Here is a 43321-nt window from a genome sequence, read left to right on the forward strand (position 1 = left end):
CGCCAAGGACGCGATTCCCGGGGTGGCGGCGTGAAACACGACGAAGCCGACGAACAACACGGTCAGCGAGGTGGTGATCTCGGCCACCGCCGCGCGGATCGCGACGTAGTCCTGCACGGCGCGGTGCCGGACTTCGGGCGGGGCTGCGACGCCGGCACCGGCGGCGTCCAGGCGGTCCAGCAGGGCGTGGACGCGCGCCGCGACCTCGCCGCTCACGCGGGTCGGCAGGAACAGCTGTACGCGGCCCAGCCGTGCGGCCAGGCCTCGCAGGCCGACCCGGCGCAGGATCAGCACGAGCAGACGCAGCAGGAGATAGGGCGGGGCCAGCGCCACGTTCGCGGGTGCGCGCAACAGGTCGAGCCCCACCGCGCGCCGATGCAGGCCCAGCGTGCCGAGCAGCCCGTAGGTCTCGCGCACGAAGCGTCGTATCTCCGCGTCGCGGACCGCGTGGATGTCCATCGGGCGTCCCTCCCGCCAGCATAGTGGAGCCCACGCCGCGGCGCGGCAACGCCGGAGGGGTCACGATCCCGTCCTCCGCGTGAAATTGCCGCTTGCCGCCGATCCGTGCGCCGCGTTCTCTGGCGCAAACCGCCCAAGCCGGAGGGCCGCCCCGTGACGACCGAGACCACCGACGACGCCATCGCGTTCGAGATCGACGCGCAGCTGCAGGACCGCCCCGACTGGCTCTACCTGTTGCGCGAGTTCGAGGCGCTCTACCGCCACGGCTCGGCCGGGGGCAGCAAGGCGATCCGCGCCCATCGCAAGAAGGTGCGCGACCGGCTGTCTGCGAGCATCGCGAAGAACGCGGGCTTCGTGGAGCGTGCGCCGGCCGAGAAACCCGTGACCGCGCATTTCAACCGGGCGCTCGACCTTGGCGAGCGCGGCGCGATGCAGGGCATGGCCCGCGCGCTGCGACAGGTGCGGGGCCGGCTGGTCTGGGAATACGGCTACGAAAAAGTGCCGCCCGCGCTCGCCCGCAAGTATGCCTATTGCGAGGTTCTGGGACCGCGCGGCCCGGTGCGGTCCGACAAGCTGATCCTGGGCTTCGTCTTGTTCGCGCCGAACACCACCTACCCGCAGCACAGCCATCGCGAAATCGAGGAAAGCTATATCTCGGTCGCGGGAGCGTGGTCCGAGAACAACGCGGCGGTCTACGCGCCGGGGTCGCTGATCCTGAACCGCTCGGGCGACGAGCACCGCATCACCACCGGAGAGCTCGACCCCTGCCTTTTGGCCTATGCCTGGACCGGCAGCTCCGAGCGACTGACCGCGCCGGGCATGAAGCTGAGCGCCCCGCGCCGGAAGCCCGGCTGACGGGGCGCACGGGCCGGATCAGTCGTCCTTCAGACGGAAGCGCTGGATCTTGCCGCTCTCGGTCTTGGGCAGCTCGTCCACGAACTGAACCGAGCGGGGATACTTGTAGGGCGCGATGGTCGCCTTCACGTGCTCCTGGATCGCCTTGACGGTGTCGGGGCCGCCCTCGTGGCCGTCGGCAAGCACCACGAACGCCTCGACGATCGAGCCGCGTTCGGCGTCGGGCTTGCCCACCACCGCGCATTCCGCCACCGCGGCGTGGGACAGCAGCGCCGCCTCCACCTCGGGGCCGGCGATGTTGTAGCCCGACGAGATGATCATGTCGTCGTTTCGCGCGGCAAAGTGCAGGTAGCCGTCCTCGTCCATCGTGAAGGCGTCGCCCGTGACGTTCCAGCCGTCCATGACGTAGCCCTGCTGCCGGTCGTCGGCGAGGTAGCGGCAGCCCGTAGGGCCGCGCACCGCCAGTCGCCCGACCTCGCCGCGCGGCAGTTCGAGCCCGTCCTCGCCGATCACCATGGCCTCGTAGCCGCCGACGGGTTTTCCGGTGCAGGCCGGCCGGTGGTCGTCGAAGCGGTTGGTGATGAAGATGTGCAGCATCTCGGTCGCGCCGATGCCGTCGAGCATCGGCTTGCCGGTCTTCTCCATCCACTCGTCGTAGACGGGCGCCGGCAGCGTCTCGCCCGCCGAGACGGCGGCGCGGAGCGACGACAGGTCCGCGCCCTCGTCCATAGCGCGGAGCATCACGCGGTAGGCGGTGGGCGCGGTGAAGGACACGGTCGCCCGATACTTCTCGATGATCTCGATCATGTTGGGCGGCGAGGCGTTCTCTAGCAGTGTCGCGGCCGCGCCGAAGCGCAGCGGGAACACGGCGAGTCCGCCGAGCCCGAAGGTAAAGGCCAGCGGCGGCGATCCCACGAACACGTCCTCGGGCGTCACGTTCAGCACCTCCTTCGCGTAGCCGTCCGCGATGATGAGGATGTCGCGGTGGAAGTGCATGGTCGCCTTGGGAGCGCCGGTCGTGCCGCTGGTGAAGCCCAGAAGCGCCACGTCGTCGCGTCCGGTGTCCACGGCGTCGAACTGCACCGGCTTTTCCAGCGCGAGGCGGTCAAGCTCGGCGTCGTGGTTCGAGGTGCCGTCGAAGCCCACCACTTTCTTCAGGTATTCCGAGGTCTTGGCGCACTTGACCATCTCGTCCATCAGCCGCGTGTCGCAGAGCGCGAACTCGATTTCGGCCTTGTCGACGGTTTTCGACAGCTCTCCCGCGCGCAGAAGCGGCATGGTGTTCACGACCACCGCGCCCGCCTTCATCGCCGCCAGCCAGCACGCCACCATCGCGGGGTTGTTGGCCGATCGGATCAGCACGCGGTTGCCCGGCTTGATGCCAAGGTCCTCGACCATCGCGTGGGCCAGCCGGTTGGTCCAGTCCGACAGCTCCTTGTAGGTGCGCCGGCGCCCGTTGCCGATCAGCGCGGTGCGGTCGCCCATGCCCATCTCGACAATGCGGTCGGTCAGCTCGACGCCCGCGTTGAGGCGCTCGGGGTAGTCGAAGCCATCGAGCAGCAGGTCGGGCCACTGGCTCAGCGGGGGCAGGTTGTCGCGGGTGAAGGTATCGGTATGGGCCGTCGGCCCGAGAACGTGGTCCAGAGACTGGTCTTTCATCAGTCTACTCCCTGTTGCCGGCCCGGAGGAGGCCGATGTGACGGGCGGGTTGTCCCGCCTCTGTCGTTCGGGCGCAGGCCGGCCTCAGCCGTCCCGCGTCGCGGCATCGAGCGTCGCGCGCGCGATGATTACCTTCTGCACGTCCGAGGCGCCCTCGTAGATCCGCAGAGCCCGGATCTCGCGGTAGAGCCGTTCCACGGTCTCTCCGGACTTCACGCCGTCTCCGCCGTGCAGTTGAACGGCGGCATCGATGACCTTCTGCGCCTCGTCGGTGGCGAAGAGCTTGGCCATCGCTGCCTCGCGGCTGACGCGGGGCGCGCCCATGTCCTTGGTCCAGGCCGCGCGGTAGACGAGCAGGGCGGCGGCATCGACCCGCAGCGCCATGTCGGCCACGTGTGCCTGCACCATCTGCAGCTCGGAGAGGGGTTTGCCCTGCACCTCGCGGGCGGTGACGCGGGTCAGCGCCTCGTCGAGTGCGCGCCGCGCGAAGCCGAGGCCGGCCGCGGCGACGGTGGTGCGGAACACGTCCAGGACGGACATGGCGATCTTGAAGCCCTGTCCCGGCTGGCCAACCAGCGCCGACCTGGGCAGCCGCGCGCCGTCGAAGCGCAGCGTCGCCAGCGGATGCGGCGCGATGGTGTCGAGGCGTTCGGCGATGCTCAGGCCGGGGGTGTCCGCGGGCACCACGAAGGCCGAGAGGCCCTTTGCGCCGGGGCCTTCGCCGGTGCGCGCGAAAAGCGTGTAAACGTCGGCGATCCCGCCGTTCGAGATCCAGGTCTTCTCGCCGTCGAGAACCCAGGCGTCGCCGTCGTCGTGTGCGGTCATGGTCGAGTTCGCCACGTCCGAGCCCGATTGCGGCTCGGTCAGCGCGAAGGCGGAAATGGCCTTGCCCGACCGGGTCAGCGGCAGCCACTCGGCCTGCTGTTCGGGTGAGCCGAACAGCGAGATCGCCCCGGTCCCGAGGCCCTGCATGGCGAAGGCGAAGTCCGCCAGCCCGTCGGTCTGCGCCAGCGTCTCGCGGCTGAGGCACAACGTCCGGACATCGAGCGGCTTCGGATTCGCGGGGTCGACGGCGGAGGGTTCGAGCCAACCGTCCGCCCCGAGGCGCGCGACGAGGTCGCGGCAGGTGGCGTCGGTGTCGTGGTGGTCGATGGGGCCGAGCACGGCGGCCCAGTCCGCCAGGCGCGTGGCGTGGTCGCGGTGGCTTTCATCTAGAAACGGCCAGTCGAGATAGGAACGGTCGGCCATCAATCCCCCTCGAACACCGGCTTTTCCTTCGCGACGAAGGCGTTGTAGGCGCGGGTGAAATCCTCGGTCTGCATGCAGATCGCCTGCGCCTGCGCCTCGGCCTCGATCGCCTGCTCCAGCGACATGGACCATTCCTGGTTCAACATGGTCTTCGTCATCATGTGCCCGAAGTTCGGGCCGGCGGCGATGCGGGCTGCCATGTCCTGCGCGGTGGCCTCGAGATCGTCGCGCGCGACGACGCGATTCCAGAAACCCCAGGTCTCGCCCTCTTCGGCGCTCATGGAACGGCCGGTATAGAGGAGTTCCGACGCGCGGCCCTGTCCGATGATCCGGGGCAGCATGGCGCAGGCGCCCATGTCGCATCCCGCGAGGCCGACTTTGGTAAACAGGAACGCGGTCTTGGTTTCCGGCGTCGCGACCCGCAGGTCCGAGGCCATGGCGATGATCGCGCCCGCGCCCACGCAGACGCCGTCGGCTGCCGCGATCACCGGCGTGTGGCAGTTGATCATCGCCTTCACGAGATCCCCGGTCATCCGGGTGAAGGCCAGAAGATCTTTCATCGACATCTTGGTCAGCGGACCGATGATGTCATGGACGTCCCCGCCCGAGCAGAAGTTGCCGCCGTTCGAGCCGAACACGACCGCCTTCACATCGTCGCGGTAGGGCAGGGCGCGGAACCAGTCGCGCAGCTCGGCATAGCTGTCGAAGGTCAGCGGGTTCTTGCGGTCGGGCCGGTCCAGCCGGAGCGTCGCGATACCGTCCGCGATCTCGCAGCGGAAATGTGTGGGCGTGTCGGTCATTCGTCCTCCTCTCGGTGCGCCAGCGCGTCGAAGCGGTCCGCCAGCGTCAGCGCCTCCTCGGTGGTGAAGTCCGACAGCAGCTCCGAAAGCCAGGCCTCGTGGGCCGCGGCCTGCCGGGCGAACTCTTCCTGTCCCTTGCGGGTGAGCCGCACGAGCGACGCGCGGCGGTCGCCGGGCACCTGCACCCGGACGACGAGACCGTCCTCGGCCAGCCGGTCCACGATGCCTGTCACGTTCCCGTTCGAGACCCGCAGCACGCCGGACAACGCGCTCATCTTCAGACCGTTCTCGAAGCGGTCGAGCGCGGCCATCACGTCGAAGCGGGGCAGGGTGGTGTCGAACTCGGTGCGGAGGCGGTCGCGCAGCGCCGCCTCGACCTGTCGCGTGCTCTTGAGCATCCTCAGCCAAAGCCGGAGACGCGCCTTGGACGCGGCGCCGGTTTCGGCCGAGTGTTCTGCCTGACGCGGCGCGTCTGGTCCCTGGTTGGCCACCGATGACCTCTCCCGTTAGCGGCGAATGCTCGGAGGCTAGGCACCACCAATTTTTATTTCAAGCAAAAAAGGTTTGAGCTTGAAATACTCTGCGGCCCGTAGCAGCATCCTCTTGTCGCCGGCCACCCGAGGGGTGGTTCGGCCCCGAAATACAGGAGGTTTCGCGTGATCGTGCACCGGATCGAGGACTGGGACGACGCCTATGAGAACGGGCGCAACATCCCCGGCGGGACCGAGTATCCCGGCCCGTGGGTAGAGCCCGCCGCCCGGTTCCGCGAGGCCGCCAACGCCCGTCTCGACATCGCTTACGGTGAGGGCGCGCGGCACCGCTACGACCTGTTTCTGCCCGAAGGGACCCCCCGCGGACTCTTCGTCTTCGTGCACGGCGGCTACTGGATGGCCCTCGACAAGTCCTACTGGTCGCACCTCGCTGCCGGTCCGCTGGCGCGCGGCTGGGCCTGCGCGATGCCGTCCTACGACCTGTGTCCGGACGTGAGCATCGCCGAGATCACCCGCCAGATCGGCGCGGCCGTCGATCACATGGCAGGCGAGGTCGCGGGGCCGCTCGTTCTGTCGGGTCACTCGGCAGGCGGGCACCTCGTGTCGGCGATGATGTGCCACGACTCGCCGCTGTCCGCCTCCACGCAGGCGCGTCTGCGCCACGTGGTGTCGATTTCCGGGCTGCACGACCTGCGCCCGTTGATGAACACGTCGCGCAACGCGCAGCTCAAGCTCGATCTCGACAGTGCCGAGGCGAATTCCCCCGCGCTCAAGCGGCCACTCCCCGGAGTGCGTCTGACCGCTTGGGTCGGTGGCGGCGAGCGGCAGGAGTTCCTGCGCCAGAACGCGCTTCTCGCCAACATCTGGCACGGCCTTGGCGCCGTGACCCTGGAGGTGGCCGAACCTGACCGCCACCACTTCAACGTGATCGACGGGCTGGGCGACGCGTCCTCTCCGTTGATGCGCGCGGCGCTCGATCCGGTGGAGGACGCCTGAAACCGAGAAAATGGGGTTGCAGCGGAAAACCGATGCGGCCCTGATGACCAAATTCCGGCACGACGCCCACCAAAGAGGCGCGGCCCGATCAACGAACCGACACCAGGGAGACTGAAGATGACCACCAAGACACTGCTCATGGCCTCGACCATGCTGTCGCTGGGCCTTGCCACCGCGGCGACCGCGCAGGACGACGTGCCCGCGGGCGCCGAGGACGACGTTCTCAAGATCGGCCTGATCTACACCCTGTCCGGCCCCGCCGCCGCGCTGGGCGAGCAGGCTCGCAACGGCTTCATGCTGGCGGCCGAGCAGATCGGCGAGATCGGCGGCATGGAGACCGAGATCGTCGTCATCGACGACGAGCAGCGCCCCGACAAGGCCGCCGATGACGCCCGCGAGCTGGTGCAGCGCGAAGAGGTCGACTTCGTCGTCGGTCCGATCTTCTCGAACATCCTCGTGGCGATTCACCAGCCCGTGGTCGAGACCGGCACGATCCTCATCTCGACCAACGCCGGCACGTCGAACTTCGCGGGCGCGGACTGCCACCCGAACTTCTTCGTGACGTCCTACCAGAACGACCAGAACCACGAGGTCATGGGCGCCTACGCCGAACAGCAGGGCTACCAGAACGTGTTCCTGATGGCGCCGAACTACCAGGCCGGCAAGGACAGCCTCGCGGGCTTCAAGCACTCCTATACCGGCGGCGTCGCCGGCGAGGTGTTCACCGAGCTCGGGCAACTCGACTTCTCGTCCGAGCTGGCGCAGGTCGCGGCATTCCAGCCCGACGCTCTCTTCACCTTCATGCCCGGCGGCATGGGCGTGAACCTCGTGAAGCAATACGATCAGGCGGGCCTGTCCTCGGTGCCGTTCCTGTCGGCCTTCACCGTGGACGAGACCACGCTGCCCGCCACGCAGGACGCGGCCGTCGGCCTTCTGGGCGGTGCGAACTGGGCGCCGGATCTCGAGAACGAGGCCAACACGGCCTTCGTGGAAGCCTATATCGAGGAATACGACGCCGTGCCCGCGACCTATGCCATGCAGGCCTATGACGCGGCGCAGCTGATCGACTCGGCGGTCCGCAAGGTCGGCGGCGACCTCACTGATCGCGACGCCCTGCGCGCGGCCCTCAAGGAGGCCGACTTCGACAGCCCGCGCGGCGATTTCTCGTTCGGCAACAACAACTTTCCGATCCAGGACTTCTACCTGACCGAAGCCGTGAAGCGCGAAGACGGCCGTTTTGCCACCTCGGCGCGGGAGGTCATCTTCGACGACTACGTCGATACCTACGCCGACCAGTGCGAGATGGGCGCGTCCTGATCATCGTCTGACCGGGAAAGGCCACGGCCATGACAAACCTATTCGTACTCCAGCTTCTGAACGGCGTTCAGCTCGGCGTCCTGCTGTTCCTGATCGCCGCCGGACTGACGCTGGTCTTCGGGATCATGGACGTGGTCAATCTCGCCCACGGCGTGCTCTACATGGTGGGGGCGTATTTCGTCGCAACCTTCGCAAGCCTGACCGGCAGCTTCTGGTGGGGGCTCCTGCTGATGCTGCCGGCGGCCGTCGCCGTCGGGCTCATTCTCGAACTCGTGGTGATCCGACGGCTCTACACCCGCTCTCATCTGGACCAGGTGCTGGCGACCTTCGGGCTGGTGATGATCGCCAACGAGACGGTCAAGATCGTCTGGGGCGTCTCGCCGCTGTCGGTGCCGACGCCCGAGATCCTGTCCGGCTCAGTCCCGCTGATGGGGCCGCTGCAATATCCTGTCTACCGCATCGCGATCATCGTCGCGGGTCTCGCGGTGGCCGGGGCGCTCTACCTCGTCATCAACCACACCCGCATCGGGATGCTGCTGCGCGCGGGCGCCACGAACCGGGCGATGGTCTCGGCGCTGGGTGTGGACATCGGCAAGCTCTTCGCCATCGTCTTTACCCTCGGAGCGGTGCTGGCCTGCCTCGCCGGCGCGCTGGTGGCGCCGATCCTGTCGGTGGACACCGGCATGGGCGAGAGCGTCCTGATCCTGACCTTCGTGGTGGTGGTGATCGGCGGCATCGGCTCGATCAAGGGTGCCTTTCTCGGCGCGCTGCTCGTGGCCATCGTCGACACGCTTGGCGGCGTCTTCGGGCCGATCCTGCTGCGCTCGGTCCTCGATCCGTCGGCAGCGGGTCAGGCGGGCCGGATGCTCGCGCCGATGCTCGTCTACATCCTGATGGCGGCGATCCTCTGCGCCAAGCCGGCGGGCCTGTTCGGAGGGCGCGGCTGATGACCGACATGACCGCCTCCGCCCCCGCCGGCCGCGCGCCCGCCCTCGCGGGGAGGGTGAAGGCCGCCGCGATCCTGTTCGTTCTCTTCGCGCTGTTCCCGCCCGTGGTGATGCTCGCGGATGACCCGTTTCTCGTGCTGATCGGAACGCGCATCCTGGCCTACGCCATCGCAGCGCTCGCCCTCGACCTGATCCTCGGTTACGGCGCCATGGTGTCCTTCGGTCACGCCGCCTATCTCGGCTTCGGCACCTACGCGGTGGCCATCCTGTCCAGCTACGGGATCAACGACATCGTGCTCCAGATGCTCGGCGCCGTCGTGATCTCGGCGGTCTTCGCGCTGGTCACCGGCGCGATCTCGCTGCGCACCCGGGGCGTCTACTTCATCATGATCACGCTCGCCTTCGGGCAGATGGCGTTCTTTTTCTTCATCTCGCTCTCGGCCTATGGCGGCGATGACGGCTATGGCCTCTCGCAACGCTCGACGCTTTTCGGAACGCAGGTCCTCGAGAACGACTTCGTGCTGTTCTACGCCACGCTGGCGGTGCTGATCGGGCTCTTCGCGATCTGCCACCGCATCGTGGGCTCGCGCTTCGGCCGGGTGCTGACAGGCATCCGCGAGAACCCCACCCGGATGGAGGCGATCGGCTACGCGCCGTTCCGCTACCAGCTCACCGCCTTCGTGATCTCGGGCTGCATGACCTCGCTTGCGGGTGTGCTGCTGGCCAACCAGGCCGAGTTCGTCTCGCCCGCCTTCATGTCCTGGCACCGCTCGGGCGAACTGATCGTCATGGTGGTCCTCGGCGGAATCGGCACGCTCGCGGGCGCCATCGGAGGCGCGGTCGCCGCGCTGCTGCTCGAGGAAGTGCTGGGCATGATGACCGAGCACTGGCGGCTCTGGTTCGGTCTCTTCCTCGTGCTGATGGTCCTCTTCAGCCCGCGCGGGATCACCGGCCTCGTCGAGAAGATCGGAAAGGGACGGTCATGAGCACGCTCGAGATTTCCCACCTGTCGAAAAGCTTCGGCGCGCTCAAAGTGACCGACGACGTGTCGCTCACCGTGCCGTCGGGAGAGTTGCACGCCATCATCGGCCCGAACGGCGCAGGCAAGACGACGCTGATCTCGCAACTCTCGGGGCAACTGCGCTCGGACGCGGGCCGGATCGCCATGGACGGCCGCGACATCACCGGAACGACCATGCCCGAACGGGTGCACCTCGGCCTCGCCCGGAGCTTCCAGATCACCCAGACGCTGCCCGGCTTCACCGTGCTCGAAAACGTGGCACTGGCGGTGCAGGCGCGGCACGGCTCGTCCTTCCGCTTCTGGGCGCGCGTCGCCTCCGAGGCCGCGCTGAACGATGCCGCCATGGCCGCGCTGAAGGAGGCCGGTCTCGACCACCGCGCCGAGGCGCGCGCCAGCGCCCTCAGCCATGGCGAGCACCGCCGGCTCGAACTGGCCTGCGCCCTGGCCACCGAGCCGCGCATCCTTCTCCTGGACGAACCGCTTGCCGGCGTGGGGGGCGAGGACGCGGACGCCTTCGTCGCGGCGCTGCGGGCCATGAAGGGCCGCTTCACCATGATGCTGATCGAGCACGACATGGACGCGGTCTTCCGCCTCGCCGACCGCGTGTCGGTTCTGGTTTACGGCCGCATCATCGCCACCGGCACCCCCGACGAGGTCCGCTCGGATCCGGCCGTCCGCACCGCCTACCTGGGCGAGGAAGAGGAGAACGCCGCATGACCCGCCAGTCCGCAGCACCCGCCCCGCGCCGAGCCGGAAGGGGCGCACCATGCTGAAGGTCGAAGCCCTCGAAGCCGCCTACGGCGACAGCCGCATCCTCTTCGGTATCGACCTCGAGGTCCGCGACGGCGAAGTGGTCACTTTGCTCGGCCGCAACGGCATGGGCAAGACCACCACGGTTAACGCGATCTTCGGGATGCTCAAGCCGCGCAGCGGCCGGGTCAGCGTCGACGGCACCGACCTCACCGGCGCCGATCCCCACAAGGTGGCGCTCGCCGGCCTCGGCCTCGTGCCCGAGGGCCGCCAGATCTTCCCGACCCTCAGCGTCGAGGAGAACCTGCGCGCCACCGCGCGCCCCGGCAAATGGGACCTCGCGCGCATCTACGAGCTCTTCCCCCGCCTGCAGGAGCGGCGCCGCAACATGGGCAACCAGCTCTCGGGCGGAGAGCAGCAGATGCTGGCGATCGGCCGCGCGCTGATGACGAACCCGCGCCTCGTGGTGCTCGACGAGGCGACCGAGGGGCTTGCGCCGCTCATCCGCGCCGACATCTGGGCCTGCCTCGCGCGGCTCAAGGCCGAGGGCGAGGCGATTCTCGTCATCGACAAGAACGTCGACGCGCTCACCCGCTTTGCCGACCGACATGTGGTGATCGAGAAGGGCCGCGTGGTCTGGACCGGCACCACCCCCGAGATCCTTGCCACCCCCGAGGTGAAGGACCGCTTCCTCCACGTCTGAGCTTTCAGGAGACGAACCCATGACCATGCTTCCCGGCGTCACCAAGTCCAACACCGGCATCGACGAGATCAGCTGGAACATCCTGGGCCAGACCTACGTGCCCAAGCAGAAGTCCGAGAACTCGATGGCGTGGCATGCCACGCTGCCGGTGGGCACCTTCGTGCCGCCCCATATCCACCCGACGCAGGACGAGTTCATCTACGTCCTCGAGGGCCGCTTCGACGTGGTCTTCGACGGCACCTGGCACCAGGCCGAGCCCGGCGACCTGATCCGCATGCCGATGGGCCTGCCGCACGGGATTTTCAACAAGACCGAGCAGTCCATCAAGTGCCTGTTCTGGGTCTCCCCCACCCGCAAGCTGTTCGAACTGTTCTGGGCGCTGCACAATCTCGGCCCCGACGCCAACCCCGCCGACGTGGTCGCGGTCTCGGCCCAGCACGAAGTCGATTTCCTGCCGCCGGAGGAGTGATCCCATGACCGTTCTCATCGCAGGCGCGGGCATCGGCGGGCTGACGACGGCACTCATGCTGCACGCCCGCGGGATTCCCTGCACGATCTACGAGGCCGCGCGCGAGGTCCGCGAGGTGGGGGTGGGGATCAACGTCCTGCCCCACGCCATCGGCGAGCTCGCCGGGCTGGGCCTGTTGCCCGCGCTGGACGCGGTGGGCGTGCGGACGCGCCAATTGTCCTATCTCACCAAGCAGGGTCAGGAGGTCTGGTCCGAGCTGCGCGGCATGCACGCGGGCCACGAGGTGCCGCAATTCTCCATCCATCGAGGCCGGTTGCAGAAGGTCATCCACGACGCGGTGATCGAGCGCCTCGGCCCGGACGCGATCCGGACGGGGCGCCGTCTCGCCGGTTTCGTGCAGGACGATGGCGGTGTCACCGCGCACTTCACCGACTCCGTCGAAGGCGGCGCCGGCGCCACGGTGCGCGCCGAGGCGCTGATCTGCGCCGATGGCATCCATTCGGCCGGCCGGCGCGTGTTCTACCCGAACGAGGGCGCGCCCTCGTGGCAGGGCGTGGTGATGTGGCGCGGGGCGGCCGAGTGGCCGGTCTGGGGCGACGGCGAGAGCATGGCGATCGGCGGCGGTCTCGGCGGCAAGATCGTGCTCTACCCGATTGCGCCCGCCACCGGCGAAACCCAGCTGATGAACTGGGTGGTGAACGTGCGGATCAAGGACCCGTCGGTCTCGACCCCGCCGCCGGACAACTGGTCGCGGCAGGCGCCGCTGGCGCAGGTGCTGCCCCACGCGCTGCGCTTCTCGGTGCCGGGCATGGACATCGGTGGGCTGGTGAAGGCCACTCCGGCGATCTTCGAATACCCGATGGCCGACCGCGATCCGCTGCCGCGCTGGACGTTCGGACACGTCACGCTTTTGGGCGATGCGGCGCACCCGATGTACCCGGTCGGCTCGAACGGCGCGAGCCAGGCGATCCTCGACGCGCGCTGCCTCGCCGACGCGCTGGCCCGGGCCGAGCATCCCCGCGCGGCCCTCTGGGCCTACGAGAAGGAGCGTCTGCCCAAGACCGCCGAGGTCGTTCGCACCAATCGCCTTGGCGGGCCGGAGCGGGTGATCGACGAGGTGGAAAAGCGCGCGCCTGCCGGCTTCACCGATCTCGACGCAGTGCTGAGCTTTGAGGAGCGCAAGGCCATCGTCGGCGGCTACGCGGCGATGGCGGGCTTCTCCAAGGTGCGGCGCGCGTCCTGAGGGCGCGCCGCACCGGTCGCGCCCCATGACGGACCACCCCGCCGCCGCCCGCGTGACCGCGATCTACGAGGCGGTGGCGTCCGGCTGGGACGCACGCCGGGCCCAGACCCTGTTCGAGCGCCCGTGGCTCGACGCGTTCCGCGCCGCCATGCCGGGACCGGTGCCGTCGGTGCTGGACCTCGGGTGCGGCACTGGCCGCCCGCTCGACGCCTGTCTTGCGGACGGCGGCTGCCGCATCACCGGGATCGATGCCGCGTCCGCGATGATCGCCGCCGCCCGCGCGGCGCTGCCCGCGCACGACTGGCACGTGGCCGACATGCGCGCGCTCCCGCCCCTCGGACCCTACGACGGCCTCCTCGCCTGGCACAGCCTGTTCCACCTGTCCCCCGATGACCAGCGCGCGGCGATCGCCGGCTTCGCGCCGCTTGCGAAGCCCGGCGCGCCGCTCCTCTTCACCTCCGGCCCCGAGGCGGGCGAGGCGATCGGCACCATGAACGGAGAGCCGCTCTATCACGCGAGCCTCGACCCCGACGAGTACCGGGCCGTTCTCGCCGCGGCGGGCTTCGACGTCCTCCGCCACGTGCCCGAGGATCCGGAGAGCGGCGGGGCCACCGTCTGGCTCGCCCGACGTCGTCCGGCCGCCTGATGCCAGGCACGACTGGTGCCGGGGTCGGGGCAGAGCGTGGGCCCAAACGTCCCACCGGGCCGCCGCCCCCCCCTTTCTTCTCGTCGAGAAATACTCCGGGGTCCGGGGCAGAGCCCCGGTCCGACCGTCTCAAACAGAGGTCCCCTCAGACCTCCCCGCCGGCGATGGCCACGGCCTGTCCCGTGATCCCCTCCGAGCCCGGTCCGCAAAGCCAGAGGGCCGCGGCGGTGACCTCTTCGGGACGGATCAGGCGGCGCTGGGGGGACATCTTCTCGAGGCTCGCGCGGGCCTCCTCGGGCGTCATGCCGGTCTTTTCCGCGATGTTGGTGACGGAGCGGTCGGTCATCTCGGTGTCGAGGAAGCCGGGGCAGAGCGCGTTCACCGTGATGCCCGTGCGCGCCATCTCGAGCGCGGCGGACTTCACCATCCCCACGACGCCGTGCTTGGCGGCAGCATAGGCCGAGACGTAGCCGTAGCCCTTGAGGCCCGCGGTCGAGGCCACGGCGATCAGCCGGCCCCACTCGGCGCCCTTCAGGCGCAGCGCGCCTTCGCGCAGCGTCAGGAACGCGCCGGTCATGTTGACGTCCACCAACTGGCGCCAGGTGGCGAGGTCGGTTTTGGTGAAGGGCGCACTGGCCGAGGCGCCGGCATTGGCGATGACGATGTCGCAGGCGCCGGTGAAGTCGAACATCGCCTGCACCGCGGTCTCGTCGGTGACGTCGGCCTCGACCGCGTGGATGCGTTCGTGTGTCTTGGCGAGCGCGTCCAGAGGCTCGGCGCGGCGGCCGGCGACCCAGACGGTCGCGCCCGCTTCGGCCAGCCCGAGCGCGAGGTTCGCGCCAAGCCCGGCGCCGCCGCCGGTGACGAGGGCGGTCTTTCCACTCAGGTCCGTCATGCCCGAAGTCCCACGCCTTCGCCGCGCTCGGCGAGCCGGCGCATCTGGTCACGACCGGGCAGGTAGGGCAGGGGCCACGCGCTGTCCTCGTCCTGAAGCGCGGCGGCCGCATGCAGCGTCCAGTAGGGATCGGCCAGGTGCGGACGCGCGAGGCAGACGAGGTCGGCGCGGCCCGCCATCAGGATCGAGTTCACGTGGTCGGGCTCGTAGATGTTGCCCACCGCCATCGTCGGGATGCCGCGCTCGTTGCGGATGCGGTCCGAGAAGGGGGTCTGGAACATGCGGCCGTAGACCGGCTTGGCCTCGACGCTGGTCTGACCGGCCGAGACGTCGACGATGTCGACGCCCGCCTCGCGGAACATCTGCGCGATCTCGACGGCTTCCTCGCCCTCGACGCCGCGGTCCCCGACCCAGTCGGTCGCCGAGATCCGCACCGACATCGGCTTCTCCTCGGGCCAGGCCGCGCGCATGGCGCGGAACACCTCGAGCGGATACCGCATCCGGTTCTCCAGGCTGCCGCCGTACACGTCCTCGCGCACGTTCGAGATCGGCGAGATGAACGACGACAGCAGGTAGCCGTGAGCCGCGTGCAGCTCGATCATGTCGAAACCGGCGCGCGCCGCCATCTCGGCGGCCTTCACGAACTGGTCCTTCACCGCGTCCATGTCGGCGCGGTCCATCTCCTTCGGCGGCTCGTGGCCGTCGTCCCACGGGATCGGGGAGGCCGACAGCGTCTGCCAGTTGCCGTCTTTCAAAGGCGCGTCCATCGTCTCCCAGCCCAGCTGGGTCGAGCCCTTGCGGCCGGAATGGCCGATCTGCATGCAAAGCTTCGCGTCGGTCTCGGCGTGCACGAAATCGCACAGCCGCGTCCATTCGGCCTCGTGCTCCGGCGCGTAAAGGCCCGGGCAACCCGGCGTGATCCGGCCCTCGGGCGAGACGCAGGTCATCTCGATGTAGACGAGGCCGGCGCCGCCCTTGGCGCGTTCGGCGTAATGGACGAAGTGCCAATCTGTCGGCTTGCCATCCACGGCCTTGTACTGCGCCATGGGCGAGACCACGACGCGGTTCTTCAGGCGCATGTCGCGCAGCTGAAACGGCGCGAACATCGGCGCGCGGTGCACGCCGTTGGCCCCGGCCTGCGCCTGGAACCATTCCTCGGCCGATTGCAGCCATCTGGCGTCCCGCAGGCGCAGGTTCTCGTGGCTGATCCGCTGCGAACGGGTGAGCAGCGAGTAGTTGAACTGCACCGGGTCGAGATGGAGGTAGCGCTCGACGTCCTCGAACCATTCGGTCGAGTTGCGCGCCGCCGATTGCAGCCGCAGCACGTCGAGGCGGCGCTCGTCCTGGTATTTCTCGAAGGCCTTCTCGAGCGAAGACTCCTTCGTCACCAGATCCGCCAGCGCGATCGCGGATTCCAGCGCCAGCTTGGTGCCCGAGCCGATGGAAAAATGCGCCGTGGCCGACGCGTCGCCCAGCAGCACGACGTTCTCGTGGTGCCATTTCTCGCAGAGCACCCGGTTGAAGTTGAGCCACGCCGATCCGCGCAGGTGCTTCATGTTCGAAATGAGCGCGTTGCCGTCGAGATGATCCGCGAAGATCTCCTCGCAGCGGGCGATCATATCCTCCTGGCCCATGGTGTCGAAGCCGAGCCCGCGCCAGGTGTCCTCGGCGCATTCGACAATGAACGTCGCGGTGTCGGCATCGAACTGGTAGGCGTGCGCCCAGATCCAGCCTGCTTCGGTCTGTTTGAAGATGAAGGTGAAGGCGTCGTCGAACTTGGCGTGGGTGCCGAGCCAGACGAACTTGCACGCGCGGGTGTCGATCTCGGGCTTGAAGGCGTCCTCGTAGCGCGTGCGGGTCTTCGAGTTGATGCCGTCGGCGGCGACCAGCAGGTCGCAGTCGCGGCGCAGCGCCTCGATGTCGTCCACCTCGGTCTCGAAGTGCAGCTCCACGCCCAGTTCCAGTGCCCGCTCCTGGAGAAGCAGAAGCATCGTCTTGCGGCCGAGCCCGCAGAAGCCGTGGCCGGTCGAGGTGATCTCGGCGTCGTCCTTCACGACCTTGATGTCGTCCCAGTAGGCGAAGTGATCGCGGATCAGACGGGCGCTCGCGGCGTCGTTGGCCTCCAGATTGTCGAGCGTCTCGTCCGACAGCACCACGCCCCAGCCGAAGGTGTCGTCGGCGCGGTTGCGCTCGATGACCACGACCTCCCAGTCCGGGCGGCGCAGCTTGAGGCTGATGGCGAAGTAGAGGCCGGCCGGGCCGCCCCCGAGACAGACGGTCTTCATCGCGCACTCCTTCCCTGCAACGTTGTTGTCGAATGTCACAGAGGCCCCGATTCATTTCAAGCATAAAACTTTAGGCTTGAAGTTTTTGCCGGTGCCTCCGAGGATATGAACAAGTACTCAGTCCCGGGTGCCCGGGGTCAGGACCGATCGATGACGGAGGGGACGATGACGGCAGTTCTGGCGATCGCCGGCCGGGGCCGCGCATGAGCGCGTTCACCCATCGCATCCCGGTGCTGTTCCAGCACTGTGACCCGGCGGGAATCGTGTTCTACCCCCGCTACTTCGAGATGCTGAACGCGACGATCGAGACGTTCTTCGCCGAGGCTATCGGCTGGAGCTTCTCGGAGATGCACGTGCATCAGCGCGTGGGCGTGCCGCTCGGCCGGATCGAAACGGATTTCCACGCCGCCTCGCGCCTCGGCGACGTGCTGGACTGGACGCTGCAGGTCGACAGGGTCGGCGGTGCGAGCCTTGCGATGACCGTGCGCGCATCCTGCGATGACGAGGCACGGCTGACCGCGCGCCCGACGCTGGTGCTGGTGGACCTCGACCGCATGACGGCCCTGCGCTGGCCCGACGACCGGCGCGCCGCGCTGGAAAGACACCAAGGAGGACAGACCCCGTGACCACGATGACCATTCATCCCGAAGGATGGAAACCCGCCAAGGGCTACGCCAACGGCACCGTGGCCGAGGGCCGGGTCCTCTTCGTCGGCGGCCAGATCGGCTGGACCGCGGACCAGGTGTTCGAGACCCACGATTTCATCGGCCAGATGAAACAGGCGCTGACCAATATCGCCGAAGTCGTGCGCGCCGCCGGGGGCGAGGTCACCGACATCACGCGGCTGACCTGGTACGTCACCGACAAGCGCGAATACCTCGCGCGCCAGAAGGAGATCGGCGCCGCCTACCGCGAGATCATGGGCTACCACTTCCCGGCGATGACCATGGTCGTGGTCGCGGATCTCATCGAGGACGAGGCCCAGCTCGAGATTGAGGCCACCGCCGTCCTCGACGCGGGCTGAGCCGGCGCGGGGCGCGAAGCGGGAAGTTCTCGCCGGCGGCCCGCCCGTCCGCGCTGTCCTGTCCGCGCACGGCAGGCGATCTTTCTCGGGCGAGGGGCGAGACCCTCGAACGCCCGCCGCGGCGCGGTGTGTGCGCCCTTCTGTCTCGGGGGTAATCCTCGGGCGCGCGGGGCCCTGCTTCCTGGCGAAAGTATCCCGGTAGCGCGAGGGCAGCGCCCTCGCTCCGGCGTGCCCCGCCCCGTGCCGTCGCTCAGGTCACCCGCGCCTGGGTCCGGTATGCCGCGTCGCGCCAGGCCTCGGTCTCCAGCACCTCGGCGATCACGTCCACGGCGGCCAGAACGTCCGCCTCGTCGAGGTATAGCGGTGTGAAGCCGAATCGCATGATGTCCGGCGCGCGGAAGTCTCCGATCACGCCGCGGTCTATGAGCGCGCGCATGGCGGCGTATCCCTCGGCGAACCGGAACGAGACCTGAGAGCCGCGCGCGGACGGGTCGCGGGGGCTGGCGAGTTCAAGTCCCGTGCAGCGGCGCTCGACGGCTTCGATGAAGGTCTCCATGAGCGCGACCGACGCGGCGCGGACCTCCTCCATCGTCACGCCGTCCCATGCCGTCAGCGCGGCCTCGAGTGTGCTCAGCTGCAGGACCGGCGGGGTGCCCACGCGCATCCGTTCGATGCCCGGTGCAGGGCGGTAGTCGAGGTCGAAGGCAAAGGGCGCGCCGTGGCCCATCCAGCCCTGCAACGCGGGTCTGACGGTGCCGGCGAGGTCGGGCCGCACGTAGATGAAGGCCGGCGCGCCGGGGCCGCCGTTCAGATACTTGTAGGTGCAGCCCACCGCGAACTCGCAGCCGCAGCCCGCCAAATCCACGGGCAGCGCCCCGGCGGAATGCGCGAGGTCCCAGATCATCACCGCGCCGGCGTCGTGCGCGGCGCGGGTGATTGCGCCCATGTCGTGACGGCGGCCGGTGCGGTAGTCGACCTCGGTCAGCATCACCGCGGCGACGGTGTCGTCCAGCGCGCCCGCGACGTCCTCGGGGGCGACCACGCGCAGCTCGTGGCCGCGTCCGAGCGTGTCGAGAAGCCCCTGCGCCATGTAGAGATCGGTGGGGAAGTTGCCGCTGTCCGAGATCACCACACGCCGGTCGGGCCGCATCTCGAGCGCGGCGGCGAGCGCCTGGTAGACCTTGATCGACAGCGTGTCGCCCATCACGACCGACCCGGCGGGGGCGCCCACGAGCGCGCCGATCCGGTCGCCCACGCGGGCGGGCAGGCCGATCCAGTCGGCGTCGTTCCAGCCGCGGATCAGCATCTCGCCCCATTCGTCCGCAAGCGCGGCGGCCGTGCGCGTCACGGCGGCGCGGGGCAGCGGCCCGAGAGAGTTGCCGTCGAGATAGATCACGCCTTCGGGCAGGTGAAACAGGTCCTTGCGGGGCAGGGTCATCGGGGTCCTCCGAGGGGCGTGGCGACAGCTGGCGTGAACCGGGGTCTCTCGCGACCATGCATGTGGTCGCGAAGCCCTGACGGTCCGGCGCGTCGACGAGCGTTTCTCGCTTCGGAGTATATCGACGTAGAGGCGTAGGCCAGACGGGACGCGGCGGCGAGGCTGTTAAGGAGAGGCGGCAGCGAGGCGCGCGTGGATCGCGAGGACCTTGAAGGAGATGCACGAATCGCCGGTGCCATTCCGGTGAATGACACTGCGTCCACACAAGTCCAGATCGGAGGATCAGTGGTGAGCCGTGCAGGACTGCACGCAGATTGAAAAAACAGCGACTTACGCTGACGAACCAAGAAAATCTGGCCCTTGAGTTCATTGGACTTTTTCGGCCTCTGACGAACCGGCTTGATGGCAATGCAAAGAAAAAGGCCGCTGACTGGGCTGGCACCCGCGTCAACGGCCAAATCAAAAAGTCTGCACATCTCAACTATCAAGTCCTTCCGATGATCGCAATCGCGGGAGGGCGCCATGGCTGAGCTTCCGCGCTTCTGTGAGATCAAGCTCCAGTACCTGCTCGAACTGGTCACCGACCACGAGCTGGACGACAACGCCCTCCGAATAGCGCTGTACCTGGCCCTCGCGCATGCTGACCACGAGACGGGAGAGAGCTACCCCTCATTTGAGACCATAGGCGGCGCCATCGGGAAGCACGCCAAGTCGATCAAGCGGGCGCTGAATAAGGTCGAGGCTGCGGGGTACATCACCGTAGAGCGTGGGACCAACAAGGGGAATTCGTCGCGCTATCGACCGACCGAAGCTGCTTTGAAAAGGGCCGCTGAACGTCGTGGAGCGGAGGAAAACCGACGCGGGGAGGGGGACAAGGTTGTCCCCTTTTCGAGAGCCAAAGGGGGACAACCTTGTCCGCGAAGCGGGACAGAGTTGTCCAGCGAAGGAGGACAGGAATGTCCCCCGAACAGAGAACAAGAACTTAGGAAAGAACGGGCGAGCTCGCCCAAGCCGGATTCGCCCAATGACGGGCAATCCGTCGGATCGCGTTCGGGTGGCCGGCAACTGATCTTTGTGCCGAGGGGCATCTGCTTTGTCCGGGATTGGGATGATCGGTTGTCCGGGGAGGGGATGACCTCGCTTGAACGCAGCCTGCCCCTTTCACCGCATGGGCATCATCTGGGCTTTTGGCTCCCGGCCCGCACACCAGCCCCGATGGGAAGTCCTGAGTGGCAGGAGCAGCTGCATACTCTGCGAGACTTAATCCGCGCGACGTCTCACGAAACGGAGCATCGCTATGCAGTCTGAGCAGGGAGCAAGGCGACCCATGTCATACGCTGACGCTCCTGCCACGGGGCCTTGCGAGGGGAGGCACGCCTCCCCTTCGAACCCCACCGGCGCGAGCAAAGCCCGCGCCAAGGAGCCGCGCTCCGAAACCTTCGTGTTTCGGTGCACCGCGGCTGAGAAGGCGGCACTGCGGGCCAAGGCGGACGCTGCGGGGCGGCCGGTGGCGACCCTCCTGCGCGACGCCATGACCGGCGCGCAGGCGCGGCGGCCGCGGCCGGTGCCCAAGGCCGATCCGGCGCTGCTCCGCGCGGTGTCGCGCATCGGCGGCAACCTGAACCAGGTTGCCCGTTGGTTGAACACCGCCGCGCGCTCCGGACGGATGAGCGAGATCGAAGCGGTCGATGTCGCGGCCCGGCTCGTGATCATCGAGCGCCAGCTCGATGATCTCCTTGCCGTCGAGCGGGAGGACCGGTCGTGCTGATCCAGTTCTTCCCCAACGGTCGCGGCGGGGGCTCTGGCCCCATCGAGTATCTGACCGCGCGGACCGTGCTCGCCTACGATGAGAACCGCGACCTTATCCGGGACGCCGAAGGCAAGCCGGAGACCGTGGTACGCAATCCGCTGCCGGATGTGCTGCGCGGTAACGCGGATCAAATGATCGACCTGATCGACGCTTGCCCGCACAAGTTGAGCTATCGCGCCGGGGTCATCAGCTTTGCCAGCCAGGATGCGCCCTCAGATGAGGAACAGCGGGAGATCATGGATCGGTTCGAAGAGCTGGCATTCGCCGGGCTCGACCATGACCAGTATGCCTGCCTGTGGGTTCGGCACACGCACGAGGAGCGCGTCGAGCTTCACTTCTGCACGCCGCGCATGGAGCTGGAATCCGGACGCAGCCTGAACATCGCGCCGCCGGGCTATGAACGCGCCTTCGACAGCCTGCGGGACTTGGCCAACAAGCAGCATGGCTGGGCCGATCCGCTTGAACGGTCACGTCAGCAGGAAGTGCAGCACGTTACGGAAGCGCCAGACCGGGTCGCGGGGCGCGACGAACTGCACGGCTGGATCCTCGATCAGATTTCTATGGGTCTGATCGAGGATCGCCCCGGGCTTTTGGATCGCCTGCAGGAGGTCGGCTTCGAGGTGCCGCGTGCAGGCAAGCAATACATCACCGTCAAGGACCCGGAGACCGACGAACGCTGGCGGCTACGGGGGGAGATTTTCCATGAAGAGTGGCGCGCGGAGCCATCGGTTGAGCGAGCAACTGACGGCGGAACTGGACGAGATCAGGAAGAGCCACGCCGACTTGATGCACTCACAGTTGGAGAGCTTGAGGAGCGATATCAACAGCATTGCGAGCGACGCGCGGTCTACAATCGAGAGCGATATCAAGTCATTCGAGACGATGCTGAGGCGCCGGCTCACGCGGGAAGCGATGCGCGCGATGCCGTCCCGGCGGCGCTCGATACTGACGGCGACGGCGATCTTCCTGATGGCGGTGACGGCCTTCGGGATGGGCGTCGCGAGCACGGAGTGGAGCCGGAAGAGCTTCCTCTTCTCTCGCCATGGGATCGAGGAGGTCAGCCGTCCGAACGGGACGTTCCTGCTGCTGCCGAACCGTCGGGCGCAGCTGAGGACCTGCACCATCGCGGGGGCAAGTCAACCCTGCATCCACATCGAGGAGGAATGATCGATGGCGATGACGGCCATGGAGAACGAGCTGCTTGGCTACGTCGAGCAGCTGACGAAAGCCTCGCAGGACTCCGCGAAGGCGTTGCGCGACTGCGAGACACACTTGAGCGGCAAGATCGAGCCGCGACTGGATGGCTTGGTCGCGTGCGTGAACGCGCTCTTGGACTCTCAGATCGCCTTGAGCGGAGCGTTGGCTGGCTGGCTGACCGACGAGATGAGCTACGCACAGGCCTCGAAGGACTTCGCGAAAAGCTTGGAAGCAGCGAAAGCCGCCGAGAAGCGGCTGAACAGAGCCTGAAGGAGAGTGATCGTGGACATACCCATTGAGGCGCCGCAACCTCCTTTGCCGTGGTCCTACGCTTGGGGGCCGAATACACCGGAGACCTATGCGCTTGAGCGCCTGGGGGTGCTCATTGGGCGTCGCACCGGCTGGTCACCACTTTACCGCTACCAGCTTGGCCAGCAAATCTGGCGCATTTCGACGTCAGCCAGTCCCGAGTTCCGCCATGGTCTTGAGTTCGTCTTTTACGAGCTTGGCGACCGTGAGGCCTACGCCGGATGGTGTCAGGCGCGGCTCGATCATCACCTGAAGAGTTGCCAGTTCACCTGGTGATCTGACGCAGCTCGACTGCGCGCGCTCCCAACAAAGCAAGCGCGCAGCCCGTTTTGTCCAGCGAGGTTCCCATGAAGAAATTGAGCCTGATGGTCTTAGTCGCCGCAGCGAGCGTAGGGCCGCTGCACGCACAGACCGGCTTCAGCAACAGTGTCGAGTCTCCAAAGGTCGATGCATTCGGCTGCTCCATCCTACCGCGGCCTGAGCGCTATACCTTCACCACTTTCAAGGATGCTTGGCGCTCAGTGGCGGCAGACCGGCTCTACGGCCTTACGCGCCATCAAAAGGTTGTCGAGGCAGATACCTGCACCTGCGACCTCCTGCATCCTGACTGGACGAGCATCGACGCGGCAGCGGCCGAGATCGGCGTTTTTGAGGCGGATAGGCCCGAGCTACAGGCATGGGCGGCCAAGAACTTCTTTCCTAAGATCAACGGGCTGACCACCGAGGTGCGGAAACTCTGCGAAGGAGGTGCGTGATGGGCGTTGTAACCTTCATCACCGAAGCTGCAGACCAAGCGCTTGCCACTGTTGCAGCTTCGCAATTTGCCGCTGTCGCCGGAGCGGTTGGAAGCACCATCATGATCGCAAGCACCTTGGCGATCGTGCTGCTGTTTATCAACATGGCCCTTCAGATACGGCCGATGGACTCCGCCGAAGTGTTGAAGCTGCTGTTCAAGATCACGCTCATCGGCATGTTTGCTATGGACTGGGTACGCTTCAGCGAAGTCTCTACGGCGATTACCGAAAGCATCGAAGCGATCGCCGGCAGCATCGTGGCCTCGATCACGGGGCAGTCGGCCACTGGGGGCTACGCCGCTCAGTTCGACGACATGATCGCGGAGCTTTCAAACTACGCGAATGCCATAGGTCAGAACCTGAACTGGATGACTGGCGCGCTGATGGACGTGTTGATGACCGGCTTCTTGGCTGTGCTTGGCGGCATCGCCGCAGTAGTCCTGGTCTTGGCCAAGATGGTCATGGCGCTCTTAATTGGGCTCGCACCGGTCATGATCGCCTGCTCTCTCTTCCAGGTAACCCATGACTACTTCAAACGGTGGCTCTCTGCGTTGTTGAGCTGGTCGCTCTACCCACTCGTCATCGCTTCGATCTTCTCGCTGGTATTCGGTCTCGTATCGGTGATGCAGACCAGGCTTGGAGACGCCACCTCGATCACACACATTGGCGCGGCCATACCTTTCCTCGCTGTAATGCTTCTGTCGCTCGTCATGGTGCTGTTCATCCCGGCGATCGTTCGTACGCTGTCGGGCGACATCAATGCGGGTCTGGCGGCGGCCGCGGCTGGTTCATTGGCCACGGGCCTCGCCCGCGGCGCGGCGCAAGCGCCGCGGCCCAAACCGCAGCCGGAGGGGCCTGGGGGAGGAAGCAGCGGCACGAGTGCCGCTGCATCCCAGCGGAGCAGCCAGACCAGCACGGCTTCCCGGGTCGCGCGCACGATGGAACGTAACAAGCGGCTGGGAAATGCATGAGTATCCCCCGACCCGCGGGCATGTTCTGATCCAATACACTGTCTGAAGTAGCCTTTGAACAGGAGGCCAGATCATGGACACCGAAGAGCAAAGAAAGCTACACCGTCTCTTCCAGCGGACGACGCGCGAACTGGTGGAGGAGACAGCGCGGCTGCAAGCACGACCGTATCGATCGACGGTCATCGCCATGGCAATCTGCATCCCACTGGGGCTATGCGTCGCCTTCGGCCTCATCCTGATCGACCGACTTCTCTAGTGAGGCATAAGGACGGACTTGCACCTTGCCTCAATGCTCGCTCGGTCTGAGGTCTGAGGTCTGAGGTCTGAGGTCTGAGGTCTGAGGTCTGAGGTCTGAGGTCTGAGGTCTGAGGTCTGAGGTCTGAGGTCTGCGATGCGATGCGAGAGGAGTGCCGAATGCCAGTATTGACGCTTTGCGATATTCCGGACGAATTGCTCGCCCAATTGGAAAAGCGGGCAGAGAGGAACAGGAGAAGCCTTGAGGCAGAAGCGGTATCGATTTTGGCCAATGAGGTCGCCTTGCAAGCTCAGAATGGCTTCGGGCAGCACCTCCGTGCCCGCTTTAGAGGTATTTATGGAAGCGACCTGGAAGTGCCTCGAAACAAGTTCATAGATGAGGAAAGCCGCCTGGGAGACTAAGGCCCCCAAATAGGAATACAACTAGCGCAGCCCGGTGAAGCCATGGCCCTCCTCGCCACGTAATATAACACGTATCGGGCGCATTGGTCTGACATACGAGCCGAATTAAAGCTTGGTGAACCTGGCGATTGGTCAGAACGCTGCGGAGGCAACGAGGCGTCGGCATTCGGCCATTTCCTAGCGTTCCTGAGCCCCCGTGCTTTGAGAGCTCGGCATGCGATCTCCGGGCGGAAGAAATATCGGCCCCCGGAAGAAGCCCCGCTCAACTTCAGCCTAAGCCTCCGACCGTGTACAGGAATGCAACGGATACGATGATCGTGACGGCGGCAGTGGCGACACCCCGACGGACTGCCGCGTAGACGCTCGATTTTGTGACCATATGCGTTTCGATTCGATCGAGGCGCATGTTCAGCTGAGCGAATTCGGCTGCTATCGCATCGTTTGTCATATGGTAATCGCAGATGATCATCTTTCGTCCGAGTATGCGGCAAAGCCGCCGCCTTAGGAAGGCCCTGATCAGCGGTGTGGACCATGCGACTTCGGAAAGTCGGGCCGCAACCGCTCCATCTGTGCATCGCTCAACCAGTAAAGATCGCTCATCGTCAGCCTCCTTCTGACGAAGGCTGAATCACGCAGCGCCGTCCTGATCAATGGGTCTTGAGCCTAAGCTCTGCGGCTTCGCGCACCGACGTTGTAAGCCGCACTTGCTTTGTCTGCGTGCCCATGGCCGCTCAATCTGAAAGCGGTGCGTTTCAGCCCAACTCAAGCGTGTGGCTGTCCAAAGTGGAGAACTTCCCGACCGTATAGTCTTCGGTGTCCAGACTCTCATCGATCATGGACGTGGCAAAGATGATCTGGTGCTTAACGGGATGTTGCCGTGCAATCTCAACAATTGTTCTTTGGAAGTTTTTACTGCGAACTTCCTCCATCCCTTTGTCCTCTATGGTGTCTATTAAGCAGAAGCGAGGGTGGCGAAAGTAACTATTCTCTGCCGCTGCCATAAGGAACCCCAAGAAGAAACTACTTTTTAGAATAACTCGAGAACTAGCAGAAAAGTAAACATTTCCGTCAACGCTTATTCTGTTCGAGCCAAAGTCGAAGTCTACTGTTTCTGGGTCCTTGAATGAATCTTGACGTGGTAGGTCGGCCTTCAAGAATGTTTTAATGTTATCGGAGATGGAGGTGTAGGCACTCTTAAGCGTATCTTCCTGCGCTTTCGCAAGTGCCGTATTTTCGTTCTCAAGCTTTTCTATTTCAATTGATACCCTTTCCTTCTCGGAAGAAGCCGATGAAATTCTGGATACGATACTTTCCATTCGTTCTTGATCTTCGAGCTGCCGTTCGATGTATCCTTTTTCTCGATAAAGCTCGCGAAGTTCGGCTTGCGTGGCCGATGTGGGGCGCGACTTGACCATTGCGAAGCGTCGCGACGCGTCATTCCAATTTTTACGAGCAGTCTCAACAGCTGCTGTGGCTTGGTCGAGTTCCTCATCTTTCCTTTTCAGGACCTGTTCTGCCTGTTTTATTTGAATTGATATCTCATTTACCATGTTGAAAAACTGCCCCCGGCGCTGATTTGGGTCAACTGGAGTTTTGCAAAGATGGCAAGCATGCTCCGGCGTATCGACGATCGGCTCAAGACACACCGGGCAGGCGTCAAAATGAATAGCTCCAAAAGACTCTGACACGACTTGAGCATCTTGAATTGACCGCAGTTTTTCGCGCTGGCTTTCAATATACCGACGCAAGTCCAGTGCCGTGATGGATAGGCGATCTCGCTCGTCCTGGGCCTCGTTAAGAATATTCAGTTGGGTCTGGAGCTCAGCGTATAGCTCGTTCTGCTCGGATAGAGATATTTCGTCCTCGTCTGCCGTCAGTTGTTGCTTCTCAACTGACATTATTTTGCTTGATAACTTGTCTAAGTCTCGTGAATAATTTTCCTTTTGAAGCTGCACCCATTCCATGGTCAATGGCTCCCCTTCGACTCCGTAAGCCGACAAAAAAGCCGCGTAACGTCCATCAAGTGTATCGTACTGCTTCTTTAGTTCTCGTAGGCGTAACTGGTTCTCAAAAATTTTGGTCTCATGCGCACCACACATAAGGCGCCCTACCGCGTCGCGAATTACCGGGCTATCCCAGCGTCCATCATATCTGAACAAACTTTCCGCCGGGCTTAGTTGGTCCGAGTAAGTTAGACGAAGGATTTGATGCATGGTTAGATTACCTGTCGCTTCGCCGGCGGCTTCGGGAATCTCCATCAGGCGAAATAGGACCTGCGAAAAGCTCTCTTTTGATGACCTGGAGTACGGATACCGGCTCCAATTTCCAATCGGTGAGTTTAGCGCGGAGTCCATATCGGCACCAATGATCTCCATTGGTCTTCCTTGCTGCTCACTAATCTCCCTACGTAGAGTGCCAACGTGCCCGTTTATTTCCACTTCTGCGAGAACTTGGTCGCAAAGCAGCGCTTCTTTACTCCATTTGGATAAATCGCCACCGAGAGCATAATAGATCATGTTCATTATGGTCGATTTTCCAGAAGAGTTAGCTCCTCGAATGATGTTCACTCCGTCGGAGAATTTCTCATCATAGGCCGGATGTGAGGACTTTTCGACACGTAGCCTCTTCAGGACAAGCGTTGGCTTATACAGCGTCATATCGATACTCCAGAAGCTCGCTGCGATCTTTCAAACCATCGGGGCCGAGCAATTCGTAGTTCGCCGATAATTCTCTCAGGGCACTCATCAAATCCTGATTTTCGTTATTTAGGCCCTTAACCCGAGCGCTCAGTTCCTCAGGCAATGTTTGCGATGACGCCTGGACATATCTCTGATCCCATTGGTCTTTTCTGGCATATCCATGACGGGTGAGCGCCTGAACCGCAGCGAGCTGGTATGGCTCCATCCGTCTGACTAGCGTTGTCCCGTCAGGTAGCTTTGCGAACGGTTTCTGGCCGTCATACTGTTTTGAAACTCGACGGATCCAAGAGTCCGTACGCTTGAGTCTCATATCTTTTAAAAAAAATGGAAAGGTTAGATAAAAATCTAGTATTCGGAGTTTGTCAAAGTGTACTGCGCTTTCGGCCCAGCAAGTACCTCTAAGGCGAAGCGCGCGAAACACCGCATGATATGGATCAAAAGCCGCTTGATAGGAAAGTTGGGTCATTGATGCCACCGCACGAAGCACTGATCGGCAAGCCAGTAATACATACCTAGCGCTACGTCGTAGTTCACGTGAAACTCTTGGACCGCACTGCATTCCATGATGGCGGGTTCAAGAATATTCTTATCCACCATGTCGTCAATTATATGTTTCGGCAGGACGCTGACATGAGGGAATACTTGGCTCCTAAATTTTCTGTTAATTCGCGAAAGCAAATGAGCAAATATCTCCTGCGCGCTCACGTAATATGACCATTCTTCGAGGAGGCGCTCAAAAAGAACTTTCTGTTCAAGAGCCTCATCATAGTCTTCGTCCCGGCCGCCCTTATCCAACTTCGCTTCCAACCCGACGATGCCATCTGTAGACGTGCGGCGCCTCTTATAATAATTGAGGCTGTCAATTATGCTATCCGTTACATTCTCGCTGAGCTTTTCTTCTGTAAGTTTCGCAGCGAGCGTCTCAAGCGCATTCGCGCTAAACGTATCCGGCATTGGATGATTGTTGATAGTAACTGGACCGTACTCGATCTTGTTTCCAGCTATTTGATCGCCTTCAACGTCAGATTTGGACTGGTCGGTATTCATCGGGGCGTTCGGTGGCGTCATTTTCTACTAGTCGTGGTTTTGTTTCCGGCGATTTGGTCCCCCTTAACTGTCGATCTGCTCTGATTTATGTTCCTCCCACCTCGGGAGGCAGATATTTTGGTGTAGGTAATTGTAAGTAATGAGCCTGAAATCGCGCCTATTACGCCGCAAATGATCTCACTGAGATACTGCATCGTCCCCCCGTCATGTCTCGATCCACCGCCAGCCAGTAGGAGTAGCTCATAGGCGATTAGCGGTCACCCTTGACGCGTAGGTAAAACGATTAAGAGCTGGATCCGCAAGTAGATTGGTTGGAGCCTTCATTCGACCACCGCTGTCCGACCTAGCACATATTCGGGTCCTGCGCAGCGTGGTCGTGGCTGCGCTGTAATCTGCGTATGCCGGCCTTTGAGGCGGTCGTGAGCCCTAGCTGCACTGCTTGAACATAGATTGGCCTCCCGCGGCGCGGCTCGGGCGTGACCTGCCACTGAATGGCAGGCGGAAGCCGAGCTTCCCGCCGTCGAAGCGCCGTTGGATAAAAATCGAGTAGCCGGAGCTTCGGCGCAAACAGATCCAGGCCGTCTGGTCCGCTCTTGTCCATTCAGGAGGCACAATCGCTGTCCCAGACCTCGATGCACACTTCAAGATGGTCGCAGCCTGCAGGATAGCCTGACTGACATTCTCGCTTACGCGAGCGAGACCGGGATGGTCCGCGCCGTGGTACTCTGTCGAACGTCGAGCGAAAGCGACTCCAAGCTGCGGTTTTCTGGGTTGTGACAGCGTGCCGTGGCAAGCAATCCCGACCCAACCGTCGAGCATTTCCGACCCAGACCGCACCTTGGACGTGGGACAGGCGAAGGCTCACAATGCGGACTTTTTGGTCATTTGGCGACCAACCGATGCAGTTGCAGCATGACGATGGAGTTGCTCGCAGCCGCAGCAAGCGGGGTTCTGCGCCACAGCGCACATCACGTAAGCGGTCGTTCAAGGCTGCACCAGATCCAGAAACCGAAACCCACCATTCGCTGCGCCTCGCCGCAGCGCCGCCGATGTCGGACTTTCCGGGCCTTCGATGCAACTGCGCGGTGTGGAAATGCGCAGCGGCTTGACGGCGATCCTCGTGCCCTCAGGCAGCCTCGTAGCTTGAAAAGATTTCCGTGCTTCCATTCTTGCGGATCAGGAACACATCGTAGGCTTCTCGTTGGTCTTCCGGTCCCATGCCCGGTGATCCGTAAGGCATGCCGGGCACGGCGAGACCGACGGCATCGGGGCGCTCGGAAAGCAGTCTTCGAATGTCGCTCGCCGGCACGTGTCCCTCGATCATGTAGCCCTCGACCTCGCCGGTATGACAGGAGGTCATGTTCTGGGGGATGCCGTTCTCGAGCTTGTGCCGGATCAGGAGGGTGCCGAAGCTGCGCTCCGTGGTGACGGAAAAGCCGTCCTCCTTCAGGATCTCGATCCAGGCGGTGCAGCACCCACAGTTCGGATCTTTCAGGACGTGGATCGAGAGAGGCACCTGGGTCAGACCGGCGGTCGGCGCTGTCGCGGCAAAGCTCGCGGCGGAGGCTATCATGGCGCGGCGGGTGAGGATCATCCGTGTCTCCTTGTCAGGTCGTCGCGGCTGAGTGATCGGAGCGTGGCTCCTCAGTGGTAGGACTGACGCGTTCCTTGGATTCAGGCGCGCCGCTCGGCCGGAAGAACAACAGCCGGAGAGCGTTCATCGTGACCAGCACCGTGGCGCCGGTATCGGCGAGGATCGCGATCCAGAGGCCGGTGATCCCGAGCACGGTAGTTACGAGGAAGACTGCCTTGAGCCCGAGCGCAATCGCGATGTTCTGGTGGATATTGCTCATGGTCGCGCGCGCGAGGCGGATCTTGGCAGGCACGTCCGTCACCCGGTTGCGCAGGATCGCCGCGTCCGCCGTCTCCAGCGCGACATCGGTGCCCGAGCCCATGGCAACGCCGACATGCGCGGCGGCGAGCGCGGGCGCATCGTTGATCCCGTCGCCGATCATCATCACGCGGGCATCCGCCGTCAGGTCGCGGATCGCCGTCACCTTGTCTTCCGGCATGAGCTCCGAGCGATGCTCGATCCCGAGCCCTTCGGCGATGGCCTGGGCCGTGCGTGGGTTGTCCCCAGTCAGCATGACTGAAGTGATGCCAAGCTTACGCAGCTGCGTGACTGCGTCCGCCGCATCGGCGCGCGGCTCGTCCCGCAGCGCGATGAGGCCCATGGGCACGTCATCGCAGAGCACGATGACCACCGTCTTGCCGTCGGCTTCCAGCGCCGACACGCGAGTCCGGAGGTCGTCCTTGAGCGCACCGCGCTCGTCCGCCAGCCGCGGCGAGCCCACGCAGACGGTCGCGCCCTCGATGGACGCCTCCGCACCTTTGCCGGGGAGCGCGCGGCCGCCGGTCGCCGCCGCCGCGTCGACGCCTCGCCGCTCGGCCTCGGCGCAGATCGCCTGGCCGAGCGGGTGGCTCGCGCCGCTCTCGACGCCGGCGGCGAGCGCCAAGAGGTCTTCTTCGCGTCCGCTCAGCACTGCGACATCCGTCACGCGAGGCTTGCCGTGCGTGAGCGTTCCGGTCTTGTCGAAGGCGACACGGGTGGTGCGGGCGGTCGCCTCGATCACCGCCCCGCCCTTCATCAGCAGGCCGTTGCGCGCACCGGTGGAAAGCGCCGAGGTGATGGATGCGGGCACCGAGATGACCAGCGCACAGGGACAGCCGATCAGCAGCAGCGCCAGCGCGCGGTAGACCCATTCGCCCCATGCGAGGCCGAAGGCCAGAGGCGGGACGACTGCCACCAGGAGCGCGGCCCCCACGACGGCGGGCATGTAGATGCGGCTGAACCGGTCGATGAAGCGCTCCGTCGGCGCGCGGGCGCTCTCGGCCTCTTCCACGAGACGGACAATGCGGGCGATGGTGTTGTCCTCGGCCGTCTTCGTGACCCGCACGCGCAGGAGCGCTTCGGCATTGATCGACCCCGCGAAGACCTCCGCGCCCGGCTCCTTGAGGATCGGGACACTCTCGCCCGTTACAGGGCTCTCGTCGACACCGGACGTGCCACTCATCACCTCGCCGTCGCAGGGCACGCGGTCGCCGGGGCGGACCTGCACGATCTGGCCAACCTGGAGTTCCTCTGCCGCGACTTCACGCGTTTTGCTGCCCACTTCGAGCCGCGCCGTCTTGGGCACGAGCTTCGAGAGCGCCCGGATGCTGTCGCGCGCCTTGCCCGCCGACACACCTTCGAGAAGCTCTCCCACGGCGAAGAGGAAGACGACCAGCGCGGCCTCTTCCGGCTCACCGATTATCAGCGCTCCGCCAGCGGCGATGGTCATCAGCATCTCGATGGTGAAGGGCATGCCGGCCCGCGTCATGGCGAAGGCGCGCTGCGCCACGGGCAATATCCCGACCAGCGTTGCCAGGACGAACGCCCAGTGGGCGATCTCTGCCGGGAGGACGAGACGGGACGCCCAAGCCGCCGCGAGCAATGCGCCGGTGCCGAGCACCAGACGACCCTTGGAGGATTTCATCCAAGAACTCGGCGCGTCGTCGGCCGGCTCGTCCATGTCCCCCGTCTCGCTGTCTGTCTCCGAGCTCTCCGCAGCATCTGGAAACGCGCCATCCGGCAGGACGAAACCGCCCTTGGGCTTTACCGGTCGCGCGCCTTTGGGCGCGATGCCGAAGCCGACGCCGCGCACGGCCTCCTCGATGCTCTCGGGCGGTGTCTGCGTCTCATCGAGCGTCAGTCGCAGCCGCTCGGCCATGAGAGCCACATCGACATCCTCGACGCCAGGCAGGCGCTCGACCGCGCCGCGTACCTTGGCGGCGCATGATCCGCAATCCATGCCCGTCACGCGCCACTCGCGGTGGCCTGCGCTTACGTCTGCCATGATGGCTCTCCGTGGTGAGTCCTCGATCGGAACTCGATATACGACCTACAGCCGCTGTAGGTTCAAGGGCAAATAGCAATTTCACTAAACTCGAACGATTTCCGAGCTTTATCTGGAGCGGCGGTCTTATCTATCCCATCGCTGCACTCGCCAAGATTGCCGGTTGCTTCGCCATCTGGGCGTGGTGCCTCAAACCTCTGGCTATTACCGGGACTTGCAAGCCTTGCTGCGTTCGGCTGGCTGCTCGCGCAGGTCGACACCGATCTTGCCGGTCGGGCCTATACTGCCTATGACAGCGTCTATCTCGCCGCCTACGACCCATACCGTCGGCCCAAAGGTCTGCGGCGGCCAGACGCGACGGTCGGGTCTTGCAATGGACCATGTGACGGCAATCAACGTCAGTGCGAATGCCCGACATGTTCGTTAGCCGTGCCGTGCCCAAAGAGATCGGCATCCTCATGGGCACAATCCTCATGCTCGAACTCGAGACTCGAATGAGCAATGCCGAAGCGATCCTGTAGCGTGTCCTTGATGCGCTTCTTGGTTGACTCGATGTTCTCCCAGCCTTTCCCCGTCAGGACGACATGGCAATCGAGTGCGACTTGGTGCTCTTGCATCTGCCACAGATGGACGTGGTGGACGTCGGCCACCCCCTCTGTGCCGCGCATTGTGTCTATGACACTCTCGCAATCGAGGTCAGGCGGGCTGCCCAGCATCAGCGTTCGGATCGGGCCGCCTATCTCGGTGAAGGCTAGATATAGAATGTAGAGAGCGATCCCGATCGTGATCGCCGGGTCGACCCAACGCAGGTCATAGAGAATGATGAGCGATCCGCCGACGATCACAGCGACCGACGCGAGCGCATCGGAGAGGTTGTGCAGGAACAAGGCGCGAATGTTCACGCTGCCCTTTTGCATGGAATAGGTCAGCAGCGCGGTAAGGGTGTCCACGACCAGTGCGACACCGCCCAGGATCACGACCGTCCAGCCTTGAACCTCTGGTGGGTCGATCATCCGCATGCCGCCCTCGTAGATCAGGTAGAAACCTATCAGAATAAGCGTGGTGTAGTTGATCAGCGCGGCGACGATCTCGATCCGGCCGTAGCCAAAGGTCATGCGCTCATCCGCCGGTCGCCGCGCGATTTTGCGCGCGGCGAAGGCGATCACAAGCGACGCCATGTCCGAGAAATTGTGTAGCGCGTCAGCGATCAGCGCCAGGCTGCCCGAAAGGATCCCGCCGACGATCTGCGCGACGGTCAGAAGTCCGTTGGCCCAGATCGCGACAGACACGCGGCGATCGCCGGATTTTGGGTCGATATGAGCATGGCTATGATCGTGCGGCACGGAAAGCTCCTCGAATCGGTCGAGGAGCAATTTAGTTGCTATAGTGGCTGTAGCTTCAATGCCTTTAACTACTTTCGACCGAGACCTTGGGCCTTCGGCTATCCGATGCTGCCAAGGACCGGGAAGGTTTCGAGCAACCAAAAGGCCAGACGGTTGATCTGACCGGTCATCACTCCGATCCCCATCAGCACCATCAGCCCGCCCGCGATGCGATAGAGCCACCGGCCTGTCGCGCCGATCCGTTTGAGTTTGCCCGCGATTTCATTGGTAAAGAGCGCGATCAGCAGGAACGGCACGCCCAGACCCACGGAATAGATGGCTAGAAGCGCCACGCCATCCGCGTCCGATGTCGCGCTCACCGCGAGGATCGAGCCGAGCACTGGCCCGATGCAGGGCGTCCAACCAAAGGCAAAGGCGAGGCCCAGAAGATACGCCCCCACCGCGTTGCCGCCTTTCGTTGCGACATCGGGCCTTGTGTCGCGCATCATCGCGGGGACCCGGATCGCCCCCATCATCACCAGCCCGAAAAGTACGATTAGAGCGCCCCCCGCAAGACCCAGTTCGTATTTCCAGCGCAGCAGCATTCCGCCCAAAAGGCTTGCCCCGGCCCCGAGCGCCACGAAGACCGTGGAGAACCCGAGCACGAACCAGAGGCTCAGGATCACACTGCGCACCCGGTCGCCGATGGCTGTCGCCGTTCCCGATGCCGGAGCAGGTTGCCCCGCGATATAGGATATATATCCTGGAGCCAGTGGCAGAACGCAGGGTGACAGAAACGAGACCGTCCCGCCCAAAAAGGCTGCGATGACTCCCACACCGGAGATTTCGAACATTCAGTTACCGCCTTTCCTGCACCTCAGTCGAACGGGCTTTGAAGGGCTACGACGGGTTTAGCTTCAGGAGAAGCTCCTAGACCTGGCGCGGCGCCGCCAGGATGATCGCTGCCCCGACAAGGCAGATTGCGGTGCCGATCACATCCCACCTGTCTGGCCGCTGTCCTTCGATCAGCCACATCCAGAGAACCGAAGCCGCGATATAGACGCCCCCGTAGGCCGCAAAAGCGCGCCCCGCCGCGGTGGCCTCGACTTGGGCGAGTAACCACCCGAAGAGCGCAAGCGCAATAAGACCCGGGGCCAACCAGAGCGGCGAGGTCCCGAGGCGCCACCATGCCCAGATGGCGAAGCAACCGGCGATCTCGGCCAACGCGGCCAGAGGATAGACGATCGCCGCGCCCATGCCTCACGCCCCGATCTCGTCGTGGTCGGTCAGGCATGCGGAGTGATCCCGCAGAACCTCGAGCACGCGGCAATCGGCCGTCCGCCCGCCGCTGCATTCGTGCACCATCCGATTCAGCTCCGTGCGCAGCGCCTCGAGCCGAGCGATCCGCCGCTCCACCTGCTTCAATTGCCGCCGCGCGATCGCATCGGCCTCATGGCAGGGCCGGTTGGGATGGTCGCCGAGGTCCAGCAGTTCCCGAATGGCATCGAGCGAAAAGCCAAGCTGGCGCGAATGGCGGATGAAGGACAGCCGGTCGAGCTCGGCATCGCCATAGCGCCGCTGCCCGCCTTCGGTCCGGCCCGGCTCGGGCATGAGTTCGATCTGCTCGTAGTAGCGGATGGTCTGCACCTTGGTGCCGGTCTTCTTCGCCAAGCTGCCGATCGTGAGCATCTACGCCTCCATAAAACGTACAGTCGTGGTAGATTTGATGGGCCGCTTTGGCAACGACGACATGGCTTTCACATGCATGTGACAAAGTGCGGCAGCCGCGACGAAAGTAGTTGAACCTCCAGTGGCTAGAGGATGTATCCGCGCCGTTATCAAAAACGGCAGGCAGGCGGTTTACGTGACGCTGACACTCCTTCGAAAAGTGCTTTGGGCGTCGGTGGGCGTTGCAGCCTTGGCATTGGTCTGGCTTCTTCTCTGGGCGGATTATCGTGCCGATCGTGCGCGCACCGAGACGGAACCCGTTTTCCGAGCGGATTTCGAGCTGACCGACCACAGGGGGATGGTCCGCACCCAGGAGGATTTTGCGGGCGAGTGGATGCTGATCTTCTTCGGTTTCGCCAATTGCCCGGATATCTGCCCGACCACCCTTTCCGAGGTTGCCGCGGTCATGGACGGTCTGGGGGAGAACGCGGAGCAGGTTCAGCCGCTCTTCATCTCGATCGACCCCGAGCGCGATACGCCGGAGAACCTTGCCGACTATGTGCCGGTTTTTAATGCTGGCATTCTCGGCCTGACCGGAACGTCCGACCAGATCGAACGAACGGCCGAGAACTTCCCCATCTTCTACGAGAAAATCGAGGAGGCCTCCGCGCCGGGCGGTTACACGATGAGCCACACGTCACACCTGTTTCTGTTCGGTCCAGATGCGGGCCTCGTCACGACCTGGAGCTATGGGACGCCAGCCGAGGAGATCCTCGCCGATCTGCGGAAACGGATCACCAGATGAAACCGAGAGTTTCCGCCGATACAGCACTCACCGCTGCATGGATCGTGGCGCTGGCTGCATCGCTCGCCGTCCTGTTCATCGGCGAGGTGCTGGGTCAGATGCCGTGCCTTCTGTGTTGGTACCAGCGCGCGTTCATGTTCCCGCTGGCCGTCGTTCTGGGTCTCGGGCTGTGGTGGCAGGACCGCCGCGTCGGGCGTTACGGCGTGGCTCTCGGCCTTGGCGGAGCAGCGATCGCGCTCTGGCACTCGGGTCTCTACGTCGGTCTCGTTCCCGAACCGATCCAGCCCTGCACAGCGATCGGTCCTTCGTGTACCGACGTCAACCAGTTGGTTCTCGGCATCCCGATCCCGTTTCTGTCGCTCATCGCCTTCGTGCTGGTCGTCGGGCTGTCGACGCTTTCCTTGAAGGAATCACATTCATGAACCGAAAAACACTCGTCCTGTCAGTCCTAGTGCTTGCCCTCGCCGGCTTCGCGCTCGCTGCCTGGTTCGCCACTCGTCCCGCGCCAGTAGCGCAGACCGCGTCGGTTCCGGCGGAACAGGCGGAGGCCCTATTGCGCCCCTATTCGCCGATCCTGGGACCGGAACAGGCGCCGGTCACCATCGTCGAGTTCTTCGATCCGGCCTGCGAGGCCTGCCGTGCCTTCTATCCCGTGGTGAAGGACATCATGGCTGAGCATGGCGATGCCGTCCGTCTCGCGATCCGCTACACCCCGTTCCACGGGGAAGCCTCCGAAGAGGCCATTCGCGTCCTGGAAGCCGCCCGGATGCAGGATGTCTATGAGCCCGTTTTGGAGGCCATCCTGCGCGAGCAACCCCGCTGGGCGTCGCATGGCGCGCCGGAACCGGGGCTGATCCTCGAGGTCGCCGCCACGGCGGGTCTAGATGCTGAAGCCGCAGAGACGCAGATGATGGCTCCTGACGTCATCGGCATACTCAACCAGGACCGAGCAGACGTCGAGACCGTCGGCGTGAGCGGGACGCCGACCTTCTTCGTCAACGGCAAGCCGCTTGATCCATTCGGAGAGGCGCAACTCCGGGCGCTGGTCGCGTCGGAAGTCGCGGCCGCCGGAAGCTGATCCGACGGGCGCGCAATCGAGAATCGAGAAGGAGCTGCAATGAAATACACCATCCACGCCGCGTGCTCAGTCCTGATGCTGCCGTTCATGCTTGCGACGTCGGCAATGGCCGGCTCCGCCGATGTCGTCGTCGAGAACGCCTGGGCGCGGGCCTCGATCGGCACCTCCCGCCCCGGCGCAGCTTATATGGAAGTCCACAATGCGGGTGACGAGCCGGTCACGTTGACCGGGCTCCGGACAGACCTCGCCATGCTGCCCGAAGTTCACCGGACCGCGACGGACGAGCAGGGTGTGAGCTCGATGTCTCCGGCGGGCCAGATTGTCATTGCACCTGGCGAGACCGTCGCGTTCGAGCCCGGCGGCCTGCATGCCATGCTGATGCAGCTTCAGCGCCCGATGGAAGAGGGCGAGACCTTTCCGTTGACGCTGACATTCTCCGATGGCGGAGAGACGACGGTCGAGGTGCCGATCCTCGGGATCGCAGCGCGCGGGCCGGAGGATTGATGCAGAGCAGATCAGTTCTCGGCTACGGTGCCGCGGCGCTCGGTGTGCTCGGGCTCGCTCTATTCGTCGGCTGGTGGCAGGTCGACGGCCCCGGAGCGCCTGTACCGGACGACGGACGGCCGTTGCCGCTCACCGCGATGGAGTTCGACCTCACCGATCACGAAGGACGTCCGGTTGGACCGGATACGCTGGTCGGGTCGCCCTCAATGGTCTTCTTCGGCTTTACTTACTGTCCGGATGTGTGCCCGACGACGCTTGCAGACATTTCCGGTTGGCTGGACGCCTTGGGAAGGGATGCTGAACAACTGAACGTTGTCTTCATCACCGTCGATCCGGAGCGGGACAATGTCGATGCGATGGCGGAGTACGTCGGCTATTTCCACCCGGCGATCCGTGGCTGGACCGGTCCGGAGGAGCAGATTGCTCTGGCGGTCGAGGGTTTCCGCGCGACCTACGAAAAGGTCCCGACTGACAGCGGCGACTACACCATGAACCACACGGCGAGCGTCTTCCTGTTCGACGCCGAGGGACGCTTCGTGACCACTATCGACTACCACGAACCGAGAGAATTCGCGGTTCCGAAAATCCGTCGTGCAATGAATGAAAAAGACGCAGAGGGGGCAACATGAGGTTGGGATATTGGGCGGCCGCATTGGCGATGGCGGGCGGCGTCTCGGTAACGGCAATTGCCTTGTCCAGTGTGGCGGCGAACGAGCCGGTACCATCGGGTTTGACCGAGGCTGGCCGCTGGCGCCCCGAGCCTTTCACATCGCCTGTGGAGGCGAACCTGGTGGTGCCCCACGCTGTGTCCGCGGTTTCAGCTTCGCCTACCAGTGCTTCAGCTCCGGCTCTCCCGACCGCAGCGGCGGCGAATGCTCCCTTGCCTGTGATCAAGCCGCCCCTCGCCGTATGGGCTCGTGAAATCGCCTCTGGGGATACGCTCGACGGCCTACTCGCCGAAGCCGGCCTCACCGGGCCGGACCGTGCGGAGACGTCGCTGGCGATCTCCGCAGAATACGATCTGCGTCGCCTGCGTCCTGGCCACGTTCTGACAGTGGAGATGTCCGCCAATGGCAGTCCACGCCGCGTGGCGCTCGATGTGGACGAGGGCGTGCGGGTCGAAGCGACGTTCGGCGATACGCTCTCGACCCGCGTCGTGTCCCCCGAGCCCGAGATCGTGGTGTTGGCCGGAACGACCAGGATAGAGAGTTCGATCTTCGCCGCGCTGGAAGACTCCGGGATACCCTCGCGTTTCGCGGTCGATCTGGCGCAGATGTTGGGGGGTACGGTGGATTTCCGCCGTGACCTCGGCGGGGGCGAGACCCTTCGCCTTCTGTGGCGCGAGGCGCGTGTCGAAGGCGATACCATAGGACAACCCAAGATCGCCTTCGCTTCGCTCGATCTGGGGGACGCACTCTACGAGGTTGTTTGGCCCGAGGACGGCACGGGTCGCGCCACGATGTACCTCAACGGCGAAGTGATTCGCGTCTTCGCTGAGCCAGTTAAGGGGGCTCGGCTTAGCTCCGTCTTTGGTCGGCGAAAGCACCCCATCTACGGCAATGAGCGCATGCATACCGGCGTCGATTTCGCGGCACCGCGCGGAACGTCGGTGCGCGCGACGGCGCCGGGGCGCATAGCCTTCATCGGACGTCGGGGCGGCTACGGGCGCGTTGTCGAAATCGCTCACGGCACGGAGACCATGACTCGCTATGCACATCTGAGCGCTGTGCCCGATGGCCTCGCAGAAGGTCAGCGCGTCACGGCCGGCGACACTATCGGACGGGTGGGGGCGACCGGAACGGCGACAGGACCGAATTTACATTACGAGGTGCGCGTGGAAGGCCGTCCGACCGATCCACTTTCTGACGAGCGGCTGTCGGAAGCGGTCGAGGGCGAAGCTCAGGGCAACGCAGGCCTGGACCGGCTGGCTGAAGCGCGTGCGCGCTTAGAGGACGCGCTCGCTAGCGATCTTGCATCCAACACCAGCGAAAGGCTCTGACCGATGGGAAAGCTGAGCACCGCGGTGACGACTGCCATCGCCCTTTTTCCTGCCGCCGAGGTTTTGGCAGAAGCGACCTCGATTGACGTGCGCAAGACCAACGGCTGTGGATGCTGCCTCGCATGGATGGAGCATCTGAAAGAGAACGGCTTCGCGCCGACCGGACAGGACATGTTCGGTGGCGGGCTCATTCGCTTCAAGTTCGACAATGCCGTGTCGCAGCGGATGGTATCCTGCCACACGGCGCTCGTGGATAGCTACGTGATCGAGGGACACGTGCCGGCGAGCGACATTCGCCGCCTTCCGGAGGAACGTCCGGAAGGCGTCGACCTGGCCGTACCGAAGATGCCTCTCGATTCCCCCGGCATGGATTTCGGCCAGAGACGGGAAGCCTACGATATCTTTCTTATAAGCGATGCCGGTTCGACCAAGGTCTTCGCAAGCTACAAAGGAAACTGATTAATGCCGCAAGCGCACACCACCGGCAAGGCAACCCTTCTGTTCGCGGGCCTGCTTACGCTCGGAGCCTGCACCATTCCTGTTGGCCAGACTCCTCAACCGGAGCCGGGGATCTCGGATGAGATGATGGCTCATTTGAGCGCCATGGCCGCCCCATATCAAAATGTGCAAACCGTAGAACTGCGGCCACAAGACGGCTGCTACTGGTACCGCCATGTCGGGCCGGTTGAGACAACAATGCTGCCACTCCGCACTCCGGAAGGGCGCCCGATCTGCACAGAGCGTGGGGCGCAGGCTGCGAGCTGACAGGATGTGTTTAGTACCCTCACGGCGGGCGACCCTGAATGACCGGCGGTGCCTTCAGCCCCCGTGGGCCGGGAGGGACGTGGGAGACTATCCCAACCGCCGTTCGCGTGGGCTCGCAAGGCGATCAACTATGCGCCGTCACGGGACCGTCGTTTTCAGCCGGATAGAGGACGGCTGTCACGCCGGTTTCGACCTGCTCATAGAGGTCGTTGATATGGGGCATGACCATGCGCACACATCCCGAGCTCGAGCGGGAGCCAATAGAGCGTGGATAGGGTGTGCCATGGATCCGGAGGTAGGTGTCGCGATCACCGACATAGAGATAGAGCGCCCGCGACCCGAGCGCGTTCTCGGGGCCAGGCTCCATCCCGTCCTCATATTGCGCGTAGGCTTCCGGCTCTCGGCGGATCATGTTCTGCGTGGGCGTCCAGTGCGGCCACCTCACCTTCCGGCGGATCGTGTAGGTGCCCGGCTCGTAGAGCCCACCCTCACCGATTGCCACGCCGTACCGCATTGCCGTACCGCCGGGCTCGATATGGTAGAGATAGCGTGCGGTGGCATCGACATGGATGTCGCCGGGCACGAGACCGGGCCGCGCCTCGACTCGCTGCGGCAGCAGTCGCGGGTGCAGACCCCAAGGATTCGTCGTGGCCGGGTCGTAGTTCGCAGGCGTCACCTGCGCGTCCCAGGCGGCCTTCTGCGCCTCCGTCGGCCACGAGTTAGCAAAAGTGGGTCCGGCGATTGGTGCGGAGAACATCGCGGCGGTCGTGGTGATAAAATGGCGTCTTGTGAGCATTGCGATGGGTCACTCCCGGAAGTCTTTGGTTTTTCAGAGCTTCCTGGGAAGCCGTTGGCAAGAATAGACAAGACATCACCGAATGTCTTGCTCGGTCACATGGGTGTGACATCGCAACAGGTCACAGCCGAACATTGCTTCGCGAGCTGGTCCGTCGTGCAGGGATTTCGGGGCCGCGGGATGCGCGCCTCGCCATCTCATTCGATTTCAGTGTTTTATCAGGAGCGCCCATGATCGAGTTGTCTCCGATCGCGCTCGGCTTCCTTGGCAGCCTCGCCGCCGGTCTGATGACCGCGGTCGGGGCGGTCCCTGTGCTCTTTGGCAGGGTCCCGTCGCGTGCCACGCGGGACATGGCGCTCGGCTTCGCAGCTGGTGTGATGCTGGCGGCGTCGTTCTTCTCACTGATCATTCCTGCGCTCGATGCGGCCGAGCCGATGTTCGAGAATGGTGCCATGCCGGCGCTAATCGTCTGCATCTCGATCCTGCTCGGCATGGGGGCGGTTGCGCTGATGAACGAGCGCTTGCCGCACGAGCACTTCAGGACGGGAAGAGAGGGACCAGAAGCCGCGTCGCTCAGGCGCGTCTGGCTCTTCATCATCGCGATCACGATCCACAATTTCCCTGAAGGCCTTGCCGTCGGCGTGGGTTTCGGTGCGGACGGGCTTTCCGGCGGCCTGCCGCTCGCTATCGGTATCGGGCTGCAGAATGCACCCGAGGGGCTGGCGGTTGCCGTGTCGCTCCTCGGCGAGGGCTACCCGAAGTTCCGTGCATGGGGCATCGCCGCCCTGACTGGTCTCGTCGAGCCGATCGGCGGGCTTCTCGGCGCCGGAATCATCACGTTGTCACAACCGCTCCTGCCTTGGGGTCTCGCCTTCGCCGCGGGCGCGATGCTCTACGTCATCAGCCACGAGATCATTCCCGAAACGCATCGCAGCGGGCATCAGAACCGTGCGACGCTTGGCTTGGCCGTTGGTCTGGTCCTGATGCTGTTCCTCGACGTCTGGCTGGGATGAGAGCAATGAAGCGTCCCACCTTTGCCTCAGCTGTTGCAGGCTGCATCGCTGTTGCGGCATTCGTAACCGATCAGGCAACGAAGGCGCTGGCCAGCGCCAATGCCGAAGCCCTTGCCGGCGGTCTCGGCGTCTTCCCCGGCTTCAACCTCGTCCTTCATCGCAACTCCGGTGTCAGCTTCGGCATGCTCAGCGACGTGTCCCCCTTCATACTGGTGGCGCTCGCCTTGGTCATCGCCGCGTGGCTTGCGGTCCTCGCATTCCGGACTGAACGGTCAAGTGATGCCGTGGGATACGGGCTCATCCTCGGCGGCGCGATTGGCAACGTGGCGGATAGGGTGCGGTTCGGCGGCGTGACAGACTTTCTCGACTTCTACATCGGTGAGTCGCACTGGCCCGCCTTCAACCTCGCCGATACCGCAATCTTCTTCGGCGTGGTGGTGCTTCTGTTCTGGCCCCGTCGCCACCTCCGGGGACAGAACGAGGCCACTTGATCAAACGTCTCATGCGGGTTGGTTCAAAACACATCATCCGTCATTCGGTTCTGCCACATGGCGTCGGGGCTTTCATGGCGGGTGCTGCAGCGGTTTTGACGCTACCTCCCTTTTCGATCCTCGCACTCGGTCCCGCCGCCTACGGCGCATTGTTTTTGCTAGGTCGTGTTGACAAAAGGGATTCCCCTCGGGCGTAGGGCATGATTCAAGCTGGCATCTGCGATGGAGACCAGCTTGGCACGAAACCTTATATC

The 43321-nt window shown here is 64.3% G+C and carries 48 protein-coding genes and 2 pseudogenes (1 of these 50 only partly in view); 30 read left to right on the top strand and 20 right to left on the bottom strand.

The window, feature by feature from the left end:
* Window positions 1–459: the 5' portion of a DUF6635 family protein gene (locus BMX29_RS02315; RefSeq protein WP_092810044.1), read on the bottom strand. It extends 351 nt beyond the left edge of the window; the window shows 459 of its 810 coding nt (coding positions 1–459); its start codon is at window positions 457–459; the stop codon falls past the left edge of the window.
* Window positions 460–612: 153 nt separating this feature from the next.
* Between BMX29_RS02315 and BMX29_RS02320 the strand changes: the two genes are divergently transcribed.
* Window positions 613–1314 (top strand): dimethylsulfonioproprionate lyase family protein, encoded by a 702-nt coding sequence (locus BMX29_RS02320; RefSeq protein WP_244889122.1) that lies wholly within the window; start codon window positions 613–615, stop codon window positions 1312–1314.
* Between the two features lie 18 nt (window positions 1315–1332).
* On the opposite strand, the gene BMX29_RS02325 is transcribed toward BMX29_RS02320, so the two are convergent.
* The 4 genes from BMX29_RS02325 to BMX29_RS02340 all read right to left on the bottom strand — a co-directional run bounded on the left by BMX29_RS02325 (window position 1333) and on the right by BMX29_RS02340 (window position 5419).
* Window positions 1333–2973 (bottom strand): AMP-binding protein, encoded by a 1641-nt coding sequence (locus tag BMX29_RS02325; RefSeq protein ID WP_092810047.1) that lies wholly within the window; start codon window positions 2971–2973, stop codon window positions 1333–1335.
* 84 nt (window positions 2974–3057) lie between these two features.
* Complete coding sequence (locus BMX29_RS02330) at window positions 3058–4221, bottom strand: acyl-CoA dehydrogenase family protein (protein WP_092810049.1); 1164 nt, start codon at window positions 4219–4221, stop codon at window positions 3058–3060.
* Window positions 4221–5021, bottom strand: a complete 801-nt coding sequence (locus BMX29_RS02335; protein ID WP_092810051.1) for an enoyl-CoA hydratase family protein — start codon at window positions 5019–5021, stop codon at window positions 4221–4223. Before BMX29_RS02335 ends, BMX29_RS02330 begins: the two co-directional genes overlap by 1 nt.
* Window positions 5018–5419, bottom strand: a complete 402-nt coding sequence (locus BMX29_RS02340; protein WP_092810178.1) for a MarR family winged helix-turn-helix transcriptional regulator — start codon at window positions 5417–5419, stop codon at window positions 5018–5020. Before BMX29_RS02340 ends, BMX29_RS02335 begins: the two co-directional genes overlap by 4 nt.
* Before the next feature lie 258 nt (window positions 5420–5677).
* Here BMX29_RS02340 and BMX29_RS02345 point away from each other — a divergent pair, with 258 nt between their 5' ends.
* From BMX29_RS02345 to BMX29_RS02385, 9 genes are all read left to right on the top strand, one after another.
* Window positions 5678–6508, top strand: a complete 831-nt coding sequence (locus tag BMX29_RS02345; protein WP_092810053.1) for an alpha/beta hydrolase — start codon at window positions 5678–5680, stop codon at window positions 6506–6508.
* 117 nt (window positions 6509–6625) lie between these two features.
* Window positions 6626–7825 carry an ABC transporter substrate-binding protein gene (locus BMX29_RS02350; RefSeq protein WP_092810055.1) on the top strand — a complete coding sequence of 400 codons (1200 nt, stop codon included), beginning with the start codon at window positions 6626–6628 and terminating at the stop codon, window positions 7823–7825.
* Between the two features lie 29 nt (window positions 7826–7854).
* On the top strand, window positions 7855–8772 hold the full coding sequence (locus BMX29_RS02355) for a branched-chain amino acid ABC transporter permease (protein ID WP_043845430.1): 918 nt from the start codon (window positions 7855–7857) through the stop codon (window positions 8770–8772).
* Window positions 8772–9758, top strand: a complete 987-nt coding sequence (locus BMX29_RS02360) for a branched-chain amino acid ABC transporter permease (RefSeq protein ID WP_092810057.1) — start codon at window positions 8772–8774, stop codon at window positions 9756–9758. Before BMX29_RS02355 ends, BMX29_RS02360 begins: the two co-directional genes overlap by 1 nt.
* Complete coding sequence (locus tag BMX29_RS02365; RefSeq protein ID WP_092810059.1) at window positions 9755–10510, top strand: ABC transporter ATP-binding protein; 756 nt, start codon at window positions 9755–9757, stop codon at window positions 10508–10510. Before BMX29_RS02360 ends, BMX29_RS02365 begins: the two co-directional genes overlap by 4 nt.
* 49 nt (window positions 10511–10559) lie before the next feature.
* The gene (locus tag BMX29_RS02370; RefSeq protein ID WP_092810061.1) at window positions 10560–11246 is read left to right on the top strand and encodes an ABC transporter ATP-binding protein; all 687 of its coding nucleotides are present in this window, start codon (window positions 10560–10562) and stop codon (window positions 11244–11246) included.
* Between the two features lie 19 nt (window positions 11247–11265).
* The gene (locus tag BMX29_RS02375; protein ID WP_043845423.1) at window positions 11266–11715 is read left to right on the top strand and encodes a cupin domain-containing protein; all 450 of its coding nucleotides are present in this window, start codon (window positions 11266–11268) and stop codon (window positions 11713–11715) included.
* 4 nt (window positions 11716–11719) lie between these two features.
* A complete protein-coding gene (locus BMX29_RS02380; protein WP_092810063.1) occupies window positions 11720–12958 on the top strand; it encodes a flavin-dependent oxidoreductase in 1239 nt (412 codons plus the stop codon).
* A gap of 25 nt (window positions 12959–12983) precedes the next feature.
* Window positions 12984–13604: a class I SAM-dependent DNA methyltransferase gene (locus BMX29_RS02385; protein ID WP_092810065.1), complete on the top strand. Its 621-nt coding sequence runs from the start codon at window positions 12984–12986 to the stop codon at window positions 13602–13604.
* A gap of 145 nt (window positions 13605–13749) precedes the next feature.
* On the opposite strand, the gene BMX29_RS02390 is transcribed toward BMX29_RS02385, so the two are convergent.
* A complete protein-coding gene (locus tag BMX29_RS02390) occupies window positions 13750–14499 on the bottom strand; it encodes an SDR family NAD(P)-dependent oxidoreductase (protein WP_092810067.1) in 750 nt (249 codons plus the stop codon).
* The gene (locus BMX29_RS02395; protein ID WP_092810069.1) at window positions 14496–16784 is read right to left on the bottom strand and encodes a bifunctional salicylyl-CoA 5-hydroxylase/oxidoreductase; all 2289 of its coding nucleotides are present in this window, start codon (window positions 16782–16784) and stop codon (window positions 14496–14498) included. Before BMX29_RS02395 ends, BMX29_RS02390 begins: the two co-directional genes overlap by 4 nt.
* A gap of 203 nt (window positions 16785–16987) precedes the next feature.
* Here BMX29_RS02395 and BMX29_RS02400 point away from each other — a divergent pair, with 203 nt between their 5' ends.
* A complete protein-coding gene (locus BMX29_RS02400) occupies window positions 16988–17410 on the top strand; it encodes an acyl-CoA thioesterase (RefSeq protein WP_092810071.1) in 423 nt (140 codons plus the stop codon).
* A 5-nt stretch (window positions 17411–17415) separates the two neighbouring features.
* Window positions 17416–17808: a RidA family protein gene (locus BMX29_RS02405; RefSeq protein ID WP_370315792.1), complete on the top strand. Its 393-nt coding sequence runs from the start codon at window positions 17416–17418 to the stop codon at window positions 17806–17808.
* Between the two features lie 250 nt (window positions 17809–18058).
* Here BMX29_RS02405 and kynU read toward each other — a convergent pair whose 3' ends face one another.
* Entirely contained in the window at window positions 18059–19246 is a 1188-nt protein-coding gene (gene kynU, locus BMX29_RS02410) for a kynureninase (RefSeq protein WP_092810075.1), read from the bottom strand.
* Window positions 19247–19768: 522 nt separating this feature from the next.
* Between kynU and BMX29_RS02415 the strand changes: the two genes are divergently transcribed.
* The 8 genes from BMX29_RS02415 to BMX29_RS19100 all read left to right on the top strand — a co-directional run bounded on the left by BMX29_RS02415 (window position 19769) and on the right by BMX29_RS19100 (window position 24984).
* Complete coding sequence (locus tag BMX29_RS02415) at window positions 19769–20554, top strand: helix-turn-helix domain-containing protein (RefSeq protein ID WP_092810077.1); 786 nt, start codon at window positions 19769–19771, stop codon at window positions 20552–20554.
* 19 nt (window positions 20555–20573) lie between these two features.
* Window positions 20574–21014 (top strand): MobC family plasmid mobilization relaxosome protein, encoded by a 441-nt coding sequence (locus tag BMX29_RS19835; protein WP_092810079.1) that lies wholly within the window; start codon window positions 20574–20576, stop codon window positions 21012–21014.
* A complete protein-coding gene (locus tag BMX29_RS02425) occupies window positions 21008–22552 on the top strand; it encodes a relaxase/mobilization nuclease domain-containing protein (protein ID WP_092810081.1) in 1545 nt (514 codons plus the stop codon). Before BMX29_RS19835 ends, BMX29_RS02425 begins: the two co-directional genes overlap by 7 nt.
* Window positions 22536–22838, top strand: coding sequence for a hypothetical protein (locus BMX29_RS18735; RefSeq protein WP_139196907.1), 303 nt, complete (start codon window positions 22536–22538; stop codon window positions 22836–22838). Before BMX29_RS02425 ends, BMX29_RS18735 begins: the two co-directional genes overlap by 17 nt.
* A gap of 71 nt (window positions 22839–22909) precedes the next feature.
* The gene (locus BMX29_RS02430) at window positions 22910–23317 is read left to right on the top strand and encodes a hypothetical protein (RefSeq protein WP_092810083.1); all 408 of its coding nucleotides are present in this window, start codon (window positions 22910–22912) and stop codon (window positions 23315–23317) included.
* A complete protein-coding gene (locus BMX29_RS02435; protein WP_092810085.1) occupies window positions 23317–24327 on the top strand; it encodes a TrbL/VirB6 family protein in 1011 nt (336 codons plus the stop codon). Before BMX29_RS02430 ends, BMX29_RS02435 begins: the two co-directional genes overlap by 1 nt.
* 73 nt (window positions 24328–24400) lie before the next feature.
* A complete protein-coding gene (locus BMX29_RS02440; RefSeq protein ID WP_092810087.1) occupies window positions 24401–24583 on the top strand; it encodes a hypothetical protein in 183 nt (60 codons plus the stop codon).
* A gap of 158 nt (window positions 24584–24741) precedes the next feature.
* The gene (locus BMX29_RS19100) at window positions 24742–24984 is read left to right on the top strand and encodes a FitA-like ribbon-helix-helix domain-containing protein (protein ID WP_092810089.1); all 243 of its coding nucleotides are present in this window, start codon (window positions 24742–24744) and stop codon (window positions 24982–24984) included.
* A gap of 268 nt (window positions 24985–25252) precedes the next feature.
* Here the strand turns inward: BMX29_RS19100 and BMX29_RS02450 are convergent, their stop codons facing one another.
* The 7 genes and pseudogenes from BMX29_RS02450 to BMX29_RS02470 all read right to left on the bottom strand — a co-directional run bounded on the left by BMX29_RS02450 (window position 25253) and on the right by BMX29_RS02470 (window position 32626).
* A complete protein-coding gene (locus BMX29_RS02450) occupies window positions 25253–25453 on the bottom strand; it encodes a hypothetical protein (protein WP_092810091.1) in 201 nt (66 codons plus the stop codon).
* A gap of 50 nt (window positions 25454–25503) precedes the next feature.
* Window positions 25504–25584, bottom strand: a pseudogene (locus BMX29_RS19840) (IS5/IS1182 family transposase); the annotation flags it as partial.
* Between the two features lie 152 nt (window positions 25585–25736).
* Entirely contained in the window at window positions 25737–27641 is a 1905-nt protein-coding gene (locus BMX29_RS02455) for an AAA family ATPase (RefSeq protein ID WP_092810093.1), read from the bottom strand.
* Window positions 27628–28149, bottom strand: coding sequence for an ABC-three component system middle component 5 (locus BMX29_RS18745; RefSeq protein ID WP_139196909.1), 522 nt, complete (start codon window positions 28147–28149; stop codon window positions 27628–27630). Before BMX29_RS18745 ends, BMX29_RS02455 begins: the two co-directional genes overlap by 14 nt.
* Window positions 28146–28730, bottom strand: a complete 585-nt coding sequence (locus BMX29_RS02460; protein WP_092810095.1) for an ABC-three component system protein — start codon at window positions 28728–28730, stop codon at window positions 28146–28148. The genes BMX29_RS18745 and BMX29_RS02460 overlap by 4 nt, the downstream gene beginning before the upstream one ends.
* A 1126-nt stretch (window positions 28731–29856) precedes the next feature.
* Complete coding sequence (locus tag BMX29_RS02465) at window positions 29857–30324, bottom strand: DUF411 domain-containing protein (protein ID WP_092810097.1); 468 nt, start codon at window positions 30322–30324, stop codon at window positions 29857–29859.
* Between the two features lie 13 nt (window positions 30325–30337).
* On the bottom strand, window positions 30338–32626 hold the full coding sequence (locus BMX29_RS02470) for a heavy metal translocating P-type ATPase (protein WP_092810099.1): 2289 nt from the start codon (window positions 32624–32626) through the stop codon (window positions 30338–30340).
* Between the two features lie 110 nt (window positions 32627–32736).
* Between BMX29_RS02470 and BMX29_RS19485 the strand changes: the two are divergent.
* A pseudogene (locus BMX29_RS19485) lies at window positions 32737–32938 on the top strand (YnfA family protein); the annotation flags it as partial.
* Window positions 32939–33024: 86 nt separating this feature from the next.
* On the opposite strand, the gene BMX29_RS02480 reads toward BMX29_RS19485, so the two are convergent.
* From BMX29_RS02480 to BMX29_RS02495, 4 genes are all read right to left on the bottom strand, one after another.
* Window positions 33025–33969, bottom strand: coding sequence for a cation diffusion facilitator family transporter (locus BMX29_RS02480; RefSeq protein WP_092810180.1), 945 nt, complete (start codon window positions 33967–33969; stop codon window positions 33025–33027).
* A gap of 98 nt (window positions 33970–34067) precedes the next feature.
* Window positions 34068–34802: a cytochrome c biogenesis CcdA family protein gene (locus BMX29_RS02485; RefSeq protein ID WP_092810101.1), complete on the bottom strand. Its 735-nt coding sequence runs from the start codon at window positions 34800–34802 to the stop codon at window positions 34068–34070.
* 76 nt (window positions 34803–34878) lie between these two features.
* Window positions 34879–35205 (bottom strand): YnfA family protein, encoded by a 327-nt coding sequence (locus tag BMX29_RS02490; protein ID WP_092810103.1) that lies wholly within the window; start codon window positions 35203–35205, stop codon window positions 34879–34881.
* 3 nt (window positions 35206–35208) lie between these two features.
* The gene (locus BMX29_RS02495) at window positions 35209–35637 is read right to left on the bottom strand and encodes a MerR family transcriptional regulator (protein WP_043843748.1); all 429 of its coding nucleotides are present in this window, start codon (window positions 35635–35637) and stop codon (window positions 35209–35211) included.
* 175 nt (window positions 35638–35812) lie between these two features.
* On the opposite strand from BMX29_RS02495, the gene BMX29_RS02500 reads away from it, so the two are divergent.
* The 7 genes from BMX29_RS02500 (at window position 35813) to BMX29_RS02530 (ending at window position 40461) form a co-directional block, all read left to right on the top strand.
* On the top strand, window positions 35813–36421 hold the full coding sequence (locus BMX29_RS02500; protein WP_092810105.1) for an SCO family protein: 609 nt from the start codon (window positions 35813–35815) through the stop codon (window positions 36419–36421).
* The gene (locus tag BMX29_RS02505) at window positions 36418–36843 is read left to right on the top strand and encodes a disulfide bond formation protein B (RefSeq protein WP_043843750.1); all 426 of its coding nucleotides are present in this window, start codon (window positions 36418–36420) and stop codon (window positions 36841–36843) included. The genes BMX29_RS02500 and BMX29_RS02505 overlap by 4 nt, the downstream gene beginning before the upstream one ends.
* Window positions 36840–37499 carry a DsbA family protein gene (locus BMX29_RS02510; RefSeq protein WP_043843752.1) on the top strand — a complete coding sequence of 220 codons (660 nt, stop codon included), beginning with the start codon at window positions 36840–36842 and terminating at the stop codon, window positions 37497–37499. The genes BMX29_RS02505 and BMX29_RS02510 overlap by 4 nt, the downstream gene beginning before the upstream one ends.
* A 75-nt stretch (window positions 37500–37574) precedes the next feature.
* The gene (locus BMX29_RS02515; protein WP_240094712.1) at window positions 37575–38003 is read left to right on the top strand and encodes a copper chaperone PCu(A)C; all 429 of its coding nucleotides are present in this window, start codon (window positions 37575–37577) and stop codon (window positions 38001–38003) included.
* Window positions 38003–38632 carry an SCO family protein gene (locus BMX29_RS02520; RefSeq protein WP_092810109.1) on the top strand — a complete coding sequence of 210 codons (630 nt, stop codon included), beginning with the start codon at window positions 38003–38005 and terminating at the stop codon, window positions 38630–38632. Before BMX29_RS02515 ends, BMX29_RS02520 begins: the two co-directional genes overlap by 1 nt.
* Window positions 38629–40002, top strand: coding sequence for a M23 family metallopeptidase (locus tag BMX29_RS02525; protein WP_092810111.1), 1374 nt, complete (start codon window positions 38629–38631; stop codon window positions 40000–40002). The genes BMX29_RS02520 and BMX29_RS02525 overlap by 4 nt, the downstream gene beginning before the upstream one ends.
* A gap of 3 nt (window positions 40003–40005) precedes the next feature.
* Window positions 40006–40461 carry a DUF411 domain-containing protein gene (locus tag BMX29_RS02530; RefSeq protein ID WP_092810113.1) on the top strand — a complete coding sequence of 152 codons (456 nt, stop codon included), beginning with the start codon at window positions 40006–40008 and terminating at the stop codon, window positions 40459–40461.
* Window positions 40462–40891: 430 nt separating this feature from the next.
* Here the strand turns inward: BMX29_RS02530 and BMX29_RS02540 are convergent, their stop codons facing one another.
* Window positions 40892–41563, bottom strand: a complete 672-nt coding sequence (locus BMX29_RS02540) for a L,D-transpeptidase (protein WP_092810115.1) — start codon at window positions 41561–41563, stop codon at window positions 40892–40894.
* A 230-nt stretch (window positions 41564–41793) separates the two neighbouring features.
* Between BMX29_RS02540 and BMX29_RS02545 the strand changes: the two genes are divergently transcribed.
* The gene (locus BMX29_RS02545; protein WP_043843764.1) at window positions 41794–42576 is read left to right on the top strand and encodes a ZIP family metal transporter; all 783 of its coding nucleotides are present in this window, start codon (window positions 41794–41796) and stop codon (window positions 42574–42576) included.
* Window positions 42577–42581: 5 nt separating this feature from the next.
* A complete protein-coding gene (lspA, locus tag BMX29_RS02550) occupies window positions 42582–43067 on the top strand; it encodes a signal peptidase II (RefSeq protein WP_092810117.1) in 486 nt (161 codons plus the stop codon).
* The last annotated feature ends 254 nt before the right edge of the window (window positions 43068–43321 follow it).

Source organism: Roseivivax marinus (genome assembly GCF_900109705.1).
Lineage (GTDB): Bacteria > Pseudomonadota > Alphaproteobacteria > Rhodobacterales > Rhodobacteraceae > Roseivivax > Roseivivax marinus.

Coding starts and splice junctions, on each gene's coding strand:
- BMX29_RS02325 (WP_092810047.1), bottom strand. CDS start 2,973: ATGAAAGACCAGTCTCTGGACCACGTTCTCGGGCCGACGGCCCATACC.
- BMX29_RS02330 (WP_092810049.1), bottom strand. CDS start 4,221: ATGGCCGACCGTTCCTATCTCGACTGGCCGTTTCTAGATGAAAGCCAC.
- BMX29_RS02335 (WP_092810051.1), bottom strand. CDS start 5,021: ATGACCGACACGCCCACACATTTCCGCTGCGAGATCGCGGACGGTATC.
- BMX29_RS02340 (WP_092810178.1), bottom strand. CDS start 5,419: ATGCTCAAGAGCACGCGACAGGTCGAGGCGGCGCTGCGCGACCGCCTC.
- BMX29_RS02350 (WP_092810055.1), top strand. CDS start 6,626: ATGACCACCAAGACACTGCTCATGGCCTCGACCATGCTGTCGCTGGGC.
- BMX29_RS02355 (WP_043845430.1), top strand. CDS start 7,855: ATGACAAACCTATTCGTACTCCAGCTTCTGAACGGCGTTCAGCTCGGC.
- BMX29_RS02360 (WP_092810057.1), top strand. CDS start 8,772: ATGACCGACATGACCGCCTCCGCCCCCGCCGGCCGCGCGCCCGCCCTC.
- BMX29_RS02365 (WP_092810059.1), top strand. CDS start 9,755: ATGAGCACGCTCGAGATTTCCCACCTGTCGAAAAGCTTCGGCGCGCTC.
- BMX29_RS02370 (WP_092810061.1), top strand. CDS start 10,560: ATGCTGAAGGTCGAAGCCCTCGAAGCCGCCTACGGCGACAGCCGCATC.
- BMX29_RS02375 (WP_043845423.1), top strand. CDS start 11,266: ATGACCATGCTTCCCGGCGTCACCAAGTCCAACACCGGCATCGACGAG.
- BMX29_RS02380 (WP_092810063.1), top strand. CDS start 11,720: ATGACCGTTCTCATCGCAGGCGCGGGCATCGGCGGGCTGACGACGGCA.
- BMX29_RS02385 (WP_092810065.1), top strand. CDS start 12,984: ATGACGGACCACCCCGCCGCCGCCCGCGTGACCGCGATCTACGAGGCG.
- BMX29_RS02390 (WP_092810067.1), bottom strand. CDS start 14,499: ATGACGGACCTGAGTGGAAAGACCGCCCTCGTCACCGGCGGCGGCGCC.
- BMX29_RS02395 (WP_092810069.1), bottom strand. CDS start 16,784: ATGAAGACCGTCTGTCTCGGGGGCGGCCCGGCCGGCCTCTACTTCGCC.
- BMX29_RS02400 (WP_092810071.1), top strand. CDS start 16,988: ATGAGCGCGTTCACCCATCGCATCCCGGTGCTGTTCCAGCACTGTGAC.
- BMX29_RS02405 (WP_370315792.1), top strand. CDS start 17,416: ATGACCATTCATCCCGAAGGATGGAAACCCGCCAAGGGCTACGCCAAC.
- kynU (WP_092810075.1), bottom strand. CDS start 19,246: ATGACCCTGCCCCGCAAGGACCTGTTTCACCTGCCCGAAGGCGTGATC.
- BMX29_RS02415 (WP_092810077.1), top strand. CDS start 19,769: ATGGCTGAGCTTCCGCGCTTCTGTGAGATCAAGCTCCAGTACCTGCTC.
- BMX29_RS19835 (WP_092810079.1), top strand. CDS start 20,574: ATGTCATACGCTGACGCTCCTGCCACGGGGCCTTGCGAGGGGAGGCAC.
- BMX29_RS02430 (WP_092810083.1), top strand. CDS start 22,910: ATGAAGAAATTGAGCCTGATGGTCTTAGTCGCCGCAGCGAGCGTAGGG.
- BMX29_RS02435 (WP_092810085.1), top strand. CDS start 23,317: ATGGGCGTTGTAACCTTCATCACCGAAGCTGCAGACCAAGCGCTTGCC.
- BMX29_RS02440 (WP_092810087.1), top strand. CDS start 24,401: ATGGACACCGAAGAGCAAAGAAAGCTACACCGTCTCTTCCAGCGGACG.
- BMX29_RS19100 (WP_092810089.1), top strand. CDS start 24,742: ATGCCAGTATTGACGCTTTGCGATATTCCGGACGAATTGCTCGCCCAA.
- BMX29_RS02450 (WP_092810091.1), bottom strand. CDS start 25,453: ATGATCATCTGCGATTACCATATGACAAACGATGCGATAGCAGCCGAA.
- BMX29_RS02455 (WP_092810093.1), bottom strand. CDS start 27,641: ATGACGCTGTATAAGCCAACGCTTGTCCTGAAGAGGCTACGTGTCGAA.
- BMX29_RS18745 (WP_139196909.1), bottom strand. CDS start 28,149: ATGACCCAACTTTCCTATCAAGCGGCTTTTGATCCATATCATGCGGTG.
- BMX29_RS02460 (WP_092810095.1), bottom strand. CDS start 28,730: ATGAATACCGACCAGTCCAAATCTGACGTTGAAGGCGATCAAATAGCT.
- BMX29_RS02465 (WP_092810097.1), bottom strand. CDS start 30,324: ATGATCCTCACCCGCCGCGCCATGATAGCCTCCGCCGCGAGCTTTGCC.
- BMX29_RS02470 (WP_092810099.1), bottom strand. CDS start 32,626: ATGGCAGACGTAAGCGCAGGCCACCGCGAGTGGCGCGTGACGGGCATG.
- BMX29_RS02485 (WP_092810101.1), bottom strand. CDS start 34,802: ATGTTCGAAATCTCCGGTGTGGGAGTCATCGCAGCCTTTTTGGGCGGG.
- BMX29_RS02490 (WP_092810103.1), bottom strand. CDS start 35,205: ATGGGCGCGGCGATCGTCTATCCTCTGGCCGCGTTGGCCGAGATCGCC.
- BMX29_RS02495 (WP_043843748.1), bottom strand. CDS start 35,637: ATGCTCACGATCGGCAGCTTGGCGAAGAAGACCGGCACCAAGGTGCAG.
- BMX29_RS02505 (WP_043843750.1), top strand. CDS start 36,418: ATGAAACCGAGAGTTTCCGCCGATACAGCACTCACCGCTGCATGGATC.
- BMX29_RS02510 (WP_043843752.1), top strand. CDS start 36,840: ATGAACCGAAAAACACTCGTCCTGTCAGTCCTAGTGCTTGCCCTCGCC.
- BMX29_RS02515 (WP_240094712.1), top strand. CDS start 37,575: ATGCTGCCGTTCATGCTTGCGACGTCGGCAATGGCCGGCTCCGCCGAT.
- BMX29_RS02520 (WP_092810109.1), top strand. CDS start 38,003: ATGCAGAGCAGATCAGTTCTCGGCTACGGTGCCGCGGCGCTCGGTGTG.
- BMX29_RS02525 (WP_092810111.1), top strand. CDS start 38,629: ATGAGGTTGGGATATTGGGCGGCCGCATTGGCGATGGCGGGCGGCGTC.
- BMX29_RS02530 (WP_092810113.1), top strand. CDS start 40,006: ATGGGAAAGCTGAGCACCGCGGTGACGACTGCCATCGCCCTTTTTCCT.
- BMX29_RS02540 (WP_092810115.1), bottom strand. CDS start 41,563: ATGCTCACAAGACGCCATTTTATCACCACGACCGCCGCGATGTTCTCC.
- BMX29_RS02545 (WP_043843764.1), top strand. CDS start 41,794: ATGATCGAGTTGTCTCCGATCGCGCTCGGCTTCCTTGGCAGCCTCGCC.
- lspA (WP_092810117.1), top strand. CDS start 42,582: ATGAAGCGTCCCACCTTTGCCTCAGCTGTTGCAGGCTGCATCGCTGTT.